Source organism: Corynebacterium sp. LK26, from assembly GCF_014335085.1.
GTDB classification, from domain to species: domain Bacteria; phylum Actinomycetota; class Actinomycetes; order Mycobacteriales; family Mycobacteriaceae; genus Corynebacterium; species Corynebacterium jeikeium_D.
The window spans coordinates 57,672-115,342 of record NZ_PDHB01000001.1 but is presented as its reverse complement, the minus strand read 5'-3'; the positions used below and the strand labels follow the sequence as shown (position 1 = coordinate 115,342).

Here is a 57,671-nt window from a genome sequence, read left to right as displayed (position 1 = left end):
TCCTGCTTGAAATCAGCAATTGCCTTATCGACGTCCGCGGAGTCAAAAATCTGGGCCCCGTCACCGGTAGCCGAGAAGACGCCAATCTGGCCATCCTCGGTGGCAACAATCGACTGTGGATCTGCAACCGTGTTGATGTCCGCGACCTTGACTGGGGTACCCGAGCTGATGTCGTAGCCCGTGAGCTTGTTCACCTTCGTCGAAGTCACCCAGACAATTCCGCGCGATTCATCGACCGCTACCGCCCACGGAGCCTCCGGGGCCGGAGCTGCCTGGTGGAGGCGAATGACGTCAGTGGCAGTGTAAATAAGAAGCTGGTTGCCCTTGGTGTCTGCGGCAGCAATGACATGATCACCGGAAGCTACCTTGCCGACGCCGATGCCCGCACGCAGCGCAGAGCCAGCGCGAGACTCATCGAGCTTGAGCTCATGCACCGAAGTCTCCGGACGGTTGACCTCTAACAGCTTGACGTCCGCGTCATTGTCCGCTTTGGGAATCTCAACGAGCTGCGAACCGTTATTGGCAGCCTTGAAGTCACTGGCCAACTCGCCATCAGCGCCGAACACATCGACGACATTGCTATCCGCATGGGCACCGATGATGCGACCGCCTTCCAGGCCAACTGCGGCGGAGTAGTTGGTGCCACGGCCGACAACGGCCGTTTCCGTAGCCTGGTCAGTAATGACGTGGATGCCATCTTCACACGGCAGCAGAGCGTTAGGGCCGCCCGGCGCGAGCTCACCACACTTCGCGTCCAGCTTCATTGATCGCTCAATTGGGTTATTCAGCGGACCGGCAAAGATCTTGTCCCCGGCCTTCAGGACAACTCGGTCGCCGACCAACACGGCATCGGTAACGTCCTCATCAATCTTCTTGGCTCTACCGATAGCAGTATCGGGAGCAGCGGGTGAAGCGGCCGGCACTGGCGTGGCGTTGCCCATTCCGGCATCGATGTCTCCTTCCACATCGGAGGAGCACCCTGCCAGGACCACTGCGCTAGCGGAAAGCCCCGCTAGAAGGGAGGTTATGACACGTCGACGACTGTTTTCACTCACGCTATAGAAACTACCACCCCGGCCTGATTACTTTGTGGACGCCTCCAGCCGTGGGAGGCTCTCGCATTCGTTGTGCCTTATAAGTCTTTATAAGAATGCGGTTACTGATTACAGCGTGACGTCGTCAAGCGCGTTGCAAATCTGCGGTGGCAGCGTGAGTTGTTCGGCGGTGAGGTTTTCGCGTAGCTGAGCGCGGTCTCGAGCGCCAACGAGGATCGAGGTGACGCCCGGCCGATCGCGTGCCCAGGAAATCGCTGCGACGGCAGCACTGACGCCGAGCCCCTTGGCTGCGGTGGTCAGCGCGCCTGCAACCGTGACGCCGCGCGTGTCGAGATAGTCCTGTACCTCTGCGTCGGCGTGTTCGGAAGCAGCGCGGGAGTCCTCGGGAATGATGTGCTGGTATTTGGCGGTCAAAACGCCTTGGGCCAGTGGGGCGCCACCGATAAAGCCGAGCCCCAAATGCTCACAGGCGGGCAGTAGTTCAGCCTCAGGGCTTCGCTGGAGCAGCGAGTACTCATGCTGTGCGAACACCGGAGCGATTCGATCCGCGGCGGCATGCGTCACCGCCGCCTGCCAACCGCTGTATCCACGCACTCCGGCGTAACGTACTTTCCCCGTGAGCACAGCCCATTCCAGGGTATCGGCGACCTCTTCCGGTGGGGTCAGCCCATCCCAGTAGCCGGGCGACCACAGATCAATGTGTTCGACGCCGAGGCGTGCGAGCGTATCGTCGAGGTCCTTTTGCAGTGTCTTACGCGAGCAGTCCACGCGCCTGCCGACGGGCCGCTCGGGGTGTATGCCAGATGCGACCGAGAGCACCAATTCGTCGGCGACACCGCGCTTTGCGATGACTGCACCCAGCATGTCGGCAACAGTGTCGCCGCCGTGGAGTGGGGAAGCGTCGACAAGGTTGCCTCCGGCGTCGAGGAAGTCCGTCAGGATGCGTCCGGCTTCGTCTTGCCTGGTACCCGCACCCCAGGTGGCCGTACCCAGCCCCAAGGCGGAGACGCGTAAACCGCTGTTGCCCAGAATTCGTTGTTGCACGATTTTTACTTTAGGACACCCGTGTGCGGTCGCGGGAAAAGTTCCGCGGGAGAGGTCTCGCTATCGCCGCACCGAAACCTCGCTATAGCCACAACACAAACCGGACGAGTAGCCTATACACCCGTGACTATCATGACGACACTAAGCGCCTCAGCGGATACCGCTGCCGATACCGCCGGCACCGGCATGACCTGGGCGCAGATGATCATCCTGTCCGTAGTGCAAGGTTTGACGGAATTTCTCCCGGTGAGTTCCTCGGGGCACCTTCGGATTGTCTCCGAGCTGCTGTGGGGCCAGGACGCCGGCGCATCCTTCACCGCTGTGGTGCAGCTTGGTACCGAATTGGCTGTGTTGGTGTTCTTCGCTAAGGACATCTGGCAGATCCTCACTGGCTGGTTTGCCGGTCTGTTCAATAAGGAAGCCCGCGGTTTCAACTACCGCATGGGGTGGATGGTGATTGTCGGCACGCTGCCGATTGCCATCATCGGCGTGCTGGGGAAGGACCTCATCCGCGATAACCTGCGCAATCTCTGGATTACAGCCGCTGTGTTGGTGCTTTTCTCCTTTGTCTTTATCGCCGCAGAGAAGTTCGGCCGTCGTGAGCGCAACTATGAAGAGCTGACCATGCGAGATGCCATCGTCATGGGTTTCGCGCAGTGCCTGGCGCTCATTCCGGGTGTGTCGCGCTCGGGCGGTACGGTGTCTGCCGGCCTGTTCTTGCACTTGGACCGAGAGGTTGCAACGCGCTTTTCCTTCCTGCTGGCTATCCCCGCTGTTTTCGCTGCTGGAATTTTTTCGCTTCCAGACGCGTTTGACCCTGCGGCGGGACAGGCCGCTAGTGGAGCGCAATTGGCCATCGGTACGCTGATTGCCTTCGTCGTCGGCTATGCGTCTATTGCATGGCTGCTGAAGTTCGTGTCGAACCACTCCTTCGCTTGGTTCGCCGCGTACCGCATCCCGGTCGGTTTGATTGTTATGGTGTTGCTCGGCTTCGGCACGATCAACGCTGTTTAGTGAGGTAGTGAGTATTTAATGCATTCGTGGCCCCAACCACAGGTTCCCAGTCTCGGCGATGCGCGTTTCGATGTGTTCAACCGCGCCAGCAATACAGGTAAGGCGCATTCGCTTGACGACGAAAGCTCAACATCGGTACCCCTACGCCTCTACGACACCGCGGATCAGAAGGTCTCCCAGGTGGAAGCGGGACCGGAGGCGACCATGTACGTGTGTGGCATCACACCCTATGACGCCACGCACCTGGGGCACGCAGCAACCTACCTCACCTTTGATCTGATTTACCGTCAGCTGCTGGATAATGGACACTCGGTGCATTACGTGCAGAACATCACCGATGTCGATGACCCGTTGTTCGAACGTGCGGAGCGCGATGGGGTGGACTGGCGCGAGCTGGGCACCTCGCAGATTGATTTGTTTCGCTCGGATATGGAAAACCTGTCGGTGATTCCACCGCGCGACTACATCGGCGCCATTGAGTCCGTGGGCGAGGTCGTGGAAATGGTCGAGAAGCTGCTGGAGAATGGCTCGGCCTACCAGCTCACCGATGACGAGTACCCGGATGTGTACTTCCGCAAGAGTGCCACTGAGAACTTTGGTTACGAGTCCAATTACTCGGCAGAGCAGATGGCGGAGTTCTTTGCGGAGCGCGGTGGCGACCCGGATCGCCCGGGCAAGGAGGACCCACTGGACGCGCTGGTGTGGCGTGCCGCTCGCCCCGGGGAGCCAAGCTGGGAGGCTCCTTTTGGTGCGGGCCGGCCGGGTTGGCACATTGAGTGCTCGGCGATTGCCACCAACCGCCTGGGTAAGAGCTTCGACATTCAGGGCGGTGGCTCGGATCTCGCGTTCCCGCACCACGAGTTCTCGGCGGCTCACGCTGAAGCCGCTACTGGCTGTGCACGTATGGCGCGCCATTATGTTCACGCTGGCATGATTGCGCTCGACGGCGTGAAGATGTCCAAGTCGCTGGGCAACCTGGTGTTTGTCTCCAAGCTGGTGGCCGCCGGCGTCGACCCGAGTGCTATTCGCATTGGCGTCTTCGCCAGCCATTACCGCTCTGATCGCGATTGGTCGGACGAGGTGCTGGAGGCGGCCAAGGCACGTCACGAGGCCTGGCGTGCGGCTTGCGCAACTACAAAGACTGCCACCGATGAGAAGGCTGTGAGCGCAGCAGCGGCACTGGTTGCCGATGTGCGCGCAAGCCTGGCCAATGACCTGGATACGCCGGCTGCTCTGGCCGCTATCGATGCCTGGGCTGCGGAGTGGTCCTCGGATACCAGCAACAAGGCAGATGCTGGCACAGTAACCGGCGCAGCGGGTGCCGGAGAATTCGTTGCCGCCGCGCTGGACGCGCTGCTTGGCGTTAAAATTTGAGCATGAGCAACTCAGATCTGTCTGCTGTCGAAGTAACGCAAGAGAACATCGATAAGCTAGTTGCCGATTTGCGCATGTTTGCCACCGGCAGCTACCTGCAGCCCGAGGAACGCGAGTTCTGGGAGCCACTTTTTGACGAATCGGTAGCCGACCAGGTCGGGGAAGCCCTCCGTGAGGCCGCCGCTGGTATTGATCAGGCGGCGGAACTGGCCGTCGATAAGCGAGAAGAAGCCGCAACGCAGGCGGTAGAGAACTGCCTACAGCGCGTGGCTGCGATTGAGCATGAGCACGGTGGCTCGATTTTTGATGAGGAGCTCGACGAGATTCTCGCGATTATCAATTCCGCAACGAAGGCTGTCGGTTTGGACCTGCCTGCGGTGAAGGCGGAAAGCTACTTTGAGATGGAATAACCAGCCCGATTAACGGCGCGGTTATGAAAGTAGACTAAGGTGTCTATTCATGACTGATCGCCACTCTTCCGAGTTCCTCACCGCACTGCACAGCCGTGTACTCATTGGCGATGGCGCCATGGGTACCCAGCTGCAGTCTTTTGACCTCGACGTTGACGCGGACTTCCTCGGCTACGAGGGCTGTAATGAGATTCTCAATGACACTCGTCCCGACATCATCGAGACGATTCACCGGCGTTATTTCGAGGCCGGCGCCGACCTGGTGGAAACCAATACCTTCGGCTGCAACTTCCCGAACCTCGCGGATTACGACATTGAAGACCGTATCCAGGAGCTAGCGCACAAGGGCACCGCAATCGCCCGCAAGGTCGCTGACGAAATGGGGCCGGGGCGCGAGGGTATGCGACGCTTTGTCCTCGGTTCGCTGGGCCCGGGCACGAAGCTGCCGTCTTTGGGGCACGCTCCGTACGCTCAGCTTCGCGACGCTTACACGGAGGCCGGACTCGGCATGATTTCCGGTGGCGCGGATGCGTTTTTGATTGAGACCTGTCAAGACTTGCTGCAGGTCAAGGCAGCAGTCAATGGCGTCAAGGCCGCCATGCGACAGGCTGACAAAAAGATTCCGATTGTCGTCCACGTGACTGTCGAGACCACAGGCACCATGCTGATGGGCTCGGAGATTGGTGCAGCCCTGGCAGCGCTGCAGCCGCTGGGTATCGACATGATTGGCCTAAACTGTGCGACCGGCCCGGACGAGATGAGCGAGCACCTACGCTACCTGTCCAACTTCGCCTCCATTCCGGTATCGGTAATGCCGAATGCGGGTCTGCCAGTGCTGGGTAAGAACGGTGCGACCTACCCGCTGACCGCCCCAGAGCTGGCCACAGCGCTGCGCGGCTTTGTTGAAGAGTTTGGCCTGGCGATGGTCGGTGGCTGCTGTGGTACCACACCGGAGCATGTTTCCGCTGTTCGCGATGCTATTACCGGTGCAGGCGCTTACGCTGAGCAGGGCCCTGCTGTTCAGGCAGCACGCCCATCGACGGATCCGGATGCAAAGCCAATCGATGAGGTCGCTTCTCTGTACTCGGCAGCCCCGCTGACGCAGACAACCGGCATCACCATGATTGGTGAGCGCACCAACGCCAACGGTTCCAAGGCTTTCCGCGAGGCCATGCTGGCCGGCGATTGGGAGAAGTGCCTTAACACCGCCCGCGGTCAGGTCACCGATGGCGCACACATGATTGACCTGTGTGTGGACTACGTGGGGCGCGACGGTCGCGATGACATGGCAACCCTGGCATCGCAGATCGCCACCTCGGTGACGTTGCCGGTCATGCTGGACTCCACGGAACCGGAGGTTTTGAAGACTGGCCTGGAGCACCTCGGTGGTCGCTGCGCGGTCAACTCTGTGAACTTTGAAGACGGCGATGGCCCGGACTCGCGTTACCAGCGCATTATGCGCCAGGTTGTTGAGCACGGTGCTGCCGTGGTCGCTTTGACTATCGACGAAGAAGGTCAGGCGCGTACAAAGGACAAGAAGATTGAGATCGCCGAGCGTCTCATCGCCGACATCACCGGCACGTGGGGACTGCGCGAGCAGGACATTATTGTCGACTGTCTGACTTTCCCGATTTCCACTGGCCAGGAGGAAACTCGCCGCGACGGCATCGAAACCATCGAAGCCATCCGCGAACTTAAGCGTCGCCACCCGAACGTGCACACCACGCTCGGTCTGTCCAACATTTCCTTCGGTCTGAACCCGGCGGCTCGCCAGGTACTCAACTCGGTGTTCCTCAACGAGTGCATCGAGGCCGGCCTGGACTCCGCCATTGCCCACAGCTCCAAGATCTTGCCGATGAACAAGATTGACAACAAGCAGCGCGAAGTCGCTCTCGATATGGTGTACGACCGCCGTCGTGAAGCGGGACACCCCGACGGGGAGTACGACCCACTGCAGGTATTCATGGAGCTCTTTGAAGGAGTCTCCGCCGCTGACGCGAAGGACGCCCGGGCCGAAAAGCTTGCCGCCATGCCGCTGTTCGACCGCCTGGCGCAGCGCATCATCGACGGTGAGCGCACGGGTATCGAGGCTGACCTCGATGAGGGCATGAAGGAAAAGGAACCGCTGGCGATTGTTAACGAGGACCTGCTGCGTGGCATGCAGACCGTTGGTGACCTGTTCGGTTCCGGCCAGATGCAGCTGCCATTCGTGCTGCAGTCGGCCGAGACGATGAAGGCCGCGGTGGGCTACCTCGAGGGCTTTATGGATGCCGAGGATGCCACGGGCTCCAAGGGTTCGATTGTGCTGGCCACGGTGAAGGGCGATGTCCACGACATCGGCAAGAACCTGGTGGAGATTATTCTCTCCAACAACGGCTACACCGTGCATAACCTGGGCATTAAGCAGCCGATCGCTACGATTCTGTCCGCCGCCAAGGAACTGGATGTCGACGCCATCGGCATGTCCGGCCTGCTGGTGAAGTCCACTGTGGTGATGAAGGACAACCTGCTGGAGATCAACTCCGCCGGCGATGCCACCCGCTTCCCAGTACTGCTCGGCGGCGCCGCGCTGACGCGTAGCTACGTGGAAGACGACCTGTCCGAGCTCTACCACGGCGATGTCTACTACGGCAGGGATGCCTTCGAAGGACTGCGCATCATGGACGAGCTGATGGCAGCTAAGAAGGGCCTCGGCCCAGACGAGAATTCGCCAGAGGCCATTGCTGCCCGCGAGAAGAAGGAAGCTCGCCGCGCCCGCCGTGAGCGCTCCAAGCGCATCGCCGCGCAGCGCGCCGCCAAGGCTGCTGCTGAAGCCCCCGAGGTGCCGGAGCGTTCCGATGTCGCCGCTGATGTCCCCGTTGCGACACCGCCGTTCTGGGGAACCCGCATTGTCAAGGGCCTGCCCCTCGACGACTACCTGACCACCCTCGACGAACGCGCTCTGTTCATGGGGCAGTGGGGTCTGCGCGGCACCCGCGGCGACGAGGGACCGAGTTACGAGGAACTGGTCGAATCCGATGGTCGTCCACGCCTGCGCGCATGGCTGCAGCGCCTGCGCGCCGAGAACATCCTCCAGCATGCGGCTGTCGTCTATGGCTACTTCCCAGCAGTTTCTGAGGGCGATACCGTACACGTACTGCCGCTACCTGCGGAAGGGGAGCAGCCCGACCCCGCGGCAGAGCCAGTGGTGTCCTGGACCTTCCCGCGCCAGCAGCGTGGTCGCTTCCTATGCATTGCTGACTTCATTCGCTCGCGCGAAGATGCCATCGCCGCAGGACAGTCCGACGTCATGCCGTTCCAGCTGGTGACCATGGGACAGCCCATCGCTGACTTCGCCAACGATATTTACGCCAAGAACGAATACCGCGACTACCTGGAGGTTCACGGTATCGGCGTGCAGCTCACCGAGGCGCTGGCCGAGTACTGGCACCAGCGCATTCGCTCCGAGCTCGCGTTCTCCGACGGCACAAGTGTTGGCGCGGAAGACTCCGACGATACCCAGGACTTCTTTGACCTGAAGTACCGTGGCGCTCGTTACTCCTTCGGCTATGGTTCCTGCCCGGATCTGACCTTCCGTCAGGGCATGATTGACCTGCTGCAGCCGGAGCGCATCGGCGTGGAGCTCTCTGAGGAGCTCCAGCTGCACCCAGAGCAGTCCACCGATGCGTTCGTGCTCTACCACCCGGAAGCGAAGTACTTTAACGTGTAGCTTCGCGTTATCCCTGCGGTCGCACCAGCAAGGTCTGCATGCTGCGGCCGATGGGGCCGTGCACATCGTAGAGCTCGCCCGCGGTCATGCCGATTCCGTCCGGCCCAATGGAACCGCGGGCGGCGATGCCCACCCAGCCGCCGTCTTCCGACTGCAACTCCGATTCCGCCGACTTCTCCGAGGCGCCGAGCTGGGGGAGTCGGTGCAGGTGAACCACTAAGTCGGTATTCATAAACGCCCACTGGTGCGGGCTCAGCGTGGCCCCGATACCGTTGGCGGTATCAGCTACCTGCATGACTCGCTCCACCGCAGTCGGCTCCTCCCCGAGCACGATTGGGTACTGCGCGCGAACCCAGTGAATTTGCGTCTCGGCCAGCTCTTCCGTCGCGCCGGCGCGGGCTTCAATTGATTCGATGTAGCCGCCACTCCAATCGTCGGTAAGCGGAATGTACTCGGCGCTGCATTCCTCGGGCCCGGGCACCTGCTTGTCGAATGCACGCTCAATATCCCGCGTATCCGCAGTGGCCATCATCCATGCGGACGCCGTGGCAACTGGCCGCCAGGCACCCTTGACGTCGGCAAGCAATTCGGCTTCGACCTTGGCGATTTGCCGCCCCGGGCGCGAGACCCATGAGCGCGCGCGGAGCTCCGTGTACGGTACAGCCGACAACAGATCCACGGCGATGCGAGTAATACGCATCCCCTCGCTTTCCAGACGGCGGCGCTCCAACATGCGCGTCAGCAGCGCCGACGGCGGCGCACCGTGCTGAAACGGCCCCCACGCCCCATAAGTGAAGCTAGTGGGCATGAAGCGCTCGTAGCTGAGCTCGCCTTCGGTGACCGTCCCTAGCGGAATGAAGTATGCCTCGGGTTGGTCGATAGCCTGGGCGAGCGAATCTTCAGTGGTTGTCATAGCGAGTCGATGCCTTTCATTCACGCGGAACACGTTCATGCGGTGGTTTCATGCAGCACCGCAACATACTTTCCTTCCTGAAACTCTAAACCTTCATCCGACGGTTTTGCTGACATAATCGCTAAATGCTTGATTGCCTGGCATAGTCGCATGGTGTGAAAGCAATTTTGTGGGACATGGACGGCAGCCTCATCAACACGGAACCTCTGTGGGAGATTGCCACGTACGACCTCTCGGAATTCGTAGGCCGTCGCCTGACTCCGGAGTTGCGCATGCAGTGCGTCGGCAACACGCTCTGGGACACGCTGTCGATTTGTGCTGATCATGCGGGACGCACGCTTGACGACGAGCTGTTTGCCTCGGGCTCCCAATTCGTCGAAGGTCGCTTCACAGAATTGGTTCTAGAACATGGGGTGGAGTGGCGCCCGGGTGTGCCGGAGATTTTGGACCAGGCCCGAGCTGGTGACATTCCGGTGGTGTTGGTGACCAATACCCGTCGGCACGTGGCGCAACCCTGCATTGATGTCATGGGGGAGCAGCACTTCGCCGCAACAGTGTGTAGCGATGAGGTGGCCAACGGCAAACCGGCACCGGATCCGTACTTGCGTGGCGCAGAGCTAGCCGGATTTGCGCCAGAGGACTGCCTGGCTATCGAAGATTCCTCAACGGGGGTGCGCTCTGCACTCGCTGCGGGATGCACGGTGGTGTGGAATCCAATGCCGGATGTGAGCGTTTCGCAGGCTGATGTGGGGACGTTAGTACCCCCGGCGCGCTTCATTTCGGGCAATTTGGATACCTCGAATTTGGGCTTATTGCGGGCTGCTTTCGCGGGCGAGTAGACGACATGGAACAATAGACCGGGTGAAGAACTTTGATGACCTGTTTGCAGAGCTGAAGGAAAAAGCACAGTCGCGCCCCGAGGGATCGGGCACAGTCAAGGCGCTGGACGCTGGTGTGCATTTCCAGGGCAAGAAAATTGTCGAAGAGGCCGGTGAGGTCTGGCTTGCAGCTGAGCACGAATCTGACGAAGCCCTCGCAGAGGAGATTTCGCAGCTGTTGTACTGGCTGCAGGTGGTCATGGTCGGTCGCGGGCTGAGCCCCGAGGATGTTTACAAGTACCTGTAGGAGAAATCAACACCATGCTGCGTATTGCCGTGCCCAACAAGGGATCGCTGTCCGAGGCGGCAGTCGAAATCCTGAAGGAAGCTGGCTACCCGGGTCGAGGCGACTCCAAGAGCCTGACCATCCACGACGAAGCCAACGACATTGAGTTTTTCTTCCTCCGCCCGAAGGATATTCCTATCTACGTTGGCAACGGCCATCTGGATTTGGGCATCACCGGCCGCGACCTGGCCGCTGACTCGCTGGCTCCGGTCGATGAGGTTCTGAATCTGGGCTTCGGCGCCTCGACCTTCCGCTACGCCGCTCCGGCCGATGAGGAGTGGACCGTAGAAGCTCTGGAGGGCAAGCGCATTGCCACCTCGTACCCGAATCTGGTGCGCGAGGATCTGAAGGCTCGTGGCATTAACGCCACCGTCATTCGCCTTGATGGTGCAGTGGAGATTTCCATCCGCTTGGGAGTTGCCGACGTTATCGCCGATGTTGTCTCCACCGGTCGCACCCTGCGCAAGCAGGGATTGAAGCCATTCGGCGATGTTTTGGTCAGCTCTGAGGCAGTTGTTGTCGGACGCAAGGGTGTAGAGGTCACCGAGGAGCAGCAGGTGTTCCTGCGTCGCATGACCGGCATTCTGCATGCCAAGACGTACTTGATGATTGACTACAACATCCGTGCGTCCGCGCTGGAAGAGGCATCCAAGCTCACCCCGGGGCTGTCCGGCCCGACCGTGTCGCCGCTGGCTAACGAGGATTGGGTAGCAGTTCGCGCGCTAGTTCCGAAGGCAGAGGCCAACCCGCTCATGGACGCACTGGCAAAGATTGGTGCCGAGGCGATCTTGGCTTCGAATATCCGTATCGCGCGTATTTAAGTCACGCGAACCTTACACGCTATCCAGTGGGAGCTTCCTAGCTGAATCCACCCTTTACCTACGCTAGCGTAGGTAGTAATATTGACACTAAGAGTGCGCACGGCGTTAGCCGGACCGAAGCAGTAACTTTATGCCTGTACATGCGGCACATACGCCAGCACTGTAGTTTTGGCGGTGTAACCAATCATCGCCACTAAATGTGGCCCACAAGGCTGCGTCTACTAGGTCTGCTAAAAGGCTAGAAGGGATTGCTTCCACATGTCCGCAACACGTACCGAGGTCGACCTGCTTGGCTCTATGGAGGTCCCGGCAGAGGCTTACTACGGCATCCACACCCTGCGCGCAATCGACAACTACCAAATCTCAGCCAAGACCATCAACGACGTGCCCGAATTCATTCGTGGCATGGTGATGGTGAAGAAGGCCACGGCCATTGCCAACCAGCGCGTCCACACGCTGCCCAGCGATGTTGCAGACATCATCGTCGCCGCATGTGATGAAATCCTGGAAAAGGGACGCTGCATGGATCAGTTTCCAATCGATGTCTTCCAGGGTGGAGCTGGCACCAGTCTCAACATGAACACCAACGAGGTCATCGCTAACCTCGCTCTAGAACTGCTCGGCCTGGAAAAGGGCCGATACGACGTCATTCACCCCAACGATGATGTCAACCAGTGCCAGTCAACCAACGATGCCTACCCAACAGGTTTCCGTCTTGCCATCCACATGTCGCTGCTGAGCCTGCAGAAGCACTTCGACTCCCTGGTTGAGGCTCTACACGCCAAGGGTGATGAATTCAACGACATCATCACAATGGGGCGCACGCAGCTGCAGGATGCCGTTCCCATGACCCTGGGACAGGCTTTCCACGCATTTGCCCACAACCTTGAGGAAGAGCAGGAGTCCATCGCAACTGCGTCGGCACGCCTGCTGCAAATCAACCTGGGAGCAACCGCTATCGGTACCGGTGTAAATGCGCCGGCAGGCTACCGCGAGGCCGTGACCCAGGCGCTGCGTGAGGTCAGTGGCTTTAAGGTGACCTCTGCGAAGGACCTAATCGAAGCCACCAGCGATACCGGCGCCTACGTCAGCGTGCATGCATCCCTGAAGCGCGCGGCCATGAAGATTTCCAAGATGTGCAACGACCTGCGCCTGCTGGCATCGGGTCCACGAGCCGGACTGAATGAAATCAACCTTCCGGAGCGCGCCGCTGGGTCTTCGATTATGCCGGCAAAGGTTAACCCGGTAATCCCAGAGGTCGCGAACCAGGCCTGCTTCAAGGTCTTCGGCAACGACGTGACCCTGACCTGGGCAGCCGAGGCTGGCCAGTTGCAGCTAAACGTGATGGAGCCTGTCATCGGCGCATGCCTCTTCGAGTCGATTGAACTGCTGCGCAGTGCTACCGACACTCTGCGCGACAAGTGCATTACCGGCATCACCGCTAACCCGGAAGTTTGCCGCGGCTATGTGGAAAACTCCATCGGTATCGTGACCTACCTGAATCCGGTCATTGGCCACCACGAGGGCGATATGATTGGCAAGGAAGCCGCTCGCACTGGCCGCTCCGTCCGGGACATTGTCCTCGAACGCGGGCTGATGGACGAGAAGGAGCTCAACCAGGTCCTGAGCACCGAGAACCTCATGCACCCGGAATACCGGGGGAAGCGCTACGTGGCAGGGGAGTCTCGCCTCGACGATTTGTCCTAAGCGGCAACAAGTCTAACGAGTGACTTTTCGGAGATACACATGTTAGTTGCCGTCCAAATCTCTATCGTTCTAGCAGCGATCCTCCTTGGCGCGCGTCTTGGTTCAATTGCTATCGGGTTCGCCGGTGGGCTGGGCGTTTTGGCGCTGGGCATCACCGGGGTTCCGGTCACCAAAGACGACATTCCGTTCGATGTCATCGGCATCATTATGTCGGTAATCGCGGCAATTGCCGCTATGCAGAAGGCCGGAGGCATGGACTATCTCGTCCACATTGCCGAACGGTTGCTGCGCAAGAATCCGCGACACATCACCTACTGGGCCCCGGTTGTCACCTACCTGATGACACTGCTCGCCGGCACCGGCCACACCGCATTTTCCACCCTCCCAGTTATCGCCGAAGTATCCAAGGAGGGAGGCGTTCGCCCGTCCCGCCCGCTGTCCGTGGCGGTCATCGCATCTCAGTTGGCGATTACGGCATCACCCATTTCAGCGGCTGTGGTGCTGATGGCTTCGCTCATGGAACCCCGCGGCGTTGGTTATCTCACACTCCTGGCGATTGTCATTCCTTCGACGTTCCTCGCCATCCTTCCGACCGCCTTTGTCACGAATCACCTAGGCAAAGAGCTTGACGACGATCCGGAGTATCAAAGCCGCTTGGAAAAGGGGTTAGTCTCCAAGCCACGTGGCCAGATGAGCGAATACGTGCCAACCAAGTCGGCCAAGTGGTCCGTGGCGATTTTCCTACTCTCGATTCTCGCGGTGATGGTCTACGCGACCATCAGCACTGAACAGGTCGGCCTCATCGCTGACCCCACGCTCCCACGAAACGAGGCGATCATGTCAATCATGTTGACCGCCGCCACTGTTATCGTGCTGGCCTGCAAGTTGGACGCGGCAACCATTTTGAACACACCGGTGTTCAAATCGGGCATGTCCGCCAGCGTCTGCGTTCTCGGTGTGGCGTGGCTGGGAACCACAATTATCAACCACTACATCGACGACATTAAGGCCGCGTCCGGCAGCCTACTGACCACAATGCCGTGGATGCTGGCAATCGTGCTATTCTTTGCGGCCGCATTGCTGTACTCGCAGGCGGCCACGGCAAAGGCCATCATGCCCGCTGCACTCGCGGTGGGAGTTTCTCCCATCACTGCGATTGCTTCCTTCGCAGCGACTTCCGCGCTATTCGTACTGCCTACTTACCCGACGCTCCTTGCCGCGGTGGAGATGGACGACACTGGCACAACCCGAATTGGCAAATACGTGTTTAACCACTCGTTCATCATCCCAGGCACCTTATGTATTGCCCTGTCCGTCGCGTTCGGTTTCGCCTTCGGCAGCGCACTGCTGTAGTGGGGGGCTACCTAGAACACCGCATAGAGAAACTGACTAGGTTTATGACAAAATCGAAGCGGTTAAGTCCATTCACCTGTCATAAACCTAGTCAGTAACTTTTACTGGCACCGTTACCGCCGACGGTGGCACCCCGCGAAAGCTAAGTTCGCCGCGAGAGCCACCCCATCCGCAGCTTTTACTCAGTGCCGCCATCGCCGACAGCACCCGGCCAACCGGGGTACTCCGGTGTGACCCCGCCATAGGCAGGGCACATCTCCTGGAAAGAACACCACCCGCAGAGCTTGGACTTCTTCGGTACAAAGTCACCGTTTTCACCGTCGCGCACGATCGCCGACCACAAGTCGGCAATCTCCGCTTGGAAGGCCTCTAATTCTGTCGCGTTGGGACTCAGCACCAGGTCATCGGCAACCTTCAGGTACATCAACCGCAGCTGTTCCGGGATACGACCGGTGAGCCGCCACCACACCAGCGCGTAAAACCGCATCTGGAAGAGCGCCTCATCCTGGAAGCGAGGAGAGGGCTTCTTGCCCGTCTTGTAGTCGACAATCCGGACCTCACCGGTCGGGGCAATATCGACGCGGTCGATAAAACCACGAAGTGGCACTGACAATGGCACAGTCTGATCCGCATCCGGATCGATAACCAGCTGAACGAACTTTTCCATCTCGGCCGCATCGAAGCCCATGGGGTTTTCCATCATGAAATACCCCTTGAGCAGGCCGCCGCATTCGACCAGGAAGTCGTAGTAATCATCCTCCGGAACTAGCTCAATCAGTTCCTCGTCCTTTGCACGCATGTCCTCCCAGGTCGGCTTCAGCCGTTTCACCGCTGCGGGGTAAGTGCGTTCTTCACGGGGCCAGGCATGCATCTGTTCGAGCACAGCATGCACCAACGTGCCCTTGACCTGCGCGACAGTCGACGGCTCCGGAATCTTGTCAATCGCACGGAACCGGTACTTCAGTGGGCACTGGCGGTAGTCATTAGCTCTCGACGGCGACAGCGCCAACTTAGAGCGGCGGGAAGGTTGAACTGCTGACTTAGAACTTTGGGCATTGTCGGGCATACTAGCCAGGTTAGAGTACCGCCCGGATTTGGCTGCACCCGACATGACCCGACCCAACCAAACCCCAAAAGGAGCCCACACACCTATGGCATTGAGCGGACCATTCCAAGTCGGCGACCGAGTCCAGCTGACTGACTCGAAGAATCGCCACTTCACCGTCACCCTCGAGGAGGGTGGCAAGTTCTTCACTCACCGCGGCACCATCCTCCACGACGACCTCATCGGCGCCAAGGAAGGCACCACCGTCACCTCCAGCGAAGGCACCGTCTACCTGGCCATGCGTCACCTGCTGGTCGATTACGTCCTGTCCATGCCGCGCGGTGCTGCGGTGATTTACCCGAAGGATGCTGCACAGATCATCGTCGAGGGCGACATCTTCCCAGGTGCGCGCGTGTTGGAGGCCGGCGCTGGCTCCGGCGCGCTCAGCCTCAACCTGCTCCGCGCCATCGGCGCTGACGGGCAGCTTATTTCCTACGAGGTCCGCGAGGACCACATCGAGCACGCGGAACGCAACGTTGTCGACTTCATGGGTCACAAGCCCGACAACTGGGACTTGCGCCTGGGCGATCTCAACGAGGCCTCCATCGAGTCGCTCGGCGGCCCGGTCGACCGAGTCATTCTGGACATGCTCGCTCCGTGGGAATGCCTGGATACCGTCTCGAAGGTGCTTCAGCCTGGCGGCGTGCTCATGGTCTATGTCGCCACTGTTCCGCAGCTAATGAAAGTCATGGAGGGCATCCGCGCGCAGAAGTGCTTCACCGAACCACGCGCCTGGGAATCCCTGGTCCGCGACTGGAATGTTCAGGATCTCTCCGTCCGCCCGGCGCACCGTATGCAGGCGCATACCGCATTCCTGGTGTGGGCACGCAGGCTTGCCGACGGCACGGTGCCTCCGCGCCCACAGCGACGAAATCAAAAGAAGCTCTAGACCCGCCGCTTCGCGCTGGGAGGTGTAGCCGTCGTAAAGCGTGATGCGACACACGGTCTAAATCGACCAAGCAACAACGGCATCTGGCCCTATGGGTAATCTGGGATACATGACAACGCCGTCTGACAAAATCCGTGATCTTGAGCAGAAGAACTACAACCTCGGCATTCGTAATAATCGCCTGGTTGAGCTGTTGCGGGACTCCCGTAACAAGCTAGAGCTACTGCGCCAAGACATGGAGGACATGCTGGAGCCGCCTAGCACGTACGGTATTTTCCTTAAGCCGGGGCCGGAGAAAGGCACCGCAGAGGTTTTTACCGGAAATCGACGGATGCGCCTGCGGGTGCAGCCGGAGATTAATGAGCGGGCGCTTCGGCCGGGTGCGCAGGTGCGTCTGAATGAGGGCTCGATAATCGTGGAGGACTGCGGTTATCCGGAAAGCGGCGACATCGCCAATGTTCGTGAGGTGCTGCCGGATCGGGAGCGCATTTTGGCCTCGGATACTCACGGTGAGGAATTCGTGGTGTCTCTGGCGGGGGATTTGTCGCCGAAGCCGGGGGACTCGGTGATGATTGACCGCAAGTCGGGCTATGCGTTTGAGGTCATTCCGAAGTCCGAGGTGGAAAACCTGGTGCTGGAAGAGGTACCGGATGTCACCTACACGGATATCGGTGGTTTGGACAGTCAGATTGAGCAGATTCACGATGCCGTGGAGATGCCGTTCCTGCAGCCAGAACTGTTTGAACAGTACAACCTGCGTCCGCCGAAGGGTGTGCTGCTCTACGGCCCTCCCGGCAATGGTAAGACGCTGATTGCCAAGGCTGTGGCTAATTCGTTGGCACGCAAGATTGCGCTATCCCGAGGCAAGAGCGAGGCGGAGGCGCAGCGGGCGCAATCGTACTTCTTGAATGTCAAGGGCCCGGAGCTGCTGAACAAGTTCGTGGGTGAGACCGAGCGTCAGATTCGCCTGATTTTTGACCGCGCTCGCGACATTGCCGAGGATGGCAAGCCGGTAATTGTCTTCTTCGATGAGATGGACTCGATTTTCCGCACTCGTGGTTCGGGCATCTCCTCGGATATGGAAAACACAGTGGTCCCGCAGCTGCTCAGTGAACTTGACGGTGTGGAGGGGCTGGAAAACGTCATCGTGATTGGTGCCACCAACCGCGAGGAGATGATTGACCCGGCAATTCTGCGCCCAGGACGCTTGGATGTGAAAATCCGCATTGAGCGCCCGAATGAGGCTGCGGCGAAGGATATCTTCCGCAAGTACTTGACTCCAGAGCTGCCGTATAAAGCAGCCGAGGTGGAAGCGCGCGGTGGGGTGGAGCAGAATGTCGCACACCTCATTGACCAGGTTGTTGAGCGGATGTACGCCAAGACGGAAGAAAACGAGTACGTGCGGATTCGCTATGCCGATGGCACCAGCGAAGTTATGTACTACCGCGATTTCAACTCCGGCGCGATGATTTCCAACATCGTCGACCGTGCGAAGAAGTCCGCCATCAAGTCGGTTATCGCTGGCGGCGAGGCTGGTATTAGCTTGGATCACCTGCTGTCTGCAGTGGCGGAGGAGTTCGCGCAGAACGAGGACCTGCCAAACACCTCGAACCCGGATGAGTGGGCTCGCATCTCCGGTCGTCCAGCGGCGCGCGTTGCCTCGGTCGAGGTGATTCGCCATGGCTAAATCCGCCGCCAGTTCTGCACAGTCGAACCGCTTCTTCGGCACGGAGATTGAGTACGGCATTTCCAGCCCGGACAACCCGGATGTCAGCCCAATTCTCACCTCCACGCAGGCCGTGCTCGCTTTCGCGCATGAGCAGGAGGAGGGCCTGTCGGGGCGCATCCGCTGGGATTACGCACCAGAGTCGCCACTGCGCGACAGCCGTGGTTTCGACCTGCGCCGTTACCACCAGCCACCGATTGTTGACCCGAATGCCGTCGGCGCTGCAAACCTGCTGGTGCAAAATGGTGCCCGTTTCTACGTCGATCACGCGCACCCGGAGTACTCCTCACCGGAGACGGCAACCGCCCGCGAGGCGGTTATCGCTGACCGCGCAGGTGACAAGATTATGCTGCGCGCAGCTCAGCTTGCCGCCGAAGCCACCGATGCTGAGGGCAATCCAGGTCCGATGCTGAAGCTCTACCGCAACAATGTCGATGGCAAGGGCGCCTCGTATGGTGCCCACGAGAACTACCTTTTCTCCCGAGAAACCGAGTTCGATGACATCGTCGCCGGTCTGACGCCGTTTTTCGTCACCCGCCAGGTGTTCACGGGCGCTGGTCGCGTGGGTCTGGGGCAGACGGGGCAGGAGTCGGGTTTCCAGATTTCGCAGCGCGCGGACTACATCGAGACTGAGGTCTCGCTGGAGACCACTTTGAACCGCGGCATCATCAACACCCGCGATGAACCACACGCAGACTCCGATCGCTTCCGCCGCCTGCACGTCATCATCGGTGATGCCAACATGAGCGAGGTCGCCACCTTCCTCAAGCTGGGCACCACAGGTTTGGTCATCGACGCCATCGAGGACGGCGTGCGTTTCGACGACCTGCAGCTCCGCAACCCCGTCGAGGCCGTCCATAAGGTCTCCCGAGACTTGACTTGCACCGAGAAGCTGCAGCTGGCAGACCATGTCACGTGGATGTCCGCAGTGGAAATGCAGTACGAGTACCTGCGTCGCGTGGAGAGCTACGACCAGCAGGGCGACGTCGTCAAGCTCTGGCGTGAAGTGCTCGACGTGCTTTCCGACGACCCCCGCAAGGCAGCCCATCTGCTGGATTGGGTGGCGAAATACAACCTCATGGAGGGCCTGCGTACCCGCCTGGGCGCGGGCTGGGACCACCCGAAGTTGGCGTTGATTGATATTCAGTACTCGGATATTGACCCTGCTCGTGGGCTGTACCATGCGCTGGTGCGCCGCGGTTCGATGCGCACACTCGTGACCGAGGAAGAAGTCGACCGAGCGGTTGAATACGCACCGGAGTCTACGCGTGCGTATGTACGCGGTGGCATTCTGCGCCGCTTTGGCAAGGATGTCGTCGCGGGCAGTTGGACCAGCTTGGTGGTGGACACCGCGGGGGTGTATCGGAGCACTCGTGACGTGGAGTCGCCTGGAATTACGCTGGCCTACATTACGCTGGATGAAGTTGACCGTTTCACTGCCGCAGAATGCGGTGACGTGTTGGAGTCTGCGGAGACAGTGGCCAAGGTGGTTGAGCATCTGCGTACTCTCGGGGCTATCCGCGAACAATAGGCACACATAGTGCAGTAATAGAGCAGTAATACTCAAAAGTTCATTTTTAAGGAGCAATATCATGGCTGGTAACACTCAGGTTTTCGGCGGCGGTTCCGGCGGAGGCGACGAGGAAGAGTTCGGCGAGGTCGCTGGCGGCGGTCAGGCTCAGGAGCACGTTGCAGCTGCTGACGACCTGCTGGATGAAATTGATGGTCTGCTGGAGAACAACGCCGAGGAGTTCGTGCGTTCGTATGTCCAGAAGGGTGGCCAGTAAAAAGTGACTGACCAGCAGGTAGGGCAGCAGGAGCCGGAAGCAACGCCGACACCGGTACCGGCACAGGCGTTGACCCGACGCATCACCGGTATTGAGACCGAGTTCGGCATCACTCTGACGCTGGATGGCTCGCGCCGTCTGGGACCGGATGAGATTGCCCGCTACATGTTCCGCCCAGTGATCGCTAAGTACGGGGCAACCAACATTTTCACCCCCAATGCTGGTCGTATGTACCTCGATGTCGGAAGCCACCCGGAGTATGCCACCGCTGAGTGCGATTCGGTCTCGCAGCTGGTCGCGTACGACCGATCGGGCGAGGTCATCTTGAATGAACTCGCTGAAAAGGCTGAAGCAGAGCTTGCCGACGAGGGCATCGGTGGCAAGGTCTACCTGCTGAAGAACAACGTTGATACCGTCGGTAACTCCTACGGTTGTCACGAAAACTACCTGGTTGGCCGTGAACTTGGACTGAAGTCCCTGTCCAAGCTGCTGCTACCTTTCTTGGTTACGCGACAGCTCATCTGTGGCGCGGGGAAGATTTTCCTGCCGTACCCAACCTCGCCGTATCACAACGATCCGATTCAGTACTGCTTCTCGCAGCGCGCGGATCATGTATGGGAGGGGGTCTCCAGTGCAACGACCCGCTCCCGGCCGATTATTAACACTCGCGATGAGCCACACGCGGACTCCAACCGATTCCGCCGCTTGCACGTCATCGTGGGCGACTCCAACATGAGTGAGACGACGACTGCGCTCAAAATTGGCTCCACTCAGCTGGTACTGGAGATGATTGAAGCCGGCGTGAAGTTGCCGGACTTCGAAGTCGCCAACGAAATCAAGTCCATCCGTGCGGTGAGCCGCGATATGACCGGCAAGGCCGAGATTCCACTGCGAAGTGGCGAAACTGCCACCGCACTGCAGATTCAACGCGAGTTCCTGGACGCTGCGACGGAGTGGCTGAAGGTCCGCGAAGAAAACATGGTCAACGAGGACAAGGGCATTGCCGGTGCCGGCACGTCCAACGAAGAAATGAGCCGCATTGTCGAGCTGTGGGGTCGCGCGCTCGATGCCGTGGAAACCGGTGACTGGTCTCTCATTGAGCACGACATTGACTGGGCCATTAAGTACTCGCTCATGAAGCGCTACCTGGACCGCGGTCTAACGCTGGAGGACCCCAAGCTTCATCAAATCGACTTGGCCTACCACGACATCCGTCCCGGCCGAGGCATCTTCCGCGCGCTGGAAGCCCGTGGTATTGCCTCACGGTGGATTACCGATGAGCAGGTCGCTGAGGCGGTCCGCATCGCACCGCCAACTACTCGTGCGAAGCTGCGCGGTGATTTCCTCGTTGCAGCCGAAGACTCCAGTTTGAAGACCGTAGTGGACTGGACACACCTGAAAATCTCCGGCGACGATCCCATCTCCACTATGCTCGGCGACCCCTTTGCCACGGAAAACGATGAGGTCAATGAGATGATCGAGATTCTGACGGCCGCGAAGAAGACCTCGGATACGGATTCGAATAACTAGTTCCGTCCCCGGAAACTGCCCCAGGAAAAGGAGCCCCACAGTCGTGTCTGTCTCACCGGTATCGGAAAACCCCGGATCCGCTGCGATCAGTGAGAACCAACGTCAGGTTCAGCTGCTGTTGGCGCTTGCCGACGACACCGGGTGGGTCAGCGAGTCGTGGATCTCCAAACATGTCGAGGGTTACTCCCGTGTTTCCGAGGATTCCCGGGCTCGTTATTTACGTGCGGACACCGCGGCACTCCTGGCAGCCGGGGTCCCGGTGGAGGTTTCGTCGTCAAGCGCGGGCGATAAGGTCAAACGTCTGCGCCTGAACAGACTACGGTGGCCCCAGCACGACCCCGAGTTCACTGAAGCGGAGGCTTCGGTGGTTTTCCAGGCGGCGAATGCGGCGTTTGGTTCGGAGGAGCTGAGCTCGACGGCTGTGGCGGCGTGGCGGAAGCTCGCATCGTTTGCGCAGCGCAGCGCCATTGCGAAGCCGGATGAGTCGGTGGTGGTGGCCGATGCGGTGGATATGAGTCGAGTGGATTTCAGCACACTGCTGACCGCGATGACCTCGCCGCGCCGGACAGTGGAGATGTGGTACTCCCGCCAGTACGGCGTGGATGATGAACTGCGCATGCTGGAGCCGTGGGGTCTGATTAACCTGCGCGGGCGCTTTTATGTGTTGGGCTTTGATCCGCAGCGTGAGGCGCCGCGTATGTTCCGGCTCAGCCGTATCCGCGATGTGTCGGATACAGGGACGTCGGCGACCCAGCCAATGCCCGATGGTGACTTGCAACAGATTGCGGAAAACATGTTGCACCGCGGTGGCAAGACCTATCAGGCGGTTGTTCGTATCGCTCCGAATACCTGCGCTGATGTGGTGATGAAAGCGACCGCGTTGGGGGATGGGCGCTACAAGCTGCCAGCGGCACCTGTGAGTGAGATTGTGTCCACAGGTTTGAGTTACGCACCGGATTTGATTGTGGAATCACCTGAAGAGGCACGGTCGGAGATTATTGCTCGGTTGGAGCAGGTACTCGCTCGCCATGGCGGATTGAATGGTGCGAAGAACGCTTTGGAGGGCAACTAATGACAGTGCATGCAGCCCGGGAACTTGACGCGAATGTCAGTGTCGACGAGTTGTTGGCGGTCGTACCGTATTTTTCGCAGCACCGTTCAATGACAGAGGCCGCTACCGAGCTGGCCATTCCTTTCGCCCGAATTCGGGCAATCGTGGAGCAGATTGCCGACATCGACCAGCCGGGACTCCTCGGAGTGCGGGCTTTTGAAGTTGATTACCGCAACAGCTTTGATGTCCGTATTCGCCCTCAGGCAAAGGTGCTCAGCCAGCCACGTGCGCTCACAGCCGAAGAAACCGCGACCTTGCTGCTCATCCTGGAAACCATCGAGGACTCCGCAGCCGCCATTTCCTCCGAGGCCGCGCAGACGGCCGCGACAAAACTACGCAGTGCTCTGGGGATAAACGTCCCCATCATTGACTCGACCGCTGCGGAAAATGGCAAGGCCTTTTCCTTTTCTGAGCAGATTTATTCCGCGCTGCATCAGCGCAAGGTGTTGAAGGTGCGCTACCGGAATGCCTCAGGGCAGATTACAGTCCGTGAGCTTGACTGTGTCAACGTTTATACAGTTGAATCCACGACGTACCTCCGTGCTGTGGACCGTGCGCAGGAAGACCGTCGCCAGAAGAGCTTCCGCGTCGACCGCCTGGAGGCCGCCGAGGTCCTCGACACTCCCGCCGGTTTCCACCGCCCCGAGCCTTTCGATATCCGTGATCCCCACGCCTTTGGTGCGGAAACGGGAACGTCCGAATGGGCAAGTGTGCTTATCGACGCCGACGCCACCTGGATCGCAGACTATGAACCGGTCTTCTTTACTGAAGATGAGGGAGAAGAAGAAGAGGATACCGAACTGGTCTCTGACCAAGGCTTAGGGCAGTCGGAATTTGTCGCTGACGTGCCGATGTCCGACTTGGCCGCAACAGTCTCCTTTGTGCTCCGCCGTTCACCGAGCGTAACGGTCGCTGAGCCCTTAAAATTGAAAAACGCCGTTGTTGCGCGAGCCCGCGAAGCTTTGGCAGAGTATGGTCGAAACGACAAGGCTTAAATCAAAGCTTAAATCGCGCACGATGTGGCAACTTGCCACTTGTATTTGTATTCATTTGAAAGGTCTCTAAGCGGATGCCGAACCTAGGTCCCTGGGAAATCATCATTATCCTGGTCGTTCTTGTCTTGCTCTTTGGTGCAAAGAAGTTGCCGGATGCCGCACGTTCGCTCGGCCGCTCCATGCGTATCTTCAAGTCCGAAGTCAAGGAAATGCGCAACGATGACGAGCACCAGGAGCAGGCTGCAATTCAGCAGGCTCCGCAGGCCCAGCCACAGCAGCCGTACCAGCCGCAGCAGCAGTACCAGCAGCCGGCACCGCAGGCTCAGCCGCAGCAGCCGTACCAGCCGCAGCCTGGCCAGAACAACCCTGGCCAGCCGCAGCAGTAGTAGAAGGCCGGTTGAAGCGTGACTTCAGCTACATCCACATCACGTCCTCGGAAGCGCCAGCGTAAGCGCAATCCCGAGGGCGTGATGACTATTGTCGAGCACATTCAAGAGCTCCGACGTCGCCTCGTTCTCGCCCTCGCTGGTATTGCCATTGGCACTGTTGTGGGGTTTATCTGGTATCAGACCGCCTTTACCATTGGCCAGTTCCGCATACCGTTTACCTCGACAAATATCGGTCCTCTGCACTTTAAGTCCTTGGGCGAGTTGCTCAAGGATCCGTACTGTCAGCTTCCACCCGAGATGCGTCTCGGCGGTGGTGAAGGCGCGGAGTGTCGTCTGCTGGCGACCAGTCCGTTTGAAATGTTCATGCTGCGTCTGAAGGTCGGTGCGCTGGCCGGTCTGGTGATGTCGTCGCCATGGTGGCTCTACCAGATTTGGGCCTACATCACTCCCGGCTTGGTTCGGAAGGAACGCCGCACCACGCGCAGAGTTGTGACTGCCGCCGCGCTGCTGTTTGTCATGGGTTCCGTCCTGGCCTACTACGTTGTCGCCATCGGTCTGGAGTTCTTGCTCCAGATTGGTGAAGAGACGCAAATTTCTGCACTCACCGGTTCGCAATACTTCGGTTTCCTCTTGGCGCTCATCGTCTGCTTTGGCGTGAGCTTTGAGGTTCCGCTTTTCCTGGTCATGTTGAACATGGCCGGTGTCGTTACCTACGAGAGCATCAAGGACAAGCGCAGCATCATCATTATGTCGCTGTTCATCTTTGCGGCCTTCATGACTCCGGGGCAGGAACCAATATCCATGGTCGCAATGGCAACGGCACTGACGTTGCTGGTGGAAATCGCAATCCAGATTTGTCGTCTCCATGACCGTCGTAAAGCAAATGAGCGACCTGATTGGTTGGACGTCGATGACGAGCAAGGCTCCGGACCCATTACAGCGTCCGGCCCGATTGGCTCCGCCGGCGGTATCGGTGATGTGGGCGGCATTGACGCCCCGACTTCAGTAAGTGCGCCGACGTCGATTCAGCCGGGCGGCATGCCGACGGCATCAGCGGCCCCGACGACCTCTCCGGTCTCTGGCCCCACGCCAGTGAACGCGCCGACGCCGACGCGGGCATCCCAGATGCGTCCTACTCGCAATTCGCGTCCACCACGGCCACAGGGCATGATTCCGGAGACTCCGATGCCGACGCAGGACTTGCGAAATCGTCCGACGAGCGACTTTGATGATGTTCTCTAGCGCGGTTTATGACACTCTAGATGCATGACTCTTCTCGGCGATTTCGTCAGCCAACAGGATTTCGATCTTGACGACTTTCAGCTCCGCGCCTGCCAATCAATTGAGGCAGGGCGGGGCGTTGTCGTCTGTGCACCCACCGGTGCGGGCAAGACCATTGTTGGCGAATTCGCTATTTATGCAGCTCTTGAGCGCGGTGGCAAGTGCTTTTACACCACACCTATCAAGGCGTTGAGCAACCAGAAGTACCACGACCTAATCGAGGACTACGGCGAGGACCGCGTAGGCCTGCTCACTGGCGACACTTCTATTAATGGCGACGCGGACATCGTGGTGATGACCACCGAGGTGCTGCGCAACATGATTTATGCGGACTCGCCGACGCTGAAGAGGCTCACGCATGTGGTGATGGACGAGATTCACTACCTCGCAGACCGCGAGCGCGGCGCTGTCTGGGAAGAGGTTATTTTAAACCTCGACCAGTCCGTGGCCGTCATCGGTTTGTCCGCGACGGTGTCCAACTCCGAGGAGTTCGGCCGCTGGCTTTCCACGGTGCGCGGGCACACGGACGTCATTGTCACGGATCTGCGCCCAGTTCCACTGCATCAGCACATGCTGGTGGGAAATCGGCTCTATCCGCTTTTCGAGGCGAAGTCGGACAAGGTCAATCAGGACCTGTTGGAGGCGTGCCGTCGTGCCGAGTTCGGCTACGGGGACGCCGGCTCCAGGGAGCGTTACCAGTACAAAAAGCACAAGGGGGGTGGCCGCTCGTATAGCTGGGGTGATAAGGGGCAGCGCAAATTCCGCCCGCCGAAGCGCGGCGATGTTATCCGCATGCTCGGCTCCATGAACATGCTGCCCGCGATCGTTTTCATCTTCTCCCGCGCGGGCTGCGAAGGCGCGCTGGCGCAGGTCGGTGCTACGCGCGCAGAGCTCACCGACCGGGATGAGCAGGAGCGCATCGCCAAGATTATCGATGACGGTGTTGCACACATTCCGAAGGCAGATCTGCAGGTTCTCGGTTTCCTGCGCTGGCGCCGCATTCTCATCCGTGGTTTTGCGGCGCACCATGCGGGCATGCTGCCGGCGTTCCGGCACATTGTGGAAGAGCTCTTTAACGAAGGCCTGGTCAAGGTTGTCTTCGCCACCGAGACGCTTGCGCTGGGCATCAACATGCCTGCCCGCACGGTCGTGCTGGAGAAGCTGGTCAAGTTCAACGGCGAAGCACATGTGGATCTCACGCCGGGTCAGTACACGCAGATGACCGGTCGCGCTGGCCGCCGCGGTATCGACACTGTCGGCAACGCAGTGGTGCAGTGGGCCCCGGCAATGGATCCGAAGGCTGTCGCAGGGCTGGCATCTACGCGCACATATCCGCTGATTTCCACCTTCGCGCCGAGCTACAACATGAGCGTCAACCTCCTGCAGACGCTCGGTTACGACGGCTCGAAGCGCGTCATGGAGCGCTCATTCGCCCAGTTCCAGGCGGATGGCGACATCGTCGGAGTTGCCGCCGAACTATCCAAGGCCAAGCAGGAAGCCGCGGCCCTGCGTGCGGAATTGCTCGGCAGGGGAGCCGACGCACACGCTGAAGGGTCGGAGGCTGAAGCGTCGTCGTCAAGCGAGGAAGGCAGTTCGCGTGACGACGAGCGCCTGACCCAGATGCTTGAATACCTGGATCTGCGCGCGAAGCTGACCCAGGAGGAGAAGAACGCCAAGCGCCGCAATATTGAAGACCGCCATACGGAAACAGTGACCGCGCTGCGCAGACTCCGTCGAGGCGAGGTTATTCCGCTGCCGAAGGGTAAGAAGGTGCAGTTGGCGGTGGTGTACCGAGAGGACCATTCGAAGTCGAATCCACGTCCCGGTGTCATCAGTGTCGGCGGGTTCGTGGGGCGTGTGGAGCCGCATATCTTCCCAGCGGCGCCGCAGACGGTCGGCGCGATTAAGCTGCCTCGGGATGCGGACCGGCATCCGCGACGTGCGCTCGGAATTGTGCGCGCAGAGATTGGCCGCAAGGGGCTAAAGGGACCAAAGAGGCTGAAGCGTCGCACTGGTGGCAACTCGCCGGCGGTGAGGAAGTTGCGCCAGGAGCTGCGCGAGCATCCGCTACATGGCGATCCTGCGGTGGAGACGATGGCTCGTCACGCCGATACGCTGCGGCAGGCCGAGGCGCATGTGGCCAAGCTGCAAAAGCGCGTCGATTCCGCCTCGGATACATTGGCGCGCACATTCGACCGCATGCTGCAGTTGCTAACACAAATGGACTACGTGGAATGGCGGGAGGGCGCGGAGCCGACAATTACCGAGGAAGGCCTGCGGCTGGCGCAGATTCACAACGGCTCGGATTTGCTGGTGGCCACGTGTCTGCGCCGCGGTATTTGGGATGACCTGGACCCCGCGGAACTGGCCGGTGCGGTGTCGAGCTTGGTCTTTGAAAACCGCAAGGCCAGTCAAGGCAGTGACGAGGTGCCTACCGAGCCGCTGGCCAAGGCGCTGGGGAATACTTATCGCATTTGGGAGGAACTGTCGGAGGATGAGCGCCGTTACCGGCTGCCGGTAACGGACTTGCCGGATATGGCTTTTGCTACGGCAATTCATCAGTGGACTGCGGGTGCACCGCTGGGGTACTGCCTGCAAGCCGCCGCCGAGAGTGGCGCGGAGCTGACTCCAGGTGACTTTGTCCGCTGGTGCCGTCAGGTCATTGACCTGCTGCAGCAGATCAAGAAGACGGGCTACTCCACGGACATTCGCGACAAGTCCGCCGAGGCTATTCAGGCAATTCGCAGGGGCGTAGTGGCGCTGAACAATTAGTTGCCGGTTACGTTGGTCAGCCGAAGCCTCGTCGCCCCGAGGCCACTCAACCGGCGACGGGCACAGGCCGACGGGTACAGTTGGCAACTATGAGCAACGGTATCTTTAGCTTTGACATCTATCAGCAGCGTCTGGATCGCACTGCGGAGCTACTCCGCAGCCGCGATGCGGACGCTGCAGTCTTTGGAACCGGCGCTGACCTGCAGTATCTCATTGGTTCTGCGGTCACTTCGCATGAACGCCTGACCGCGCTGGTGGTCACTGCATCCGGCACCACCACGTTGGTACTGCCCGCCGTGGAGCGCGGGGATCTGCCGCTGTGCGCTATCGGTGATCTCAACGCCGATGTGGTGTTGTGGGAAGACGGAGAGAATCCGCACCGCATTGTCGCCGACTTGGTGGGCCACGTGGGCACCCTCGCAGTGGGAGCCTCTTTGACCGCTGACCACTTGATTCCCATTCAGGATCTCACCAGAGCTAAAACTGTGTTGGCCGGAGACCTTCTGAAGGAACTGTTCATGCGCAAGGACGCCGCTGAGATTGAACAGCTGCGCGAGGCCGGCGCCGCTATTGACCGCGTTCACGCTCGTGTGCCGGGCATGCTGCGCGCAGGTCGCACTGAGCGCGAGGTCGCCGACGAGATCTCGGCTGCCATCCTGGAGGAGGGGCACGTCGCCATTGACTTCGTCATTGTCGGCTCCGCTGAAAATGGCGCGAATCCGCACCACGATTTCTCCGACCGCGTCATCGAGGAAGGCGACGTGGTGGTCGTCGATATCGGAGGCACCTTGCCGCTTGGCTACCACTCCGATTGCACGCGCACCTATGTCGTCGGCAAGCCGGGGGAGAAGGAAGCTGCAGCGTGGACGGCTCTGCGCAAGGCGCAGGAAGCTGCCGTGGCGGCGGTGCGCCCCGGTATAACGGCTGCAGAGATCGATGCGATTGCGCGCAATAGCCTCACCGCTGCGGGCTACGGCGAGTACTTCATCCACCGCACTGGTCATGGCATTGGCCTGTCCACGCATGAAGAGCCGTTCATTATGGCTGGCAATGAGCTCAAGCTCGAGCCTGGCATGGCGTTTTCGGTGGAGCCGGGTGTGTACCTGCCGGGTGAGTTCGGTATGCGGCTGGAAGACATCATCGTTGTCACCGAAGACGGCGGAGAATCGGTCAATAATGGTCCGCACGATTTAATTACCGTCTAATCGAGGTTTAGAGGAAAGGTATTTTCTAGCGCATGGGACACGTACTCGTTCTTGGTGCCACCAGCGAGATTGGCGGGGAAGTTGCCGCGCGACTGGCCAACCACAACACCTTCACGCTCGCTGCGCGCCGCACTGAGGCGCTCGACGGCATTGCCGGTCGGCTCATCGACTCCGGTGCCGTCGCGGTGCACCGCATCCACTTTGATGCCGATGACATCGCGGCACACCGCCAGTTCGTCGAGCACGCCTGGCAGCACGGTCCCATCGACACGGTGATTGTCGCGTTCGGTATCCTCGGTGATCAGCGGAAGTGTGAGGAGTCCGGCGAGGCTGCTGCGGCAGTCATTCATACCGACTTCACAGCACAGGCATCGATTCTCACTGAGCTTGTCGCGCGCATGGAGTCCGACATCGCCTCCGGCACGCTGCCTGTGCGCGATAAGGTCGCGGGCCGCATCATGGCCTTTTCCTCTATCGCAGGTGCCCGCGTGCGCCGCGCCAACTACGTCTACGGTTCGGCGAAGGCCGGTCTCGATGGTTTCCTCCAGGGCATGCAGGACCGCCTGCACGGGAGCCATATTCAGCTGACGATTGTCCGGCCGGGCTTCGTCATCGGCCGCATGACCGAAGGCATGAAGCCAGCGCCGATGTCCTCGCGCCCCGCCGAGGTCGCGGAGGCCGCCGTCACTGCTTTCGACGGTCGGAAGCCCCACGTCTGGGTGCCGCGTAAATTGGCATTGCTCGCACGCGCCACACATCTGACTCCGCGCTGGATTTGGCGCAAGATGCCCCGATGAGCCCAAAGCTTCGCGTCGTCGGCATCGGCTGCGACGGGTACCCTGGTCTATCCGCCCGCGCTGTCGAGGCGTTGTCGTCGGCTCGCCGCATCATTGGCTCTCCCCGTCAGCTCCATTTGCTTGCCGACGTCAACCTGGACGCCGACCTCTCACCTTGGCCAGGTGGCTTCTGGAAGGACTGGCAGGCCACCCTGGCAGATATTGACCCCGCAGTCGATGTCATCCTCGCCAGTGGCGACCCCATGTTCCACGGTGTCGGCGCGTCCCTGGTTCGGGAGCTCGGCCGTGGCGCCGTGGAGGTTATTCCAGCGCCATCGTCAGCCTCATTGGCCTGCGCCTACCTCGGCTGGCCCTTGCATGACACTCCGGTGATTTCGCTGGTGACAGGGGAGCCGGGGCTACCTGGAGCCGCGCGTGTGGTACCGGTAGCGGATTCACTACGGCCCTTCCTGGTGCTGTGCCGAAACGCGGACTCAATGAAAGAGGTCGCTACGGTTTTAGCCGACCGCCCAGACACCAAGCTCACCGCGCTGACCAATCTCGGCGGCACGGAAGCTACAGGGCTGCCGGAGTCCGTTGCCGCAGGCACGGTGGCGAACCCACCAGTTCCAGCTGGCAACCTCACGGTGCTGGCGGTGGAGCCGTCGGGAAGCGCGCGCGGCTGGCTGCGCGACGGTGACTTTGATTCGGATGGTCAGCTGACGAAGGCGCCGATTCGCCAAATGACGGTCGCTGCATTGGATCCGCGGCCGGGAGCTCTGCTGTGGGATGTCGGCGGTGGCACGGGGTCGATTGGCATTGAGTGGGCTCGGCACGGCGGACGTGCGGAAATTTTCGAGCGCGATGCTGTTCGTGCAGAGCGAATTGCTAAGAATGTGGCGGCTCTGTCTGGCAATGTGACCGTCCACCACGGCGCAGCGCCGGGGGTTTTGGCTGACTCGAATCTTCGCCCAGATGCCATTTTCATCGGCGGAGGTCTCACTGCTGACGGAATGATTGAAACCTGTTGGCAACGCCTTGCCCCGGGTGGCATCATCGTCGCAAACACCGTGACGCTGGAGTCGGAGGCTTTGCTGTGGCAGGCGCGTCGCGACTATGGCGGGGATGTCACCCGGCTTTCCGTGGAGCGCGCAGGTGCAGTCGGCAGTTTCACTGCGTGGCGCCCTGCGTTGCCGGTGGTGCAGTGGGTGGCGGAGAAGCCAGTAGCGCCTGCGCTACCATAGACGTAATATCTCTGTCTAGAAAATATTGAGGACTCTGTAACTCACAATGACTGTGTATTTCATCGGTGCAGGCCCGGGGGCAGCGGATTTGCTGACGCTGCGCGCGGACCGGCTTATTCGTTCCTGCCCAGTGTGTCTTTACGCGGGATCGATTGTCCCGCCTGAGGTGCTGGAAAACTGCCCCGAGGGCGCAGAGATTATCAATACCGCGCGTATGCCGCTGGATACCATCATCGAGACCATTCAGGCGGCACATGCGGCGGGCAAGGATGTCGCACGCCTGCAGTCCGGTGACCCGTCGGTGTGGTCGGCGCTGGCAGAGCAGGTTCGTCGTCTCAGCGAGCTCGGCATTGACTACGAAATCGTTCCGGGTGTGCCGGCATTTTCCGCGGCGGCGGCCGCTCTGGGCCACGAGCTCACGGTGCCAACCGTTGGTCAGTCAGTGGTGCTGACTCGTATCTCCGGGCGCGCTTCCAAGATGCCGGAGGGCGAAACCTTGGAGAACTTCGGTCGCACGGGCGCGACCCTGTGCATTCACTTGGCCGCCCACGATATTGACCGTGTGGTTGAGGAGCTCACCCCGCATTATGGTGAGCACGGCCCGGTGGCAGTGGTAGCTTTCGCATCCCGTCCGGAACAGGTTATTCTCCGCGGTACGCTGGCTGATATTGCGCAGCAGGTCAAGGATGCAGGTGTGACTCGTACGGCTGTCATCATTGTCGGCAAGGTGCTCACCGCCGAGGCGTTCCCGGATAGCTACCTCTACAGCGATGATCGCCCACGCGATGAATACGGACGGACCATCCCATGCGTGCACTAATACTGGGTGGAACTGCTGAAGCCCGCGCCCTGGCCAAGCGCCTAGTGGGCGAGGGCTGGTTTGTCACCTCGTCACTGGCCGGTCGCGTTTCCAACCCCAAGCTGCCCGTCGGCAATGTCCGTATCGGCGGTTTTGGCGGTCCCGCAGGACTGACTCGATGGCTAATCTCCGATGCCACTGAAGTCATCATCGATGCCACGCATCCGTATGCAGAACAGATCAGCGAATCTGCTGCTGAAGCTGCCCGAGCCACCGGTATTCCGCTCGTGGCGCTGCATCGCCCTGCGTGGGAGAAGCAGCCAGGCGACAACTGGGTTGAGGTGTCCTCTATGCAGGAGGCCGCGGACGTTGTTGCCGACCGTTTCTACAGCCCGTTTCTCACTATTGGCCGTCAGCAGCTTGCTCCATTTGCCGGTGACTCCAACGGCCGTTACCTCATTCGCTGTGTGGAACAGCCCGCGCCGCCGCTGCCGAAGAATCGGAAGATTATTCTCAGCCGTGGGCCTTACGATGTCGCAGCGGAGCGCAAGCTCATGCGGGATTACGCCGTGGACTGCGTGGTGACCAAAAACTCCGGTGGTGCTGCTACCTACGCAAAGATTGAGGCAGCCCGCGACCTAAAGAAGCCGGTCGTTATCGTGCAGCGCCCGCAGCTGCCCGGCGCGGATATCGCCACCGTCGCCACAACGGTGGATGAGGCGTACAACGCCGTCATCCGCCGGGCGTAGCGGCTAACGCAGCAACTCGCCAGTTCCGCTGGTGCCGCCCTCACCGTAGTGACGTGCGGTGTAGACCCGAGTGGTCTTGCCGGCACGATACGCCTTGGTCGACGACGAACCGATAATCACCATGGTTCGCATATCGACGACATCCGGATCGAACTCCGCCAACGTGGTCACGGTAACGTTTTCCTGCTCCGAGCCAACTGCCCGTGCCACAATCACAGGCGTTGTCGGTTCGCGGTACTCCATGGCCAATGCGCGTAGCTCTCGAATCTGCCATCTCCGCGACTTGGATGCCGGGTTGTAGACAGCAAATGCCATGTCTGCTCCGGCTACGGCACGCACTCGCTTAACGACGACCTCCCAGGGCTTCAACCTGTCGGAGAGACTGAGCATCGCAAAGTCATGGCCAAGGGGAGCGCCCACTCGACTTGCGACAGCCTGAGCCGCAGTCATGCCTGGCACGACTCGAACTGGAATGTCTCGCCACATATCGTCATCAGCGACTTCCAGCACTGCGGCCGCCATAGCGAAGACCCCCGGGTCACCGGAACTGACCACCGCAACTCGACCTCCACGCTTGGCGATATCCAGCGCCATAGTGGCTCGCTCTGCCTCTACGCGGTTGTCTGAGAGGTGGCGGCGTTGCCCGGCGCGCTCAGGAACCCGGTTGATGTAGGTGGAGTAGCCCACCAGATCCGTGGCTCGGGCCAGTTCCTCGGTGACTTCTGGGGTGGTCCAGCGCTCCGCACCCGGGCCTAGGCCGACAACGACGACTTCACCAACTGCTGGGGCAGCCGACTCAGTCGCCGTATCGGTGACTGTATCGCTCGCCGCATCATTAGCTGGCTCAGGCGCCCCAGAAACACTCCGTTCAGTTCCGTAGACAGCGGAAGGCACGACGGCTACTGCGAAGTACGGAACTTTCTCCGGGTCTGCATCGGCCAGCGGGTAGCTGGTGTGCTCATTCATGGTTGCTCGCTCGACAACGTAGGCGCGCTCGAGCATGCCTGCGGACTGCAACGCTGTACGAACCTTCTCAACGTTTTTCCCCAGCTTCATAATGACTACACAGTCTGAGGCGTCAAGAACCGCAGCGATGCGCTCGGAATCAGCGGTGGCGGGAACAACGCTGACGATTTCGGTAGCCTCGCCGAGCGGCTGACCAATCTCTGCTGCCGCCGCAGTAATGCTGGCCACTCCAGGGACAATCTCAGTGGGAAAGTCCTCGCTGAGGGCGTGATGCAGATGCTGGTACGAGCTATAGAGCATCGGGTCACCGAGCGAAAGAACTGCAACACTTCGTCCCTCGGCCAAGTGCTTGTGCAGGCGAGCAGTGGCCTCTGCATAGAAACCGGCGAGCTGCTCGCGGTAGTCGACTGGGCGCCCGGTGGTCACCGGGTATTGCAATTGCTCTTCCACGGCAGCGTCGTCACGCGCGTCAATCAGTTCGGCGGCGATTGAGCGCGCCGTGGAACGTCCGTGAGTTCCTGCATGGTAGGCGATGACATCGGCTGTGCGGATGATGTCGGCACCGCGGAGTGTAATGAGACCTGCGTCGCCGGGACCGAGTCCGACGCCGTAGAGATGACCAGGCTGAGCACTGTAGGAGCCGGACATGGTTTAGATGATCTCCTTTGCGGTCGCAATGGCATTGAGGGCAGCACAGGTGATAGCCGAGCCACCGCGACGGCCGGTGACGGTGATGTACTTCAGCTCTGGGTTTTCGGCACCGGAGTCGATAGTGGCCTGCTTTGATTCCGCGGCACCGACGAAGCCCACTGGCATGGCCAAAATGGCAGCGGGCATGGGGAAGGAGCCCTCATTAATGCGGTTGAGCAGGTGGAAGAGGGCGGTGGGAGCGTTGCCGATGGCGACAACCGCGCCCTCTAGGCGTGGCTTCCACAGCTCCACGGCGGCAGCAGTGCGCGTGGTGCCGAGTTCTTGAGCCAGCTTGGGGACGCGCTCATCACGCAGCAGGCAGATGACCTCGTTGTCAGCAGGTAAGCGCTTGCGGGTAATACCCGAGGCGATCATGTTGACATCGGTGAAGATAGGAGCGCCTTCCTCGAGAGCCTGGCGAGCTGCGCGCACAGCTCCCGTGGAAAAGACGATGTCCTTGGCCAGGTCGGTCTGACCTGCTGCGTGAATCATTCTGACAGCGACGGTTTCCTCATCGGCATCGAAGCGGGAAAGATCGCTTTCTTCGCGAATGATGGCAAACGAGTTACGGTAAATATCCGCACCGTCGGTGTTGTACTCAAAGCGCTTCATAGGCTTAAAGCCTAGTCCACAGCAGTGACTTCGTATTCTCCGTCCCCGGTGGCGAGATAGTCGAAGTAACCGCCCTTGGGCTTGCCGCAGCGACGCTCACAACCGGAGAAGTGCACGCGCCCCTCGGGCAGTCGGCCATCGGCAATTGCGTGAGAAGCATCGCCGCGGGTGTCAGCCAGAGACTTTTTGCAGCCGGGGCGTCCGGTGCAGGCGCTGACGCGCAGCCAGGTGGACTTCCGATCGAAGATCAGACCATTGGGCGCCAATACCTTGACGACCTGTTCGGCAACTTCCTCTTCCAAATCATGCAGGATCAGCGAGTACCACGGAGTGATATGCACCGGCACCTGAGTGTGCGAGATCGCTCGGGCCAGACGCGCCGGGAGGACACCAAAGCGCAGGCCAGCGGCCAGGCTAACCAGGCCATCCGGCTGGTCAATCCAACCGATCTGGCGGGACAGCCCGGCGGTGGCATCGAAGCTCTCAGCCGGAGTCGGCTCCTGGCGACGAACTCGCGCGCCCAATTCCTCGACTACGGCATCAGCAACGCGCTCGGCCGCATTGGCTTCGGCGATGCGCCAGGCTGAACCACGGCTGTCATTCCACACCTTCGCTGTGGTGATGAGAGCCTCCACGACGTCGTCACGCGAGACGACAAGCCCCGAGGTCGCGCCACCAATGATGAGTTCGAACGTGTTCTCATCGTGGGCGACAACACCGAAGTCGGGGCGCTCACCGAGCACGTCACCGCGGCCATCGTCGAAAGCCATGAGTGTGCGACCTGGCAGTGTTGCCAGCGACGGCTCCGCGATGAGGGCCTTGTCGAACTCTTGAACCAGGTCGCGCACATCAGCTTTACCGCCGACGCGACCGGACAGCGGCGACTGAAGAACGTTGCGTACGCGGTCGTGGCTGGTGGAGGGAACCAGCTTCTCTTCTTCCGCGGCATCGGCGAATGCGCCGGTGTTGGTGATGCCACGGATCTGAACATTGCCGCGGGAGGTGAAGTGAATATCACCGTCGCCGAAATTCTCGGCCAAATCGGCGAGTACGGCGAAGCCCGGCGCGGGGAGAAAGCCTCCGGGGAAGCGCAGACGACCAATTGCGCCATCAGCTGCGATATGAACCTTGCGGCTGCCGGGGCAACCGTCCTGACGAGTGCGGGTTCCTTGATCAGATGCAGTCATACTCTCAAGAATACGCAAACACACAGAGCTGAGCCCCCGAAAACAGGGGCACATTATCCAGCCCCTTTCCAGCCCAACGAAACCATCCTGAAGTGGAGTTTTCATACCCCTCCGCAAAAACATACAAATTCTTCACTGAAAATCCACCGATCTACCTTTTTAAAACCTTATTGTTTTCATAACCTAACTTCCTCTGAATTAAGGGAAGTTTTCATTGGGTTTTCAATCTGGGGTTATTCAGGAGATTTCATGCCACATCACGACGCTGAAGCACTCACGCACGAGGCACACGACACCGTCGGCACCGGCCGTGCCTCGACACAGACACGCTCTGCTTCACGACGAAACCGTCGCACAATCCGAACGGGAATCGGGGTAGCGCTAGCAGGTCTTATGACCATCGGCCTGGCTACACCTGCAAACGCACAGCCACTAAACATCCCGGGCCTATCGGATAGTGGGCTGGCGGATAAGGTGTCGTCGTCAAGCGCAAACCGCGAACTGCCTGGTTTCGGCCATGTACCGAACCCGAATATGGAGAGGCTACTCGGCATCGAGAAAGACGATGAGGAGTCTGGTAGCGAGGGCGCAGGCAGGCAGCTGACCCCGGAACAGGCTCGCGTGGCCGCAGCCTCTCCGCTGAATTCTCTGCCGCTGACCCCGTCGCGCACGGCAAATGCCGGCATGCTGGTCAGCAGTGAGGATGCCGAGATGATGGTGAACGACAAGCTGTGGAATGTGGATGCCAAGCGTATTCACTACAACTCCACGGATTCCCTCGGAAATCCCAGTGTGGACACAGCCCTTGTGGTGACGCCGAAGACGGAGTGGAAGGGCAGCGGTCCGCGTCCGGTCGTCGCAATCGCGCCGGGCACGCAGGGTGGCGCGGAAAAGTGCGACCCCTCGGTATCCTCGCAGACCGGCCTAAAGATTGAGTTCGGTCCGTTGGACATTATTGCTCCATACGAGACGATCCCGATGGTCGCGAACTTGAAGCGAGGCGCGACTGTGGTGATGATCGACCACCACCGCAATTCCCAGGGTAACCAGGACTACGTCGACAACATCGCCTCGGCACAGTCACTGTTTGATGCCGTGTCTGCCTCACACGAGCTCGGCGTGGACAAAAATGCGCCCGTGGGAATTTATGGCTACTCCCAGGGTGGCTCCGCAGCCGCTGCAGCCGCTGAGCGTGCAGGTGTCTACGCTCCAGAGCTCAACGTCGCCGCATCTGCCGCCGGCGGCCCGCCGTCCGATCTCGCAAACGTCCTCGACCAGATTGATGGCACTACGCTGACCGCCGCGATTGCACTGGCAATCAATTCTGTCCTGGATAAGGATCCGGAGCTGCGCCGAGTCCTCAAGGAAGAAATCAGCCCCGAAGGCAAAGAACTGCTGGACAACGTGGGCAACTACTGCGCGGGTGGCTTGGGTTTCCATCACTCGTTTGAAACCACTGACCAGTACACGACTAGCGGTGAGTCACTCAGCGAGATGATTAAGCGCTACGAGCCGGTACAGAAGGAACTCGCACGCCAGCGCGTCGGCAACTTCGTCCCAAATGCGCCGGTGTACCTCTACTCGGGTGAGCATGATGACATCATCCCCATCAACCAGGTTCGCAAGCTGCGCGATTCCTGGCTGAATCTCGGCTTCACCGACCTGGAGTACGTCGAAAACACGACTTCACCGGTGCTACCGAAGACGGGCATTAACCATATCGTTCCGATGCTCGCGGAACTGACTAATGCCACCGACTTCCTCTGGTCCCACTTCCCAGATCAGCCGGCGGAGCAGTCGCTGGAACTCTAGCAATAGCCCCTGCAGTAGAGTGATGGAGAAATCCACTGCCATGCCGCTGACGAGAAGCTCGGTGAAAATCCGCACGGTCGCGCCACTGTCACAGTCAGACCTCGTCATCGGTTAGAAGGCAGACTCCCGCCGACCGGGGACGCGTTGCTCCCCAGGAAGTGAATGACTACACCGTGATTCTGCTGCTGTCGACCTCGGATACCGACCTTCTGTCCGCCCGCGCGGCCGCTCAGGCCAACCCGGAGGTGTCCTACCGTTGGGCAAACCCGGCGCGTCTGCTCGACGATGATTTGCCCACGCTTGCCGACGGTGCCGATGTCGTCATCATCCGACTTCTCGGTGGCCGCCGCGCCTGGGAATCCGGCATCGACTACTTTGTGAACTCCGGTATTCCCACCGTCCTCGTCTCCGGTGAGCAGGCACCCGATGCCGAACTCACCGAGTATTCGACAGTTCCCGCAAACGTTGCCACGCAAACGCACATTTACCTGGCGGAAGGCGGCGCAAAGAACCTCGCACAGCTGCACAATTTCCTGTCGGACACACTGCTTCTGACCGGTCTTGGCTTTGAAGAGCCCACTCGCATGCCGGCCTGGGGTTTCCTGGAGCGCGACTCCAAGGTGGCCACGGAAGATTCCCGCGGCACCGTCGGCATTATTTACTACCGCGCCCAGCACCTGGCGGGAAATACGCACTACATTGAGGCGCTTGCTGACGCGGTCGAGGCTCGCGGCTACGTCGCCAAGCCTATCTTCGCCGCGTCCCTGCGCACCGCCAGCGATGAACTGCTGGCAGAGCTAGCTTCCTGCGACGCGCTCATCACCACGGTGCTCGCCGCTGGCGGCAACCGCCCGGCACTCGCGCAGGCCGGCCAGGACGATGACGGCTGGGATGTCGCCGCACTCGCAGACCTGAACATTCCCATCATCCAGGGTTTGGCCCTGACTTCGTCCAAGGCGGCATGGGAGGACAACGACGAAGGTCTGTCGCCGCTGGACGTCGCAACACAGGTCGCCGTCCCCGAATTCGACGGCCGCATCATCTCGGTCGCGTTCTCGTTTAAGGAAATCGACTCCGACGAGCTCATTTCCTACGTCCCGGATCTCGAGCGTTGCGACCGCCTGGCCGGCATCGCCACCCGTTACGCCGCGCTCCGCCACATCAACAACGCTGACAAGCGCGTCGCCGTCATGCTCTCTGCGTACCCGACCAAGCACGCCCGCATCGGCAACGCTGTCGGTCTGGACACACCAGCATCCACGTTGAAGGTGCTGCACGCGCTTGCCGACGCCGGATACAACCTCGGCGACACCACCAAAATCCCCGGATATGCCACCGCCGAGGATGGTGCCGATGAACCAGATGCGTTCATGCACGCCATCATCGAGGCCGGCGGCCAGGACCCGGACTGGCTGACCGAAGAGGTTATGGAGGCAGCCGAGCTTCGCCTGCCCGCTGCCACCTACGAGAAGTTCTTCGCTACCTTGCCGGAAGAACTTCGCTCCGACATGCAGGACAAGTGGGGTGCCGCGCCGGGAACCCTGTACGTCCACCCGGATACCCAGGACATCTACATTGCGGGCCTGACCTTCGGCAATGTCGTGGTCATGGTGCAGCCACCGCGCGGTTTCGGTGACAACCCGGTGGGTATCTACCACGACCCGGATCTGCCGCCGACGCACCATTACCTGGCCTGCTACCGCTTCCTGTCGCTGCCGCAGGCGCAGGGCGGTTTCGGCGCCGATGCCGTGGTTCACATGGGCAAGCACGGCAACCTGGAGTGGCTGCCGGGCAAGACCGTCGGCCTTTCCGCTTCCTGCGGCCCGGATGCTGCCATCGGCGAGCTGCCAATGATCTACCCCTTCCTGGTCAACGACCCGGGCGAAGGCACACAGGCCAAGCGCCGTGCTCACGCCACGCTTGTCGACCACCTCATTCCGCCAATGGCCCGCGCCGAATCCTACGGTGACATCACCCGTCTGGAACAGCTTCTCGACGAGCACCAGAACATCTCCGCCATGGACCCGGCCAAGCTGCCGGCCATCCGCCAGGAGATTTGGACGCTGCTGACCGCCGCGAAGATGGACCGCGACCTCGGCTGGGACGAGCGCCCGGACGAGGAGGTCTTCGATGACATGCTCATGCATGTCGACGGCTGGCTCTGCGAGATTAAGGACGTCGCCATCCGCGGTGGCCTCCACGTGCTCAGCCAGGCACCGGAAGATGAATCCCTGATCGGCACTGTGACCACCATGTTACGCGCCCGCCAGCTGTGGGGCGGCAAGCAGACCCTGCCGGGCCTGCGCGAAGCTCTCGGCCTGGCCGAGGATGGCACCGATGAACGCCACGCTGTGGACTCTATCGATGCACTGGCTACGGCGCTGGTAACCGCCGTGGTGAAGAATCCCGACCAACCGGTGACACAGATCGCGGCTGATGTGCTCGGCTCCGAGGAATTTGCCGATATCGCGGCACCAAACGGCCTTGATCAGGTTGTCGAGCTGCTGCAGTTCACCCGCGACGAAATTCTCCCGCGCCTGGCTGCTACCGCCGAGGAGATCCCGCGCATTCTTTCCGCTCTCGATGGCGAATTCGTTCCAGCTGGCCCCTCTGGTTCACCACTGCGCGGCCTGGTCAATGTACTGCCGACTGCCCGCAACTTCTACTCGGTTGACCCCAAGGCGGTGCCGTCGCGCCTGGCTTGGGAAACCGGTGTTAACCTCGCCGATGGCCTGATTGAGCGCTACCGCGCCGACCACGGTGAGTACCCCAAGTCGGTTGGTCTGTCGGTATGGGGCACTTCCGCCATGCGTACCTCGGGCGATGACATCGCCGAGGTGCTCGCGTTGATTGGTGTGCATCCGGTGTGGGATGACGCATCTCGCCGTATTGTCGGCCTTGAGCCGATTCCGCTGGAGGAGCTGGGCCGCCCGCGCATTGACGTGACCGTCCGTATTTCCGGCTTCTTCCGTGATGCGTTTCCGCATGTTATCGACCTTTTGGATGATGCGTTTCAGCTCGTCGTCAAGCTTGATGAATCCGATGAGGACAACTACGTGCGCGCCCATGCGAAGGCCGACCAGCAGGAGCGCCCGCGTCGCATCTTCGGTTCCAAGCCGGGCACCTATGGAGCTGGCCTGCTGCAGCTGATCGATTCCGGTTCCTGGCGCGATGACGCGGACTTGGCAAAGGTCTACACGACCTGGGGTGGCTACGCCTATGGCCGCGGCGTCGATGGGGAAGAGGCAGCTGACGACATGAAGACGGCCTACCGCCGTATTCAGGTTGCCGCGAAGAATGCCGATACCCGCGAGCACGATATCGCCGACTCCGATGACTACTTCCAGTTCCACGGCGGCATGATCGCCACGGTCCGTGCACTGACGGGTTCCGCTCCAGAGGCGTATGTGGGAGATTCCACGCGCCCGGACGCCGTGCGCACCCGCACCCTGCACGAGGAGACTCGACGCGTCTTCCGAGCCCGCGTAGTCAACCCACGCTGGATGCAGGCCATGCGTAACCACGGCTACAAGGGCGCCTTCGAAATGGCCACAACCGTCGACTACCTCTTCGGTTACGACGCGACGGCGCAGGTCATGGATGACTGGATGTACGAAACGCTTACCGACGAGTACGTTGCGAACCCGGAAAACCGCGAGTTCTTTGAACAGTCGAATCCGTGGGCTTTGCACGATATTTCCGAGCGCCTGATGGAGGCCGCCGAGCGCGGTATGTGGGAAAACCCCGACCAGGAACGCATGGATCTGCTGCGCCAGACCTACCTGGATACAGAGGGCGACTTGGAGGAGCGCGCTGACCGGTAGGTAACCGCTAGGCGACCGGTAGGCGACCGCTAGTCGTGGTCTAACCGGCCGATAGCCGTAACCACTTGCTCATCTAGTGGCGGTTACACTGGGGAACTATGAGCAAGTGGTTCACAATTATTTACCTCATCGCCGAGATTGCGGCCTTTATCGCACTTGGTGAATGGATTGGCTATGGCTGGACCGTCCTGCTGGTTCTGGGTCTATTCATTCTGGGATTGGTTTTCGCCGCCATCGAGTTCAAGCGCATCTACCAGAAGTTGCTGCTGGATACTTCTCGTACTCTTACTGAGTACGGACAGAAGCATCCGGAGGAGGCAATCAAGCGCTCGGCAAAGGGCGCGGGACACTTTGTGGCTGACTCGGCAATTCTGTTGGTTGGCTCTTGGCTGATTGCCCTGCCGGGCGTCGTCACCACCGTTGTTGGTTTCCTCATGGTGCTACCGCCGACTCGCTGGCTGATTCGTAAGAGCGGATCGGTGGCGCTGCTCAACGGACTCCGCAACTTCAGTGACCGCAGCATGATGGTGGTCTCTCAGTACGGCATGAACCCCGGTGCTCCAGGAACTGGCGCTGGTGCTGGCGGTTTTTCGGGTTTCCCTGGATTCTCTGGTGGTTTCCCGGGTGCGGATGGCAAGGCCTTCCCACAGGATAAAATCGTCCCACCGGCACCGGACAACGCCTGGGATGATGACCAGGACGACAGCGACAAGCGCTAACTCAAAAACTCGCAAACGTAGAGAGTTCTCTTATACAAGTGCACACTAACCGCCAAGCGCGCTCCAGCGAGCACGGGAACGTCGCTCAGAAAGACGCTTCGAAAGGCATTCCGGAGAATCCGAATCGCTGGCAGGCGCGCTTTCGCGCGCTTACCCCACTAAAGCAGCGCCTCGTTCTCGCCTTCATTGCAATCCTCGCTGGTGGATTGCAGTTCTTAAGCTATGCGCCCATGAGCTGGTGGTGGACGGCCTGGATCGGCCTCGCCCTGCTCATTTTTGCCTTCTTCTGCGCAGCCGATTGGAAATCCAGCGTAGTGGTGGGCTTCAGCTGGGCAACAGCGACGGCACTTTTCTCACTGCCGTGGATCGGCTCCTTCGTCGGCATTGGCCCCTACGTGGCGCTCTCAATTGTGCTGGGTCTCCTGACAATTCCGGCGGCGCTTGCGATGTGGCTGATTGCCCAATCCAGTTTCCCCCTCGCGCTGAAGCTCCCTGGCATGGCCGCTGCGCTCGTGGCAGGGGAGGCGCTGCTAGCCCGCTGGCCTTTCGGAGGCTTCCCCTGGCTCCGCGTTGCCTGGGGGCAGGTCGACGGCCCGCTGGCCCCAGCAGTGGCAATCGGCAGCACTGCATTGGTCACTTTCCTCGCTGCTTGCGTTGGTGCGGGACTGGTCGCGCTCACGCTACGTTCCTATGCAACCTCCGCTGCGCTTTTGGTGGGAGCGTTATTCGTCGGCTGGGTTCTTCCTGCGTGGACCCAACCACTGCCTGAGCCTACGGCCGCTGACAACACCCGTGTCGCGGTTATCCAGGGCAATGTTCCTCGCCTCGGTTTAGAGTTCAATGCCCAGCGCCGCGCAGTCCTGCAAAACCACGCCGATGCCACCAATGAGCTGGCACGACGTGTCCACCAAGGTAAGGAACAGCAACCGGATATCGTCATCTGGCCCGAAAACTCCTCCGATGTCAGCCCGTTTACGGATGGGGAAGCGGCACGCATTATCGAAAACGCCGCGATGAATATTGGCGCTCCCATCGTGGTCGGCACCTTTACCTACACCGATGGGGTGCAAAACACCATGGTGGTCTGGGATCCGCAGACCGGCCCCGGCGACCAGCACGAGAAAATCTATCTCCAGCCCTTCGGCGAAACCATGCCATTCCGCGAGCTACTGCGCCACTTTTCCGACATGGTCGCTCACGCCGGAGACATGACTCCGGGCAACGGCGATGCCGTGGTCACAACGCCAGGCACAGATGGTTTAAAGAAGGTCAATCTAGGCGTGGCCACCTGTTACGAAGTGGTCTTCGATGGCGCCTTCCGCAACGCGGTCAACCACGGCGCAACCATGCTGGCCACGCCCACAAATAACGCCACCTTCGGTTTCACCGACATGACCTACCAACAGCTGGCCATGAGCCGCATGCGAGCCATGGAGTTCCAACGCTCCACGGCCGTCGCCGCAACCAGCGGTGTGAGCGCGATTGTGGATGCGCACGGAGACGTCGTAAAGCAGAGCAAAATCTTCGAGCAGAAGGTACTCACTGAAACTCTGCCTCAGTACGCCCACCTGACTTTTGCAGCCCGCTTCGAGACGTGGATTGAAGGTCTACTGACCGCATTCGGTATTCTTTGTGTGGTTGGTGCCGTCCTGCGTCGCCGTGGCGGAGATGCCAGGGCAGGCGCAGATGAAGTTGATGGCCGGGATACTGAGCAGAACATGCACTAAGGAGAATCACGAGTGACTGCCCTAAATGAGTCGACGCTGGTTGTCATTCCCACTTTCAACGAGCGGGAAAACCTGCCGGGCGTGATTGCACGCCTGCGCGCAGCGGAGCCTCGCGTCGACATTTTGGTTGTCGATGACTCTTCACCAGACGGCACCGGTGAGCTCGCCGATGAAATCGCTGCCGCTGACAAGTCGGACAACGGCGAAGAACACATCTACGTCCTGCACCGCGAGGGCAAGGGCGGTCTCTGGGGTGCGTACCGCGCGGGCTTCGCTTGGGGTCTCGAGCGAGACTACGAGGTTCTCTGCGAGATGGATGCCGACGGCTCCCACGCACCAGAGCAGTTCCATCTGCTGCTGGAGAAGCTCGAGGACGGTGCCGATGTCGTCATCGGTTCCCGCTACATTCCGGGCGGCAAGACCGTCAACTGGCCAATGAGCCGTCAGGTTCTCTCCCGCGGCGGCAACCTCTACATCTCGCTGGCGCTCGGCGCGGGCATCTCGGATATCACCGCTGGCTACCGTGCTTATCGACGGGAAGTTCTCGAAACCCTTGACCTCGAGAACATTGGCAAGGCTGCGTACCTGTTCCAGACCGAGCTCGCTTTTGAGGCTGTACAGGCGGGCTTCTTGGTGGAGGAGGTTCCGATCACCTTTACTGAGCGCGAGTACGGCGAGTCCAAGATGGATGGCAGCTTTGTGAAGCAGTCTCTGCTGCAGGTCACCAAGTGGGGATTCAAGCACCGCTCGCAGCAGGTAAAAAACCTGGGGTCGGAGATTGGTCGCCTGGCTGGTCACGAGTTTAAGCAGCGATTCCGCAAGTAGGGCTAGGGCAGCCCCAAAGATTGCGGCCTGCCCGTGTGGAGACGGGCTGCCTGTATGACTGCGGGCTGCCTGTATGAATGGGGGCTGCAAATGTGAAACTGACTTAGTTTATGACAGTTTCAGGCCATTTTTCAGGCCATTTTTGTCATAAACGCAGTCAGTAACTCGGTTCGGCCCGCCGCAGCCAGGCACCAACGAAAAATGGGTCCGAATAAGGAGCAAAACCTTATCCGGACCCGAATTTCAGTGTTTGATTGACGGCTACAAAGCTCTAAAGCTCACTAGCGCAAGCCAGCTCAAACCTTAAGCGTTCTTCTCTGCTTCTTCGGCTTCCTTCTGAGCCTTCAGCAGGCGAGCGGCGTTACGACGACGCTTGCGCAGCAAGTCAACGCGCTCATCCAGCAGCACGTCGAGCTCCTCGATGGAGCGACGCTCACGGAGCATGTCCCAGTGAGTCCTCGGCGGCTTCACCGGCTTGGCTTCAGTGCCTTCGCCTTCAACCAGCTCACCAATTTGGCCATTCTTGCACAGCCATTCACCTGGAATTTCCGCGTCATCCGCGAATGGGACCTCGAAGATCTCACCGGATTCAGTGCGGTAGCGGACCATCATTCGCGGCGCGAGGTCATGATCGCGATCGGTCTCATACGAAACGGCGCCCATGCGACTGCCACGAAGAACTCGATCTGCCATGTGGAACGTGCCCCCTTTGGTAGAAATACTAGACCACACATTATAACGCCTTAATCTGTATTCATGCCATAATTGACTTCTGTGTCAGATCAAAAGCCGAGCACAACTACTGCCAATTGCCAGTGGTGTGGCCGCGAAATGGAGGTCGCCATCCGCGGTCGCCGTCGCAAGTTCTGCAGCCAAGCCTGCCGGCAGCGCGCGTACGAAAAACGCACTGGCGTAGCAAAAGGCGCTTCCAGGCCGATTGCCGAGCGAATCAATTCGGATCTCACGCTAAAGACCGCCACCGATGCCACGAGCAGGCCGGCGGGCGATGACGTCGTAAAGCGAATAGGGGACGGGCTCTTCGAAGTACGTTGTCTCGCCGAAGACTTGCGCACCGCGCTTGACGACGGCATGGAGACTGCCGTCCTGCAGGAGATTACGCAGGAATTGATTATGAAAACGCGCGAGGTGGAACGGTTTATCCCATAGCGGATTAAAAGGATAGGATGAGCACTATGAATTCTGGTGTCCGTAAGTCAATTATTACTTTGATAGCCGTTGCAGTTGTTGCGCTCGCAATTGTTATTGTGGGGCCAGTTTTGTATCGCGTTTTCACGCATGAAGGGGTGCGTACTGGGGATTTCGAGGCCACGGAGCTGCCTGCAGCAACGACTGATGCGAATGGCACCTGGAAGATTGTCGGTGGCGATAACTCACAGAACACCTCCGTTGGCTTTACTTTTAATGAGGTACTGCCGGGCAGCAGGCGGACGACGTCCGGTTCCACTCACGATGTCACCGGTGAGCTGAAGGTTGCTGACAACAATCTTGAGGACGCATCCGTTGTTGTTGATATGGCAACTCTGACTAGCGATATTGAACGTCGTGACATCAATGTCCGCAACAATATTTTCAGCGTTGAGCAGTACCCAGAAGCTAAGTTTGAGCTTGCAGAACCACTCGATATTTCGAGCATTCCAGATAACGGCCAGTGGGCGAATATCGAGATTCCGGGACGCCTGACCATCCGCGGTGTCACCAATGATGTCACCGTACCAATGAAGGCCGCTCGTACCGAAAACTTGGTTTTGTTGTCGGGCTCTTTGCCAATCAACCGCCTGGATTACAACGTGCGCCTGCCACAGTTTGTAGCTGCATCCATCGAGGAGAACGGCGAACTCAATCTGCGCATTGTCGCAGAGAAGCAGGACGCGTAGGACACGTAGGTTTCGCGGCTGGCAGACACAGCCATCTAAAGAGAATCGCAGTAGCGCTAATCCAAAGAGGCTTATAGCCAGCGAAAATACACCTCGATTCGTCACTGTGACGCAATAAAGCCATTTAGTCACACACCACAGAAGTCCTGCCAAAAACAATTTTGGTAGGCCAGTTGGGAGTCACAACGATATGAACACCTACGAAGCAATGTTGCTCGCACGAAAGGTGCGAATGGTACTACTGATTATCTTCATTGCATTCGTGGCCTACAAGGGCGTGTGGTGGCTCGTGGCTGTCGGCATACTCCTGATTGGCATGACGCTGTGGCAGAACAAGAGGCTGCGGGAAGAGATTGCCGTCCGCAACGCGGATGAGCTTGCAGCGAACGCCAAGGACAATGAGCAATAATCCCGACGGCATAGATCAAGCGCCAAGATAGAACACGGCAGCAGAAAAAGCGGCGGCGAAAAAGGCGACAGTCCTGGAAATTCAGAAAACCCCAGGGCCAACCACTTTCATTATTTGTCCGATAATATACATTATGACATTTTGGCCTAAGGGTCCCGTCCTCCCCATTGCCACCGATGCGCCATTGCCGCCAGACCTAAGGAATTTTTAGTAAGATTTCTCGCATGCCTGAACTCTCAGACACATCCAGCAGCTCAGACAGACCCAATGCGTCCGACACATCAGATAGATCTGGCTCGTCCGACGACCCAGAGCCTCGCGCCAACGTTGACGGGCTCTCTGTAGCCGCAGTAAGCGCAATCACCGCAGCAACCGCCGCAGCATCCCCAGCGAACGCAGCGAACACTTCAGGTGATGCCGCGTGATCGTATCCGCGCTCATCGTCTTAGCGGTCTTTCTTTTCCTCGTTTTCGCCAATGCAATTTTCGTTGCTGTCGAGTTTTCCTACCTCACGGTTAATAGGAACGATGTCAAGAACGCCGCAAACGCCGGCTCAAGGTCCGCATATTTAGTAGACCGTGCTCTATCACGCACCTCTACTAACCTCTCCGGCGCACAGCTGGGAATTACCGTCACCAGCCTCGTCGCTGGTTTCCTGACCGGGCCTTCCCTCGGCGTCCTCCTCGAAGCCGCATTTGGTGGCACTAGCATCTCTCCCGCCACCGTCACTGCAATCAGCACTACGGGCGCTTTCATTATCGCGACCTTCACTCAAATGGTCTTTGGCGAACTCGTCCCCAAAAACTGGGCCATCGCCGAGCCCACTAAAGTCGCAAACCTCGTGGTCAGGCCACAGAATGCCTTCATGTTCGCATTCGGCTGGCTGGTCTGGCTACTCAACAGCGCGGCTATTTGGGTGCTAAAACGGCTCGGCTTCTCCCCTGAGGAAGAGGTCGCCAGTGCCAGGACGGCGGAGGAACTCCGTGCCGTCGTCACGCGCTCTAGCGATGAAGGAAAAATTAACCCGCAGACCGCCGAGTTGGTGGCGCGATCGATCGAGTTCGGCGAGCGCACGGCGGCTGATGTGATGACGCCACGCACACAGATCATCTTTATCGAAGATCAGAGCGTCGCAGAGATGCTGACGGTCGTCGCAGATTCTGGACATGCACGCTTCCCCGTCGTTGGCAATAGCGTCGACGACATTCGCGGCGTGGTGCATTACACCGACCTGCTCAGCGTGCCACACGCACAACGCTTGACGACGTCGGCTGCGAGCCTGGCCAAAGATGTACTCGTGGTAAATGACTCGACCACACTTGATCCGCTGATGCGTCAACTGCGTGAGGATGCATACCAGTTCGCGGTGGTTGTCGATGAGTACGGCGGCACGGACGGCATTGTGACGTTGGAGGATCTCGTCGAGGAAATCGTCGGTGAAATTGACGATGAACAGGACGATCGTTCGTTGCTCTACAGCCGGATTAGCCCCAATACGGTGATTGTTTCCGGTCTCATGCGCCCTGATGAGTTGGGAGAGATCCTAAACCTGGTCCTGCCGGAGGGCGAAGAATCCGACACTATTGGTGGATTTATCACCGAACGCTTGGATCGCATGCCTCGCTTCGGCGACACGATTACGGTCGAAGCCACCGACCACGAAAACCTCGATGAGGAGAACTTGCCTACCACCGCTGAAGTTGCATTTCGAGTCGAGCGCATGGCGCGTCACCGCGTTGGCCGTATTCGTGTCCAGGTGGACCGCGCCGGCAACAAGGTCACGCGCCCGGATGAAGGCGCTCACCAGGACGGAACCAGTCACAACCACGTCGAGCACAACAGCGAAAAGGAGGGCTAGAACATGCCACTACTTACTCTTATTTTGCTGTTGGCCCTCAATGCCTGGTTTGTCGCCGCTGAATTTGCGATGGTCTCGGCTCGCCGCGATCAAATTGAACCGGATGCCGTCAGCGGCTCTACCAGCGCAAAGTACGCGCTGCGCGGTATCGAAAACGTGTCGGTCTCCCTGGCGGCAACACAGCTGGGCATTACCGCCTGTTCCCTGCTCATCGGTGCCGTCGGCGAGCCTGCGATTGCGCACTTCTTCGAGCCCTACATGACAGCGCTGGGACTCCCCGCGGGCACCGCCCACGTGGTTGCGCTGGCGTTGGCGCTGCTGATTGTCACTTTCTTACACATGGTTGTCGGCGAAATGGTGCCGAAGAACATCGCTATTGCGGCCCCCAGCCCGACGGCGAAGTTCGTGGCTATTCCGCTGTATGTGATTGTGCGGGTACTCAATCCGGTTATCTGGGCGATGAATACGACGGCGAACATCGTGGTTCGCAAGATTCTTCGCGCCACTCCGAAGGACGAGGTCGATTCCTCCTTCACCGCTAGTCAGGTGCAGGATTTCGTCGCCGAGTCCGGGCGTCAGGGCCTTCTCGACAATGACGAGCTCGCGCTCCTCCACAAAGCTCTCGGCTTCGAGCATCTCACCGCCGCGGATGTCACTATGCAACTCGACACCCTCGTCACCATTGGCCCCGACGCCACTGTCGCCGACATCGAAGAGCTCAGCGCACGCACGCGCTTTTCCCGCTTCCCCATCACCGATGCCGATGGCAGCTTCATCGGCTACCTTCATGTCAAGGATTTGCTCTCGCTTGACGACGGTCACCGCGACCGACCCTTCCCGCGGAATCTGATTCGCACCTTCGCAAGCGTCAGCCCGGATGCCAAGCTCCAGACGGTCATGCGGCTGATGCAGCGCGAGCAGGCTCATTTCGCCTTGGTGACGGAGGAAGATAGTACTTCGGAGAACTCTGTCAACGGAATCGTTGCGCTGGAGGACGTACTAGAAGAGCTCGTCGGCGAAGTCCGCCAGGCAACAGCCTAGCGCGTGCGCCGACGAGCCCCGTCGATTCCAGCTGGTTACTTGCTGCTGAAAGCTTGTTAGCTAATTACTTCAGTGCAGCCAGTGCGGAGTCGTAGTCCGGCTCCGTGGTGATCTCATCGACCAGCTGGTTGTAAATGACCTTGCCCTCTTCGTCAGTGACGACTACGGCACGAGCAAGCAGGCCAGCGAGCGGGCCATCCTGCTGGACAACACCGAAGGCTTCGCCGAAGCCGTGGCGGAAGTCCGAGGCAACCTCAACGTTGTCCAGGCCTTCTGCAGCGCAGAAGCGGCCGAGAGCGAACGGCAGGTCACGCGAAACATTAACCACGACGGTGTTGTCCAGCCCAGCAGCGTCCTCGTTGAAGTGACGCACCGAAGCTGCACAAACACCGGTGTCTACCGACGGGAAGATGTTGTAGACGACCTTCTTACCAGCGAAGGTCTCATTGGTGACCTCGGCGAGGTCACCACCGGTGAGGGTAAACTCCGGAGCCTTGTTGCCCACCTGGGGCAGGTCTCCGGAAAGCTGGACTGGGTTGGACTGAAATGCGGTTTGTGTCATAGCGCCCTTTTTACCGCCTTTCGTCCGGATCCTCCAGGCTGTTTCCTGGAAATCAGTAGAATCGTGACAGAAATGAAATTCCGGGCCGCAGTATCTTGAGCAATCTTTCGTACCTTGCGGTCCGGGCCACGCTATTCAGCGGGCCCCACGTTTATACTCCGAGGAAAGGCAGCCATGAGTTTGATTACCGCAATTGTGTCCATCGATGTCGAAGCTGACAAGATTCCGGAGGCCGCCGAGACCATCGTCGAGATCGACGGCGTGACTGAGGTCTACTCCGTTACTGGTGACTGGGACTTGGTCGTCGTGGTGCGCGCAACTAATCACGATGATTTGGCGGAAATCATTCCAAATCTCATCAGCAAGGTCGACGGTGTTATTCGCACTCAGACTCAGCTGGCTTTCCGCACCTACTCTCAGCACGACCTGGAAAGTGCATTCTCCATCGGGCTGGAGTAGCCGCGGATTCTTCCACCGAGCCGTGCGGTATGCGGGAGCTACTTAACCACTTCCGCCATCGCGCGGCCTGCCTGGCGGCCACTGAAAATACAGCCGCCCAGGAATGTACCTTCCAGCGCGTTGTTGCCGTGAACGCCACCGCCACCGAAGCCAGATGCCTCACCTGCAGCGTAGAGCCCTTCAAAGGGAGTTCCGTCCGGATGCAGGCACTGGCCGTCGAGGGTCGTCTCAATGCCGCCAAGCGTCTTGCGGGTCAGCATGCGCAGACGAATAGCAATCAGCGGGCCATTCTTCGGATCCAAAATCGGTGATGGCGGCACGGAGCGGATGATCTTGTCCCCGAGGAAGTTCCGGGCCACGTTGACGTAATTGACCTGGTAGTCCTTAGAGAAGGGATTACCGGTCTGCATGTCGCGCTGACGAATCTGCTCCTCGAGCTTCTCCAGGTCAATCTTCAGCGCTGCGGCTCCGGACTCCCCGCCCGAGCTCGCCTCCACAATCTCGTTCATCCCCTCGACCAGCTTTGGCAGGTCGTCGGCAACCACCCAGTCTTCGCCGTTATCCATGAATGCCTGAATCGGTGCGGCAACACCAGAGGTCACCTTGCCAATCAGCTTCTTGATCTCCTTTTCGGTCAGATCCGGATTCTGTTCTGAGCCAGAGAAAATGAACTCCTTGGCCACGATGTTCTTATTCAGCACAAACCAGGAGTAAGAGTGTCCGGTAGCCAGAATGTGCTTCATCGTGCCGACAGTATCTGCACCCGGAATATATGGCGCAGGCAGGCGATTTCCTTCTGCGTCAAACCACATGGCCGACGGCCCCGGGATGATACGGATACCGTGATTCGGCCACACGGGATTCCAGTTCTTCATGCCCTCGGTGTAATGCCACATGCGGTCACGGTTGACGAGGTTTGCGCCGGCCTGCTCTGCAATCTCGATACCACGGCCGTCAACATGCTCTGGCACACCGCAGACCATGTCCTTCGGCATCTCGCCCAGGCGCTCGGTCGGCCAGCACTTACGCACGGCTTCCAGGTTGCCGCCAACACCGCCCGTCGCAATGCACACGGCCGACCCGCGGATCTCAAAGTCCTCCCCTGTTTCCTCGCGTGACGACGCCACTCCTCGCTCTAGCGATTCACAGGGAACCAGAATCTTGCCACGCACGCCGACGGCGCGACCATCTTCGACGATTACCTCGTCAACGCGGTGGCGATGGCAGTATTCCACCAGCCCCTTCTTCGCAGCTTCAGCGACCGGCTCTGCGAATACGCGGACGATTTCGGGGCCTGTGCCCCAGGTGAGGTGGAATCGGGGTACCGAGTTGCCGTGACCGTCGGCACGCCCTTCACCGCGCTCAGCCCACCCGACGACAGGCAGGAACTTCACGCCGAGATTGCGGAGGTAGTCACGCTTCTCCCCTGCCGCGAAGTTCAGGTAGGCCTTGGCCCACTTGCGTCCCCAGTTGTCTTCCTCGCGGTCGAACTGCGCGGAGTTGAACCAGTCAGCTTCAGCGAGCTCGCGGTTGTCCTTGACTCCGAGGCGGCGCTGCTCTGGCGAGTCGACGAGAAAGATTCCTCCCAGCGACCAGAAAGCCTGTCCGCCGAGGTTGTTGGCATTCTCCTGGTCGACAAGGATGACCTTCTTGCCGGCCTGCGTGGCCTCATACGTCGCGACCAATCCGGCAAGTCCGGCGCCGACGACAACAATGTCTGCAGTACGTGTGGTGCTCTGTGCGTTCATAGTTTCGTTTTTAGACCCTAAACATCGCCTTTGAGGTGGTTTTGCCTAAAAACGTGATTTATTTTTACAGGCTTTATTTATCTGGCGAATTTCCAACGCGCCCGGAGCTGCCCACTGCTAGTGAGGCCTGCGTGGCGCATGCACGAGCTCGACCTGTACGAGCGTGACTTTCTCTGCGCGCACGAGCGCTTCAAACAGCGACAGATAGTAATTCCACATCCTCCGGAACACTCTGTCGTACCCGATACCAGCGGCTTCGCGCGCATGCGCCGCAAAGAAATCTCGCTGGAGCTGCAAGGTCGTCGCGAAGTGCGCCGGAATGTACTCTTCCGCCGCGATGCGCAGGCCGGTTTCCCGGTCCACCATCTTGCGCAGCTCTTCTACAGTGAAAAGCTGCAGCTGCGGCCACACGTAAGCGCGTACGAGGTCCAAGCTGCGCTCGGCGAGCGCATCGAATTTGTCCGTCGCTACCACCATTTGGACGACGATGGTGCCGCGGTCGACAAGCAGACGCTCGGCGCTCTTCAGCCAGCGCAGCGCACCTGCACGACCGAAGGTCTCCAGACGCCCGACGTTGATAACCGCCTCGAAGTCGGACTCGAATTCGCGTGGCGACGGAATGTTGCGATCCATCTGGATCACATCGACCGCGCCGCGCAATCCGGCTTTTTCCACCCGTTCCAGCACCGTTTCGGTGTGGTCATCAGAGACGGTAATAACCTCCGCGCCCGCTCCCCTTTCTGCAGCTCGAAGGGCAATTTCTCCGCCTGCCGACGGCCATTCGGCGACACGGTCGCCGGCCCGGACTCGAGCCAGATCGAGCATGTGCTCAATATTGCGCACCTGGGCATGCAGAAAATCGGCACGCGCGACGGATTTCGGGGCATCGACATAAGTCACGTCAACTGACCAGTGCGAGGGAACCCCACCCTTGCCAGCACCACGGGCATAGTTTTGAATCTGTTCCCGCGACGAGGTTCGCACTCCGGAGGCGAACAGGCCGGAACCGCCCATCAGCAATTCGCCGGAATAGAGCTCCAGCAATGAGGTCGGCAACTCTCCCGCCATATCTGGCCCATCGAGACGCGGACGTGAACGCGCGACTTTCATCAGACCACGTGCCAACGGCCCCAACGAAGCAATATCAAGCTCGGCGCTAAGCAGTCGGCTGAGAAGCTCTGGCAAGTCATCACTGGACCACTCGCCCGCGAGATAGGCCTCCCCCAATCCGAGCCATTCTGAATCAGCTAGTCGAGAATAGAAAACAGGATCAATGACGCTGAAAACGACTGGACGACACGATTCAGAACTAGTGGGAGATTCACTGCCGCCGCTAGAGCTGGCACCACCGACTCCGTCGACAGCCAAATCGGCGTCACCCGTCGACCGAGTAATGAAAGACTCCCCGACAAACTCACCGGATTCAACCAGCTCAATGCCGTTATCCTGGCAGAGTCGCTCAAAAGAGCGTTCCATCATTTCGGCACGTTTCGCTAGAAAACGCCCCTCTGGAATACGCGCAACCCGAGGCCATCGCTCTGCGTCAATTGCCTGCCGGCTTGCCGAATTCACCCTGCCCGAACCTCCTAACAATCGCGCCGCATAAAGGTACGAATAACGAACTGAGTTTGCTCTCGCAGCCTACCGCGCAGGGACCCAGAATAGGCGGTGGCGCACCGAGAGGATTACTATTGTGGCTTGCCGGCTAAAAGCCGAATCTAAAACTTCGAGAACTTTAAAGTCTGTGAGGAGAAAATACATGACCGAGACTCCGTACCGCCCGCACTCCGGACGCCCGCACGTGGTCGTCATCGGTTCGGGTTTCGGTGGCTTGTTCGCGGCGAAGAAGTTGCAGGGCGCCGAGGTCGACGTCACTCTCATCGACCGCACTAACCACCACCTGTTCCAGCCACTGCTCTACCAGGTAGCAACGGGCATCCTGTCCTCGGGCGAAATCGCTCCGTCCACTCGTACGATCTTCGACGGTGTTCAGAACGTTCGTGTTGTCAAGGGCGATGTCACCGACATCGACGTCGAAAAGCAGGTTGTGACTTCGGAACTGGGTCACCAGACTTCCAAGTGGGAATACGACCACCTCCTGGTCGCCGCTGGCGCTGGCCAGTCCTACTTCGGCAATGATCACTTTGCCGAGTTTGCTCCGGGCATGAAGAACATCGACGACGCACTCGAAATCCGTGCCCGCATCATCGGCGCGTTTGAGCGCGCCGAGCTGACCGACGATCCCGCTGAGCGCGAGCGCCTGCTGACCTTCGTCGTTGTCGGCGCTGGTCCGACTGGTGTTGAACTTGCCGGCCAGCTGGCCGAGCTGGCTAACCGCACCCTCGCATCGTCCTACCGCAGCTACAACCCGCACGCTGCACGCGTCGTCCTGCTCGACGGCGCACCGCAGGTTCTGCCGCCGTTTGGCAAGCGTCTGGGCCGCAAGGCTCAGAAGTCCCTGGAAAAGATGGGCGTCATCGTCAAGCTGGGCGCGATGGTGACTGACGTCAATGAAGAGGGCGTCACCTACAAGAACATGAAGGATGGAACCGAGGAGTTCATCCCGTCGTTCTGCAAGATTTGGTCCGCCGGCGTGTCCGCTTCCCCGCTGGGCAAGATGATTGCCGAGCAGACTGGCGCCGAGACCGACCGCGCTGGCCGTGTCGTTGTCAACGAGGACATGACAGCTGGTGGCTACAAGAACGTCTACGTCGTGGGCGACATGTCCAACCGCGAGAACCTGCCGGGTGTTGCTCAGGTTGCTATTCAGGGTGGCGAGTACGTCGCCGCCAACATTGCAGCTGAGGCCGACGGCCGCGACGTCGCTGAGCGTCAGCCGTTCGAGTACTTCGATAAGGGCTCCATGGCAACCGTCTCCCGCTTCTCCGCAGTGGTGAAGATGGGCAAGGTTGAGGTCACCGGCTTCATCGGCTGGATTCTGTGGCTGGCCGTCCACCTGATGTTCCTGGTGGGCTTCCGCAACCGCCTCGTCTCCTGCGTCAGCTGGGGCCTGAACGTCCTGGACCGCAACCGTTGGCAGATGGTTTCCACCCGCCAGCAGATGTACGCACGCAACGCCATCGACCGCCTGGCCGAGTTCAACAAGGACAAGGCTGAGCAGGATCTGCCGCTGGAGGTTCGCGACACTCGCCGCGAGCACCGCGCAAAAAGGAACAAGTAGTTAACTTGCAGGTGGCCAGATTAGAAAACAGCTAATCACGACAAGCCACCTGCGAGCTTCCTACCAGGCCCGTTACCACCTATAACGATTTGCTACAGCGGCTTGTCGAGTACCGCAATTCGTAGGTTGGTGCGGGCCAGCAGTTTTTCATCTGCCTTGCGGGTGTGCTCAATACGCCACAGTTGCATGGTGCGCCCCAGGTACTCTGGCTCCGCCGTGGTAACGATTACCTCGCCAGCTCGGGCGGAGCGGTAAAAATCGGTGTTGTTGTTCACACCGACGACCGGCTTCTTCGCACCGCAGGCAACGAAACCAGCAATAGAGCCAGCAGTCTCACCTAGCGAGCAATAAACACCGCCATTGGCTAGGCCCCACGGTTGCAGGTGGTCGGGCCCGACCTCGAGCTCCATCTGAATTCGCTCCGGCCCGACATGGACAAACTTCGTGCCCAGCAAGGTATCTAGACCGCCGATTCCGTTATCGCCCAAGGTGCTGTTAAAAACAGCCAGCTCCTCATCGCTCAGCGCTTCCTGGCTAGCCTTCGTCGCCAGTGTCATATAATCGCGCAGCGCCTTCCTCTTCGCCTGCTCGGCGACGGAAGCTGCAGAGTTAGAGTCCTGTGAACTGCCATTATTCGCAATAGTCTCGTCAGTCATGCCAAACATTGTGCCAGCGCACGCCATCACTCGTGGCAGTTTCAACGTTAAAAGCAGTAACAATTTCTGAGTCCCAGATACAACGAACCCCGGCCAGGCTTTAAGATGGTGGGCATGACCGATAACAATGAACTCGCACAAATTGGTGTCGTCGGGCTCGCCGTCATGGGCTCGAATATCGCACGCAACTTCGCCCACAAGGGACACACCGTTGCCGTGTACAACCGCAGTCCGGAGAAAACTCGCACCCTCATCGCTGAACACGGTGATGAAGGCTCATTCATCCCGTCCGAGACCATTGAAGAGTTCGTCGCTTCGCTGGAGCGCCCGCGTCGCGCTCTGATCATGGTTCAGGCAGGTGCCGCTACTGATGCGGTCATCGATCAGCTTGCCGACGTGATGGAGCCCGGCGACATCATCATTGATGGCGGTAACTCTCTTTACACGGACACCATCCGTCGCGAGAAGGCTATTCGCGCCCGTGGCCTGCACTACGTTGGCACTGGTATTTCCGGTGGTGAAGAAGGTGCTCTGACTGGCCCATCCATTATGCCGGGTGGAACGAAGGAGTCCTACGA

The 57,671-nt window shown here is 59.7% G+C and carries 49 protein-coding genes (2 of these 49 cut by a window edge); 37 read left to right on the top strand and 12 right to left on the bottom strand.

What is annotated here, in order from left to right:
- Positions 1–1,055, bottom strand: partial view of a hypothetical protein gene (locus CRD13_RS00485; RefSeq protein ID WP_187401166.1) — the 5' portion only. Its footprint begins 109 nt before the window's first position; only the first 1,055 of its 1,164 coding nucleotides appear in the window; it begins with the start codon at positions 1,053–1,055; its stop codon lies off the left edge, out of view.
- Between the two features lie 108 nt (positions 1,056–1,163).
- Entirely contained in the window at positions 1,164–2,099 is a 936-nt protein-coding gene (locus CRD13_RS00480; protein WP_016422785.1) for an aldo/keto reductase, read from the bottom strand.
- A gap of 132 nt (positions 2,100–2,231) precedes the next feature.
- Here CRD13_RS00480 and CRD13_RS00475 point away from each other — a divergent pair, with 132 nt between their 5' ends.
- Genes CRD13_RS00475 through metH form a run of 4 tightly spaced genes read left to right on the top strand, consistent with a single transcriptional unit; the run spans position 2,232 to position 8,606 of the window.
- Complete coding sequence (locus CRD13_RS00475; protein ID WP_187401296.1) at positions 2,232–3,113, top strand: undecaprenyl-diphosphate phosphatase; 882 nt, start codon at positions 2,232–2,234, stop codon at positions 3,111–3,113.
- Between the two features lie 18 nt (positions 3,114–3,131).
- Complete coding sequence (gene mshC / locus CRD13_RS00470) at positions 3,132–4,487, top strand: cysteine--1-D-myo-inosityl 2-amino-2-deoxy-alpha-D-glucopyranoside ligase (protein WP_070604591.1); 1,356 nt, start codon at positions 3,132–3,134, stop codon at positions 4,485–4,487.
- Positions 4,488–4,489: 2 nt separating this feature from the next.
- On the top strand, positions 4,490–4,897 hold the full coding sequence (locus CRD13_RS00465; protein WP_016422788.1) for a hypothetical protein: 408 nt from the start codon (positions 4,490–4,492) through the stop codon (positions 4,895–4,897).
- A gap of 49 nt (positions 4,898–4,946) precedes the next feature.
- Positions 4,947–8,606, top strand: a complete 3,660-nt coding sequence (gene metH, locus CRD13_RS00460) for a methionine synthase (protein WP_187401165.1) — start codon at positions 4,947–4,949, stop codon at positions 8,604–8,606.
- Positions 8,607–8,613: 7 nt separating this feature from the next.
- On the opposite strand, the gene CRD13_RS00455 is transcribed toward metH, so the two are convergent.
- A complete protein-coding gene (locus tag CRD13_RS00455) occupies positions 8,614–9,519 on the bottom strand; it encodes a thioesterase family protein (RefSeq protein ID WP_016422790.1) in 906 nt (301 codons plus the stop codon).
- 155 nt (positions 9,520–9,674) lie between these two features.
- On the opposite strand from CRD13_RS00455, the gene CRD13_RS00450 reads away from it, so the two are divergent.
- From CRD13_RS00450 to CRD13_RS00430, 5 genes are all read left to right on the top strand, one after another.
- Positions 9,675–10,358: an HAD family phosphatase gene (locus tag CRD13_RS00450; protein WP_080971467.1), complete on the top strand. Its 684-nt coding sequence runs from the start codon at positions 9,675–9,677 to the stop codon at positions 10,356–10,358.
- Positions 10,359–10,380: 22 nt separating this feature from the next.
- Positions 10,381–10,644 carry a phosphoribosyl-ATP diphosphatase gene (locus CRD13_RS00445; protein ID WP_005510825.1) on the top strand — a complete coding sequence of 88 codons (264 nt, stop codon included), beginning with the start codon at positions 10,381–10,383 and terminating at the stop codon, positions 10,642–10,644.
- 14 nt (positions 10,645–10,658) lie between these two features.
- A complete protein-coding gene (gene hisG, locus CRD13_RS00440) occupies positions 10,659–11,504 on the top strand; it encodes an ATP phosphoribosyltransferase (RefSeq protein ID WP_016422792.1) in 846 nt (281 codons plus the stop codon).
- 258 nt (positions 11,505–11,762) lie between these two features.
- Positions 11,763–13,211, top strand: coding sequence for an aspartate ammonia-lyase (aspA, locus tag CRD13_RS00435; protein ID WP_016422793.1), 1,449 nt, complete (start codon positions 11,763–11,765; stop codon positions 13,209–13,211).
- A 39-nt stretch (positions 13,212–13,250) separates the two neighbouring features.
- Positions 13,251–14,564 (top strand): anaerobic C4-dicarboxylate transporter, encoded by a 1,314-nt coding sequence (locus CRD13_RS00430; protein WP_016422794.1) that lies wholly within the window; start codon positions 13,251–13,253, stop codon positions 14,562–14,564.
- A gap of 178 nt (positions 14,565–14,742) precedes the next feature.
- On the opposite strand, the gene CRD13_RS00425 is transcribed toward CRD13_RS00430, so the two are convergent.
- Complete coding sequence (locus CRD13_RS00425; RefSeq protein ID WP_187401164.1) at positions 14,743–15,630, bottom strand: RecB family exonuclease; 888 nt, start codon at positions 15,628–15,630, stop codon at positions 14,743–14,745.
- Positions 15,631–15,715: 85 nt separating this feature from the next.
- Here CRD13_RS00425 and CRD13_RS00420 point away from each other — a divergent pair, with 85 nt between their 5' ends.
- From CRD13_RS00420 to CRD13_RS00350, 15 genes are all read left to right on the top strand, one after another.
- Positions 15,716–16,558, top strand: a complete 843-nt coding sequence (locus CRD13_RS00420; protein ID WP_187401163.1) for a tRNA (adenine-N1)-methyltransferase — start codon at positions 15,716–15,718, stop codon at positions 16,556–16,558.
- 109 nt (positions 16,559–16,667) lie between these two features.
- Positions 16,668–18,245 carry a proteasome ATPase gene (gene arc / locus CRD13_RS00415; protein WP_126108030.1) on the top strand — a complete coding sequence of 526 codons (1,578 nt, stop codon included), beginning with the start codon at positions 16,668–16,670 and terminating at the stop codon, positions 18,243–18,245.
- Positions 18,238–19,815 carry a depupylase/deamidase Dop gene (gene dop / locus CRD13_RS00410; protein ID WP_049170549.1) on the top strand — a complete coding sequence of 526 codons (1,578 nt, stop codon included), beginning with the start codon at positions 18,238–18,240 and terminating at the stop codon, positions 19,813–19,815. Before arc ends, dop begins: the two co-directional genes overlap by 8 nt.
- Positions 19,816–19,876: 61 nt before the next feature.
- Positions 19,877–20,071 (top strand): ubiquitin-like protein Pup, encoded by a 195-nt coding sequence (locus CRD13_RS00405; protein ID WP_005510795.1) that lies wholly within the window; start codon positions 19,877–19,879, stop codon positions 20,069–20,071.
- Positions 20,072–20,140: 69 nt separating this feature from the next.
- On the top strand, positions 20,141–21,601 hold the full coding sequence (gene pafA / locus CRD13_RS00400; RefSeq protein WP_049189969.1) for a Pup--protein ligase: 1,461 nt from the start codon (positions 20,141–20,143) through the stop codon (positions 21,599–21,601).
- A 43-nt stretch (positions 21,602–21,644) separates the two neighbouring features.
- Positions 21,645–22,673 carry a WYL domain-containing protein gene (locus CRD13_RS11110; protein WP_187401162.1) on the top strand — a complete coding sequence of 343 codons (1,029 nt, stop codon included), beginning with the start codon at positions 21,645–21,647 and terminating at the stop codon, positions 22,671–22,673.
- Positions 22,673–23,707 carry a YafY family protein gene (locus CRD13_RS00390; protein ID WP_187401161.1) on the top strand — a complete coding sequence of 345 codons (1,035 nt, stop codon included), beginning with the start codon at positions 22,673–22,675 and terminating at the stop codon, positions 23,705–23,707. Before CRD13_RS11110 ends, CRD13_RS00390 begins: the two co-directional genes overlap by 1 nt.
- A 74-nt stretch (positions 23,708–23,781) precedes the next feature.
- Positions 23,782–24,093 (top strand): Sec-independent protein translocase subunit TatA, encoded by a 312-nt coding sequence (gene tatA / locus CRD13_RS00385; RefSeq protein ID WP_048734080.1) that lies wholly within the window; start codon positions 23,782–23,784, stop codon positions 24,091–24,093.
- A gap of 18 nt (positions 24,094–24,111) precedes the next feature.
- Positions 24,112–25,338: a twin-arginine translocase subunit TatC gene (tatC, locus tag CRD13_RS00380; RefSeq protein WP_187401160.1), complete on the top strand. Its 1,227-nt coding sequence runs from the start codon at positions 24,112–24,114 to the stop codon at positions 25,336–25,338.
- Positions 25,339–25,362: 24 nt separating this feature from the next.
- The gene (locus CRD13_RS00375; RefSeq protein ID WP_187401159.1) at positions 25,363–28,149 is read left to right on the top strand and encodes an RNA helicase; all 2,787 of its coding nucleotides are present in this window, start codon (positions 25,363–25,365) and stop codon (positions 28,147–28,149) included.
- 89 nt (positions 28,150–28,238) lie between these two features.
- On the top strand, positions 28,239–29,354 hold the full coding sequence (locus tag CRD13_RS00370) for a Xaa-Pro peptidase family protein (protein ID WP_070429701.1): 1,116 nt from the start codon (positions 28,239–28,241) through the stop codon (positions 29,352–29,354).
- Between the two features lie 32 nt (positions 29,355–29,386).
- The gene (locus CRD13_RS00365) at positions 29,387–30,151 is read left to right on the top strand and encodes an SDR family NAD(P)-dependent oxidoreductase (RefSeq protein WP_048734074.1); all 765 of its coding nucleotides are present in this window, start codon (positions 29,387–29,389) and stop codon (positions 30,149–30,151) included.
- Complete coding sequence (gene cbiE, locus CRD13_RS00360) at positions 30,148–31,374, top strand: precorrin-6y C5,15-methyltransferase (decarboxylating) subunit CbiE (RefSeq protein WP_187401158.1); 1,227 nt, start codon at positions 30,148–30,150, stop codon at positions 31,372–31,374. The genes CRD13_RS00365 and cbiE overlap by 4 nt, the downstream gene beginning before the upstream one ends.
- 46 nt (positions 31,375–31,420) lie before the next feature.
- Positions 31,421–32,194: a precorrin-4 C(11)-methyltransferase gene (gene cobM / locus CRD13_RS00355; RefSeq protein ID WP_048734069.1), complete on the top strand. Its 774-nt coding sequence runs from the start codon at positions 31,421–31,423 to the stop codon at positions 32,192–32,194.
- On the top strand, positions 32,182–32,922 hold the full coding sequence (locus CRD13_RS00350) for a cobalt-precorrin-6A reductase (RefSeq protein WP_048734066.1): 741 nt from the start codon (positions 32,182–32,184) through the stop codon (positions 32,920–32,922). The genes cobM and CRD13_RS00350 overlap by 13 nt, the downstream gene beginning before the upstream one ends.
- Before the next feature lie 3 nt (positions 32,923–32,925).
- On the opposite strand, the gene cobJ is transcribed toward CRD13_RS00350, so the two are convergent.
- From cobJ to cobG, 3 genes are read right to left on the bottom strand one after another with little or no spacing between them, the layout of a single operon-like run.
- Positions 32,926–34,536, bottom strand: a complete 1,611-nt coding sequence (cobJ, locus tag CRD13_RS00345; protein ID WP_048734064.1) for a precorrin-3B C(17)-methyltransferase — start codon at positions 34,534–34,536, stop codon at positions 32,926–32,928.
- Between the two features lie 3 nt (positions 34,537–34,539).
- Positions 34,540–35,190, bottom strand: coding sequence for a precorrin-8X methylmutase (locus CRD13_RS00340; RefSeq protein WP_048734062.1), 651 nt, complete (start codon positions 35,188–35,190; stop codon positions 34,540–34,542).
- 11 nt (positions 35,191–35,201) lie between these two features.
- Entirely contained in the window at positions 35,202–36,377 is a 1,176-nt protein-coding gene (gene cobG, locus CRD13_RS00335) for a precorrin-3B synthase (protein WP_065419943.1), read from the bottom strand.
- 249 nt (positions 36,378–36,626) lie between these two features.
- On the opposite strand from cobG, the gene CRD13_RS00330 reads away from it, so the two are divergent.
- The 5 genes from CRD13_RS00330 to CRD13_RS00310 all read left to right on the top strand — a co-directional run bounded on the left by CRD13_RS00330 (position 36,627) and on the right by CRD13_RS00310 (position 45,284).
- On the top strand, positions 36,627–38,189 hold the full coding sequence (locus CRD13_RS00330; RefSeq protein ID WP_049170527.1) for a lipase family protein: 1,563 nt from the start codon (positions 36,627–36,629) through the stop codon (positions 38,187–38,189).
- A gap of 173 nt (positions 38,190–38,362) precedes the next feature.
- Positions 38,363–42,013: a cobaltochelatase subunit CobN gene (cobN, locus tag CRD13_RS00325; protein WP_187401295.1), complete on the top strand. Its 3,651-nt coding sequence runs from the start codon at positions 38,363–38,365 to the stop codon at positions 42,011–42,013.
- A 98-nt stretch (positions 42,014–42,111) separates the two neighbouring features.
- Positions 42,112–42,732, top strand: coding sequence for an FxsA family protein (locus CRD13_RS00320; protein WP_016422814.1), 621 nt, complete (start codon positions 42,112–42,114; stop codon positions 42,730–42,732).
- A gap of 38 nt (positions 42,733–42,770) precedes the next feature.
- Positions 42,771–44,459 carry an apolipoprotein N-acyltransferase gene (gene lnt, locus CRD13_RS00315; RefSeq protein WP_016422815.1) on the top strand — a complete coding sequence of 563 codons (1,689 nt, stop codon included), beginning with the start codon at positions 42,771–42,773 and terminating at the stop codon, positions 44,457–44,459.
- Between the two features lie 12 nt (positions 44,460–44,471).
- Positions 44,472–45,284, top strand: coding sequence for a polyprenol monophosphomannose synthase (locus tag CRD13_RS00310; RefSeq protein ID WP_016422816.1), 813 nt, complete (start codon positions 44,472–44,474; stop codon positions 45,282–45,284).
- 303 nt (positions 45,285–45,587) lie between these two features.
- On the opposite strand, the gene CRD13_RS00305 is transcribed toward CRD13_RS00310, so the two are convergent.
- Positions 45,588–45,977 (bottom strand): RNA polymerase-binding protein RbpA, encoded by a 390-nt coding sequence (locus tag CRD13_RS00305; protein ID WP_005511311.1) that lies wholly within the window; start codon positions 45,975–45,977, stop codon positions 45,588–45,590.
- An 81-nt stretch (positions 45,978–46,058) separates the two neighbouring features.
- Between CRD13_RS00305 and CRD13_RS00300 the strand changes: the two genes are divergently transcribed.
- The 5 genes from CRD13_RS00300 (at position 46,059) to CRD13_RS00280 (ending at position 50,487) form a co-directional block, all read left to right on the top strand.
- Positions 46,059–46,451, top strand: a complete 393-nt coding sequence (locus CRD13_RS00300) for a hypothetical protein (RefSeq protein ID WP_224783748.1) — start codon at positions 46,059–46,061, stop codon at positions 46,449–46,451.
- Positions 46,452–46,468: 17 nt separating this feature from the next.
- A complete protein-coding gene (locus CRD13_RS00295) occupies positions 46,469–47,179 on the top strand; it encodes a YceI family protein (RefSeq protein WP_070767503.1) in 711 nt (236 codons plus the stop codon).
- Between the two features lie 190 nt (positions 47,180–47,369).
- Entirely contained in the window at positions 47,370–47,588 is a 219-nt protein-coding gene (locus CRD13_RS00290; RefSeq protein ID WP_016422819.1) for a hypothetical protein, read from the top strand.
- A gap of 421 nt (positions 47,589–48,009) precedes the next feature.
- Positions 48,010–49,446: a hemolysin family protein gene (locus tag CRD13_RS11105; RefSeq protein WP_187401157.1), complete on the top strand. Its 1,437-nt coding sequence runs from the start codon at positions 48,010–48,012 to the stop codon at positions 49,444–49,446.
- 3 nt (positions 49,447–49,449) lie between these two features.
- Positions 49,450–50,487: a hemolysin family protein gene (locus tag CRD13_RS00280; protein WP_070604610.1), complete on the top strand. Its 1,038-nt coding sequence runs from the start codon at positions 49,450–49,452 to the stop codon at positions 50,485–50,487.
- 64 nt (positions 50,488–50,551) lie between these two features.
- On the opposite strand, the gene tpx is transcribed toward CRD13_RS00280, so the two are convergent.
- Positions 50,552–51,049 (bottom strand): thiol peroxidase, encoded by a 498-nt coding sequence (gene tpx / locus CRD13_RS00275; protein ID WP_049193539.1) that lies wholly within the window; start codon positions 51,047–51,049, stop codon positions 50,552–50,554.
- A gap of 174 nt (positions 51,050–51,223) precedes the next feature.
- Here tpx and CRD13_RS00270 point away from each other — a divergent pair, with 174 nt between their 5' ends.
- Positions 51,224–51,508: an Lrp/AsnC family transcriptional regulator gene (locus CRD13_RS00270; protein WP_005511316.1), complete on the top strand. Its 285-nt coding sequence runs from the start codon at positions 51,224–51,226 to the stop codon at positions 51,506–51,508.
- A gap of 38 nt (positions 51,509–51,546) precedes the next feature.
- Here CRD13_RS00270 and CRD13_RS00265 read toward each other — a convergent pair whose 3' ends face one another.
- Together CRD13_RS00265 and CRD13_RS00260 are read right to left on the bottom strand one after the other, a co-directional pair.
- Entirely contained in the window at positions 51,547–53,256 is a 1,710-nt protein-coding gene (locus tag CRD13_RS00265; RefSeq protein WP_187401156.1) for an FAD-binding dehydrogenase, read from the bottom strand.
- A gap of 117 nt (positions 53,257–53,373) precedes the next feature.
- A complete protein-coding gene (locus tag CRD13_RS00260) occupies positions 53,374–54,828 on the bottom strand; it encodes a class I SAM-dependent methyltransferase (RefSeq protein WP_187401155.1) in 1,455 nt (484 codons plus the stop codon).
- A gap of 187 nt (positions 54,829–55,015) precedes the next feature.
- Between CRD13_RS00260 and CRD13_RS00255 the strand changes: the two genes are divergently transcribed.
- On the top strand, positions 55,016–56,437 hold the full coding sequence (locus CRD13_RS00255; RefSeq protein WP_049170497.1) for an NAD(P)/FAD-dependent oxidoreductase: 1,422 nt from the start codon (positions 55,016–55,018) through the stop codon (positions 56,435–56,437).
- A gap of 92 nt (positions 56,438–56,529) precedes the next feature.
- Here CRD13_RS00255 and CRD13_RS00250 read toward each other — a convergent pair whose 3' ends face one another.
- On the bottom strand, positions 56,530–57,093 hold the full coding sequence (locus tag CRD13_RS00250; RefSeq protein ID WP_224433479.1) for a PaaI family thioesterase: 564 nt from the start codon (positions 57,091–57,093) through the stop codon (positions 56,530–56,532).
- Between the two features lie 105 nt (positions 57,094–57,198).
- Here CRD13_RS00250 and gndA point away from each other — a divergent pair, with 105 nt between their 5' ends.
- Positions 57,199–57,671 carry the 5' portion of an NADP-dependent phosphogluconate dehydrogenase gene (gene gndA, locus CRD13_RS00245; protein WP_049170491.1) on the top strand. The gene runs 979 nt beyond the window's last position, so 473 of the gene's 1,452 nt are visible here — the first part of the coding sequence; the start codon lies at positions 57,199–57,201; the stop codon falls past the right edge of the window.

Coding starts and splice junctions, on each gene's coding strand:
- CRD13_RS00475 (WP_187401296.1), top strand. CDS start 2,232: ATGACGACACTAAGCGCCTCAGCGGATACCGCTGCCGATACCGCCGGC.
- mshC (WP_070604591.1), top strand. CDS start 3,132: ATGCATTCGTGGCCCCAACCACAGGTTCCCAGTCTCGGCGATGCGCGT.
- CRD13_RS00465 (WP_016422788.1), top strand. CDS start 4,490: ATGAGCAACTCAGATCTGTCTGCTGTCGAAGTAACGCAAGAGAACATC.
- metH (WP_187401165.1), top strand. CDS start 4,947: ATGACTGATCGCCACTCTTCCGAGTTCCTCACCGCACTGCACAGCCGT.
- CRD13_RS00455 (WP_016422790.1), bottom strand. CDS start 9,519: ATGACAACCACTGAAGATTCGCTCGCCCAGGCTATCGACCAACCCGAG.
- hisG (WP_016422792.1), top strand. CDS start 10,659: ATGCTGCGTATTGCCGTGCCCAACAAGGGATCGCTGTCCGAGGCGGCA.
- aspA (WP_016422793.1), top strand. CDS start 11,763: ATGTCCGCAACACGTACCGAGGTCGACCTGCTTGGCTCTATGGAGGTC.
- CRD13_RS00430 (WP_016422794.1), top strand. CDS start 13,251: ATGTTAGTTGCCGTCCAAATCTCTATCGTTCTAGCAGCGATCCTCCTT.
- CRD13_RS00425 (WP_187401164.1), bottom strand. CDS start 15,630: ATGCCCGACAATGCCCAAAGTTCTAAGTCAGCAGTTCAACCTTCCCGC.
- CRD13_RS00420 (WP_187401163.1), top strand. CDS start 15,716: ATGGCATTGAGCGGACCATTCCAAGTCGGCGACCGAGTCCAGCTGACT.
- arc (WP_126108030.1), top strand. CDS start 16,668: ATGACAACGCCGTCTGACAAAATCCGTGATCTTGAGCAGAAGAACTAC.
- dop (WP_049170549.1), top strand. CDS start 18,238: ATGGCTAAATCCGCCGCCAGTTCTGCACAGTCGAACCGCTTCTTCGGC.
- CRD13_RS00405 (WP_005510795.1), top strand. CDS start 19,877: ATGGCTGGTAACACTCAGGTTTTCGGCGGCGGTTCCGGCGGAGGCGAC.
- CRD13_RS00390 (WP_187401161.1), top strand. CDS start 22,673: ATGACAGTGCATGCAGCCCGGGAACTTGACGCGAATGTCAGTGTCGAC.
- tatA (WP_048734080.1), top strand. CDS start 23,782: ATGCCGAACCTAGGTCCCTGGGAAATCATCATTATCCTGGTCGTTCTT.
- CRD13_RS00375 (WP_187401159.1), top strand. CDS start 25,363: ATGACTCTTCTCGGCGATTTCGTCAGCCAACAGGATTTCGATCTTGAC.
- CRD13_RS00370 (WP_070429701.1), top strand. CDS start 28,239: ATGAGCAACGGTATCTTTAGCTTTGACATCTATCAGCAGCGTCTGGAT.
- CRD13_RS00365 (WP_048734074.1), top strand. CDS start 29,387: ATGGGACACGTACTCGTTCTTGGTGCCACCAGCGAGATTGGCGGGGAA.
- cbiE (WP_187401158.1), top strand. CDS start 30,148: ATGAGCCCAAAGCTTCGCGTCGTCGGCATCGGCTGCGACGGGTACCCT.
- cobM (WP_048734069.1), top strand. CDS start 31,421: ATGACTGTGTATTTCATCGGTGCAGGCCCGGGGGCAGCGGATTTGCTG.
- CRD13_RS00350 (WP_048734066.1), top strand. CDS start 32,182: ATGCGTGCACTAATACTGGGTGGAACTGCTGAAGCCCGCGCCCTGGCC.
- cobJ (WP_048734064.1), bottom strand. CDS start 34,536: ATGTCCGGCTCCTACAGTGCTCAGCCTGGTCATCTCTACGGCGTCGGA.
- CRD13_RS00340 (WP_048734062.1), bottom strand. CDS start 35,190: ATGAAGCGCTTTGAGTACAACACCGACGGTGCGGATATTTACCGTAAC.
- cobG (WP_065419943.1), bottom strand. CDS start 36,377: ATGACTGCATCTGATCAAGGAACCCGCACTCGTCAGGACGGTTGCCCC.
- CRD13_RS00330 (WP_049170527.1), top strand. CDS start 36,627: ATGCCACATCACGACGCTGAAGCACTCACGCACGAGGCACACGACACC.
- CRD13_RS00320 (WP_016422814.1), top strand. CDS start 42,112: ATGAGCAAGTGGTTCACAATTATTTACCTCATCGCCGAGATTGCGGCC.
- CRD13_RS00305 (WP_005511311.1), bottom strand. CDS start 45,977: ATGGCAGATCGAGTTCTTCGTGGCAGTCGCATGGGCGCCGTTTCGTAT.
- CRD13_RS00295 (WP_070767503.1), top strand. CDS start 46,469: ATGAGCACTATGAATTCTGGTGTCCGTAAGTCAATTATTACTTTGATA.
- CRD13_RS00290 (WP_016422819.1), top strand. CDS start 47,370: ATGAACACCTACGAAGCAATGTTGCTCGCACGAAAGGTGCGAATGGTA.
- CRD13_RS00280 (WP_070604610.1), top strand. CDS start 49,450: ATGCCACTACTTACTCTTATTTTGCTGTTGGCCCTCAATGCCTGGTTT.
- tpx (WP_049193539.1), bottom strand. CDS start 51,049: ATGACACAAACCGCATTTCAGTCCAACCCAGTCCAGCTTTCCGGAGAC.
- CRD13_RS00270 (WP_005511316.1), top strand. CDS start 51,224: ATGAGTTTGATTACCGCAATTGTGTCCATCGATGTCGAAGCTGACAAG.
- CRD13_RS00265 (WP_187401156.1), bottom strand. CDS start 53,256: ATGAACGCACAGAGCACCACACGTACTGCAGACATTGTTGTCGTCGGC.
- CRD13_RS00255 (WP_049170497.1), top strand. CDS start 55,016: ATGACCGAGACTCCGTACCGCCCGCACTCCGGACGCCCGCACGTGGTC.
- CRD13_RS00250 (WP_224433479.1), bottom strand. CDS start 57,093: ATGACTGACGAGACTATTGCGAATAATGGCAGTTCACAGGACTCTAAC.